Source organism: Pseudoalteromonas aliena, assembly GCF_038155085.1.
Classification (GTDB): Bacteria; Pseudomonadota; Gammaproteobacteria; order Enterobacterales; family Alteromonadaceae; genus Pseudoalteromonas; species Pseudoalteromonas aliena_A.
The window spans coordinates 57,672-115,342 of sequence record NZ_JBAKAU010000007.1 but is presented as its reverse complement, the minus strand read 5'-3'; the positions used below and the strand labels follow the sequence as shown (position 1 = coordinate 115,342).

Below are 57,671 nucleotides of genomic sequence, written 5' to 3'. Positions count from 1 at the left end.
TGCATCTTGGGCGCTGGCATTAGTATTTGGTTTTGGATTAAATGCTATTGATGTAATGTCGTTTTACTACCTATTTATTCCTACTTGGTTTTTCACAATCATTGTTTACACACTGCTTGCTAAAAAATATGGCGCAGGTGAAGACTACACGCAAGAAATTGCTGCTGAAGAGCAAGAGTTACAAGCAATTAAAGAATACCAAGAAAGCCAGGCCAAAGACTTAAAAGCGCCTATTATCGACAGCTCTGTATTTACAAAAGTACTAAACGCTGTATCAACAATTTCATTATTGATTATTTTTGGATTTGCCAGCCAAGTGATGTTTTTTAGCGACACGATGAGCGTATACGGCGATAACAAATCTCAATTTGAAATAGCTTGTTTTATTTGTACTGTGATTTATTTTGCTAGTGCTTACTGGTCTTTAAAACGCCACAAAACACTTAATGCAGTCGCATAGTATATAACCCCTTTTTATAATTAATTTTTGTTTTAGTAAGGCCGCACCATGACGCAACAACAGCACACTGAAGCTCTAGTAACAGGGCTAAACCAGCAAAGCTTGGCACAATTACCAAGCCATGTAGACACACCAAACTATGACCGTAGCAAGTTAAAGGCGGGTATTGTTCATATTGGTGTAGGCGGTTTTCACCGTGCTCACCAAGCTGTTTATATCAACGAGCTTTTAAAAACGCCAGGTTCTGAGCAGTGGGGCATTTGTGGTGTAGGCCTATTAGAGGGCAACCGTGGGTTGCGCAATACGCTAGTAAAACAAGATTACTTATATACGCTAACGGTAAGACACCCAAATGGGCAAATTGATAACAAAGTTATAGGCTCTATGATTGACTTTTTATTTGCCCCTGAGGACAAGCAAGCAGTAATTAATAAACTTGCTCATAGCGATACGCATATTGTGTCGTTAACTATTACCGAAGGTGGTTATAACTTTAACCCAGTAACGGGTGAGTTTGATTACAGCAATCCTGACATCGTTAACGATATTAATAATCCAAACGACCCAATTACAGCGTTTGGTTACATTACTGCAGCGCTTAAGCTTCGTAAAGATCAAGGCCTTGATGCGTTTACAGTGCAGTCGTGCGATAACATTCAGCACAATGGTAACGTTACACGCAAAATGCTTTTAGCTTTTGCAGCAGAGCAAGATAAAGAATTAAGCGAGTGGATTGCCACTAACGTTACGTTCCCAAATGCAATGGTTGACCGTATTACGCCAGTATCTAAGAAGAGCGATATTGATTACGTTGTTGATACTTATGGTGTTAGTGACGAGTGGCCTATTACGTGTGAGTCGTTTACACAATGGGTGATTGAAGACTCATTTTGCTGCGGACGCCCGGATTGGGATAACGTAGGTGCACAATTTGTATCTGACGTAACACCGTATGAAACAATGAAAATACGTTTATTAAATGCAGGCCACTCAGTACTTGGTTTATTAGGCTCTGTACATGGTTATGGCACAATTGACGAAACAGTATCAGATCCTTTGTTTGCTGAGTATTTACGTGCATTTATGGACAAAGAAGTAACGCCTAATCTTGAGCAGTTAGAAGGTATCAACCTTGAAGTGTATAAAGATACACTAATAGAGCGCTTTGCTAACCCAAATATCAAAGACAGCTTGTCGCGTATTTGTTCAGAGAGTGCCGCTAAACTTCCTAAGTTTTTAATTGCTACTATTAACGAGAATATCGCGCAAGGCCGTGATGTTTCACTTGCCACGCTTGTTATTGCTGCATGGTGTTTTTACAGTGATAAAGGTGAAGATGAGCAAGGTAATAAGCTTGAGGTAATAGATGCAATGCAAGGTGAGCTTCATGAAGCTGCGGCTAAAACAGCGACTGATGACCTTGCATTTTTATCATTAACAAGCTTGTTTGGCAGCTTAAATGAACAAAGCGAATTTACTTCTCATTATAAAGATAATGTTGAAGCGCTATATGCACCTGCGAGCAAAATTAAAGCAATTATGAAAAACGTACTTGAGCCTAAAGGTAAGTAATAATGAGTATTTTAATTAACTCTAAACAAGGTAAAGACGTAAGCGTAAGTTGCTTTGGCGAAGTACTATGGGATTGTTTTGCAACAGGTAAACGCTTAGGTGGCGCGCCACTGAATATGTGTGTACGTATTAACTCGCTTGGCATTAAAGCCGACATGATAAGTGCAGTAGGTAACGATGAGTTAGGTACTGAGCTCCTTGGCGAGATAAAAGCTAAAGGTGTTAGCTGCGAATATATTGCCGTTAATAACGACAAAGAAACCAGCACCGTACAAGTTACTTTAGATAAAAGCGGCTCAGCCAGTTACGAAATTGTAGCGGATACGGCCTGGGATAACATTACACTTACCGATGCGTTAATTGAAAAAGTTAAAGCTAGCGACGTATTTGTATTTGGCAGCTTAATTGGTCGAAGCGAAGCATCACTTGCTACATTAAACCAGTTAGTTGATGTAGCAAACTTTAAAGTATTTGATGTTAATTTACGTGCGCCACATTACACGTTAGATACGTTAGTTGATTTAATGAATAAAGCCGACTTTATCAAGTTGAACGATGAAGAGCTTTACGAAATTGCTAAAGCAATGGGCTGTAAGTTTCATTCACTTGAGCAAAACTTAGCGTTTATTGCAGAGCAAACGAATACTGAATACCTATGTGTAACAAAAGGCAGCCACGGCGCATTACTTACCGTAAAAGGTAAGAATTACTACAACTCAGGCTATTTAATTAGCGTTGTAGATACTGTAGGCGCTGGAGACTCATTCTTAGGTTCGTTAATTTATCAGTTATGTAGTAGTGATTGTGCCCAGCATGCCGTTGATTTTGCATGTGCTGTAGGCGCTATGGTTGCCGAAAGTGCCGGTGCCACACCTACACTCACTCATGAACAAATCAACGAATTTATGAGCCCGACATAGTTTAAAAATTCACAGTTGCACCCAATCATTGTGTGTGTAAGCGGTTTTACCTTTTAGGTAGAGCCGCTTTTTTTTCATTAATTTTTATTTAATGTTTACACAGTGAGCAAAGCGCCTAAAAAGTAACTCAAATCCGCCAAGGTATTAGCTATTCGTCTTATTGCTCGGTGCTTAATCCTTTGTTAATGTTCGTCGATTATTCACGGATTGAAAAGGCGGGGCGGGATTTATGCGCTCTATACACAAAATACAAAAAGAGAAACGTGCTTTATGATCATCTTTTTTATCTGTATCACTATATTAATACTTGGTTATAAATTTTATAGCCCATTTGTAGAAAAACAAGCAGGTATGGACTCAACCGTTGATACACCTCAAAAGCGCTTTAGCGAAGGTGTTGATTATGTTGCTATTCACCCTGTGCGTGCATTTTTAATTCAATTTTTAAATATTGCTGGCGTAGGTCCTATTTTTGGTCCTATTTTAGGTGCGCTTTACGGCCCGGTTGCTTTAGTATGGATTGTACTTGGTAACGTATTAGGCGGCGCTGTTCATGACTTCTTCTCAGGTGTGATGAGCATTAAAGAAGATGGCAAAAGCTTACCTGAAATTGCAGGCCATTATTACAACGTAGTATTTAAAGGCTTTATGCTGATATTTACCGCTATGCTACTGTTTTTTGTAGGCGTTGTATTTATTATGAGCCCAGCGGGCTTGTTAAGTAACTTAGATGTTTTTCAAGATACGTTTTTTGCTAACAATACCTTTTGGGTACTTGCCATTTTAGCGTACTACTTTTTAGCAACGTTACTACCAATTGACAAAATCATTACTAAATTTTACCCAATCTTTGGCGCACTAATGATTGTAATGACCGTTGCAATCGCCGTTTCATTATTAATTAATGCTCCACATTTGCCAGTGGCGGGTGACTTTTTAGCGTACTTTGAGGCTGACCACGCGCACGATTTTTTAGAGCCTAACCCAGATGGTTTGCCAACGTGGCCATTACTGTTTATTACAATTACATGTGGTGCTATTAGTGGATTCCATTCTACTCAAGCGCCTATTATTGCCCGCTGCTTAACAAACGAAAAATACGTACGCCCAGTATATTACGGTGCAATGATGTGTGAAGGCATTGTAGGCTGTGTATGGGCACTTGCTGGTATTGCAGCTTTCCCTGAAGGCTATGCAGGCTTAAAAGCATTGCTTGACCAAGGTGGTCCAGGCTTAGTTGTTAACCATGTAGCAAATAGTTACTTAGGTGTACTTGGTGGCATTATGGCGATTATTGCCGTAGCTGTTTTCCCAATTACATCGGGCGATACAGCGTTCCGCTCACTGCGCTTAACGGTTGTTGATGCATTTAATATTCCGCAAAGCTTACGTAACCGTTTATTGTTAGCGATCCCTATTTTAACTATTGCTTACTTTATGACTAAGTTAGATTTCTCGTTGATTTGGCGCTACTTTGCATTTTCAAACATGTTGCTTTCAACAAGCGTACTATGGCTTGCTACTAAGTACTTATTTGATAGACGTGCTTTTCACTGGATAGCAAGTGTACCTGCGGTTATTGCTACAGGTGTAACATTGTCATACATAATGACAGCGGCGATTGGCTTTAACTTGTCTGCCGATTTAGGCAAACCTATTGGCGCAGCAGTCGTTATTATTGGTTTAATTGCTTTAGTTTTTGTTCACTCTAAGCATAAAGAAAATGCCGCAGCGTAAGCGCAGCATTTTATAAATCACAAAAAAACGAGCTATTTAATAGCTCGTTTTTTTATGCGTAAAATAATTGATCAGTACTTTAATTAAGAGCGTAGCTACTCATATGCAGCCTAGTCATTACGCTGGCTGTGTGGCAAGCTCAAAGTAGCTATTATCATCAAGTGTTTTGCTAATCATCATCGCGCCTTCAAGTAGACTTACGGTTTGAATTGCAGCATGTTTAGGTTGCTGCTCACCATTGGCTAGGTGCGCCTCAGTAAGCCATTCTAAATTTTGATTAAAAAAACGTTTAACTTCAAAGCGCACCTTTTCTGGCAAGCTGTCACTTTCAGCACCAAGTAAGCCGCATAGGCACATTTTTTTATCAAAAAGTAAGGCGCTCCTAAACAGCTGTGTATAAACCTCAATAGGGTTTTTACCGTTAGCTTTGTGTTCACTTGGCGAGCCTAATGCATTTAAAAACGCATTAGTGTATTGATGAGCAAGCTCAGCGCCTAAATCAGCTTTAGTAGGAAAATGGTAATGAACACTGGCACTTTTAATACCTATTTCGCTTGCCAGTTCCCTAAAGCTAAAGTTACTGTAGCCACCAAGGCGAACTTTGTTTTCTGCTGCTTTAAGTAACGCTTCTTTTTTACTCATTTTAATTATACCTTGCTTGTAATGCAGAAATTATCGACCAGTAGGTAGTCGTTTTCAAGTCATTTATTGTTAAATAAATGGCATCTGCTCAGCTGCTCATCAATAAACATTCGAATAAATAGTAAGTTTAAAATTTGACATAAAATTACTTTAATTATATAAATTACCTATCGATAGGTAGGTTATTGTGCTTTCGATATCCAACTAATTTAATAACAGGTGATTTATGAAAATTTATGACGTAGAAAACTTCCCAAACCCATTACGTGTTCGTATAGCATTAGCTGAAAAAAATGCGACTGAGCATGTTGAATTTGTTCCAGTAGATTTACTTAATGGCGAGCATAGAACAGGCGCTTTTTTAGCAAAAAACCCTTTGGCAGGTGTACCTGTGCTTGAGCTTGATGATGGTACATTTATATCTGAAAGCACAGCTATTACAGAATACATTGATACTGCTTTTGAGGGGCCATCATTAATGGGTGAAACTGCAAAAGAGCGTGCAGTGATTAATATGATGCAAAAGCGAGCTGAGTCTATGGTGCTTGACGCTGTGGCTACTTATTTTCATCATGCGACAGATGGTTTGGGTCCCGAACTTGAAACGTACCAAAATGCAGACTGGGGTAAAAAGCAGGGTGAAAAGGCGCAACAAGGTTTAAGCTATTTTAATGATGTACTAGCACAATCAGCATTTGTTGGCGGTGAGCAGTTTAGTATTGCAGATATTACTTTATACGCAGGCCTTGTATTTGCTGGGTTTGCACAAATCGCTATTCCTAGTGAGCTTACTCATTTAATAACATGGCAAGAGAAAGTGGCACAACGAGAAAGTGTTGCTGCTTAAAACACACTTTAATAGGAGCTTTAAATGAAAATACTAGCCGATTTTAGTCAGCGTGTTGTGGTGCATAGCCAAACATTAGACTGGGTTGCTTCACCTATGCCTGGTGTAGATAGGCGAGCACTTGATAGAGTAGGCGATGAAGTTGCGCGTGCAACTAGTATTGTACGTTATGCCCCAGGCAGCGAGTTCTCTCCTCATGTACATACCGGAGGTGAAGAGTTTGTGGTGCTTGAAGGGGTATTTCAAGACGAGCATGGCGATTTTCCACAAGGCTCCTATATTCGTAATCCGCCACAATCAAAGCATAAACCAGGCTCACAAAATGGCTGCATAATATTTGTGAAACTTTGGCAATTTCAACCACAAGATAGAACCCATGTACGCCTACAAACGCAATACATGGGCAGCGTGAAACACGCGGCATTTAAAGGGCTTGCCATTACGCCGCTTTATAAAGATGACTATGAAGACGTGAGCCTATTGCACTTTGAAGCCGGTGCTAACATGCAAGTTAGCGCAATGGGTGGTGGTGAGTTACTTGTGCTTGAAGGCGAGGTAAGTGAGCAATCAGATGTACTAGTAAAACACAGCTGGTTAAGGCTACCCATTAATACTGATCTTAATATAACCGCTGGTAAGCAGGGTGCAAAAGTGTGGCTAAAATTAGGGCACTTAACCGATGTAGATAAGCAAATAGCGCGTGTGCAAAGTGCTTAACAATTACCATTATTCAGCAGTATTGTTTGATTTAGTTCAGGATTAATTAACTTAATAGGGTGTACTTTTATAGCTTAACTCAGCCAATGTTTGGCATTTGAATGTAGTTACTACTAACTTAACTAGAACAATTGAAGTCTTAGATTTTAATTAATTCAACCAACAGGCTGTAAATAAAATAAGCGCACCCGATTAAGGAGAGCTGCATGGTACACACAACACATGGTTTATCTATTGGTATTGAACGCGCAGGCAGAGAATTCTTTTTAAAACTAAAAGCTGTGGGAACGCTAACCCATGAAGACTATAAAGTAATTACCCCCATGATCGATTCTGCCCTTGGCGAGGTTAAACACCCTATAGCAAATGTACTTATTGATGCCAGTGAGCTAGAAGGCTGGGAGCTTCGCGCCGCATGGGATGATTTAAAGCTTGGCGTAAGGCACTCAAAAGAATTTAATAAAATTGCTATTTATGGCAATCAAGAATGGCAAGCCCGTATGGCCAAAATAGGCAATTGGTTTATTTCAGGCGAGGTGCAATACTACGAAAACGCCACCGCCGCCATAGATTGGCTAGATGAATAACGTGATTAAAAACGCATAAGTTGCAGCACCCTAAAGGGGGCTTTTTTATGTATAGGAGCATTATTAAGTAGTTGGATTTGCTTTATTTGAGTTGTTAATACTGCTATACACTAATTATTATTCAAACTACATATTATAAAAATAATGAAACACATACTTGCCCTTATTCTATTAGTCATATTTTCTGCGTCAACTCAGGCAAAAGATAACACTATATTTTCGCCCGTGAGCGATTTGTTTTTAGCTGTATCTAACTTTGATCATGAAAAAATGCGCGCGGCTGTTGATGATTCATTCCTGCTTTTAGAGCACGGTGAAGTATGGACCATTGATGACTTTGTAAATGTTGTTAAGCCCGCTGATTACATCAGAACGAATTATTTTAGTGTTATAAATTCGCGTGTAGAGGGAGACGTTGCGTTTATTAATTACTGGAATAAAGCCAATTTCAAAAACACCGAAAAGAGTGCAGATATTTATTGGTTAGAAAGCGTAGTTGTATCAAAAGTGGGCGACAAGTGGCTGTTATCGCAAATGCATTCAACCCGTTTACCTCAAGGTGAAAGTCCAAAGGGTGTTACTTTTATTAAGCAATAACTATTAATTAGCTTAAAGCCCCAGTTTATGGGGCTTTAACTGTTTAAATTACATCAGCTAGCACTGGTAACGCCGGAAAAGCACCTTTAGCCAAACACGCTTTAGAGCCACATTTAAGTGTAGGGTGCTAATGTCTTGCCAATTTATATGCGCTAAATGCGCTTGCGTTAATAATACATCGGCTGTGTTATGGCGATAAAAGCCAAAACTACGTTCGCCTGTTTTATCAAGGCTTACTATTACCATTGCGGTTTGTGAGCCAGCAATGACAAATAAATAGTCTGTATTTACATTATATTGCGCTAATGCATTATTTAATTGATTGGCAAAATGATCATCCCCTTTACCACCACAAAATGCAGCCTCACCGCCGAGTTTTGCATAGCCAACAGCTACATTGGCAGGTGTATCGCCAGGTATAGGTAAATAGGCCGAGTTATGAGCATCTTGTGGCAGCATATCAATTAATAGCTCGCCTAAGCACAGGAGTTTTGTCATTTTGAATATCCTAAAAAGCCTAGCAAGGCTAGGCTAAAAACGTGAAGGGTGTTGTGTTATTTATTCATACTTTAAAAGGCGCTACAGTGATTGCTCACCGTAGCGCAATACACACAATTAGTTAAAAGCGTATTTTAAAGTAACCGACGTTGTGCGACCGTTAATAGTACGGGCGCGAATAATGTCGTTTTCAGGTATTGAACCTTCTTCAGCTTCTGTAATACCTACTGTATCGAATAGGTTGTTTACATTAAGCGCAAGGTTTAAGTTTTCAGATAAGTCGTAGCTTACAAATGCATTTACTTATGTAGCCGTCAAACTTAAGGTCGTTGTTATCTTGAGCGTAAGCATCAGTTGTACCAATAAAGCTTACACCTGCCGCGCCTTTATCGTAGTTGCAGCGCGCCATTAGTGAGTAAATTAAATCCGCTTGGCGACGTGGTGTGTTACCTACAACTTCAGGAGTTAGCGCATCTTTTGCAATTTCTGCATCGGTCCAAGTAAAGTTACCTCTAAAGTCCCACGCACCTACACTTAAACTAAAAAGCCTAACTGCTTTAAAGCTATGCTAATACAGTGCTATATGACTTAAATAACATTATTAATTTTTTGTGACACTTGGCTGATTGAAGATTTTTAATTGAGGCGCTAACTTCATCTATAATTTGTGTTTACGCTTCTTTTATTAGGGCCTTATATAGGCTAAATAAGTGATTGCTAAATTAGGCTATGTATATCCACACACAGCCTAATATCACCTACAAGTCTCTTAAAGCTTGCTGAATAGGGGTTTTAAGTAATTTAACTAAAGGCGACAAAGTTGCAGTTACACACAATATTAGTGTGGTTAAAAGTGCGATGAATAATGCAAGTAAGTCAAAGCCAAGTAAAGTTGATCCAATCAATTTATAAAAAATAAAACACGTAATGAGCGCCAATATAAAAGCAAAGAGTATTTGTTTGCAGCGATTAAAAACGATAAAACCGTCAGTAGCCCCTATAGCTAACAATACACAAATAGATTGTTTATCTAGCCTAAGTTGCGCGAGTACTTGATACCATAAGCCACTAAAGATCCCTGCAAGAATGATCAGTGTAATTATTAATCCAAACCAAAGTAAATCAGTTGATTGTTGATCAAATTTGGCCAAAATATCTGCTAATGTTGCTGCTTTATGGATATTAATATTTGAGGCTTGTTCGCTTAACCAACGATTAAAGTCACTGTTGTTACTAAGTGCGTCAATGTTGCTTGATAGAATTGAAAAATTTTTTAACACTTCCTCATCATATATATTCAAGGGTAAATATAAAGTGGGCATAATGCTTTGCCTGCGACCCCAATGAGGGATATCCTCACTGATCCCAATAATTGTGAGTTGCTGGTTTTCTAAACCGTAACTAATCGTCGTGCCAATGAGTGAACTCAGCTCTTGCGTACTACTTAAATGCTTAGCAAGGGCGTGGTTGATGATCACACCATTTTGCCAATTAGCTAATTGTTTCCCTTGAACATCCACATCAAGTAAATCAAAAAAATGGCTACTTACATAGCTTGTTTTGATATCCATAGCTTCCTTTGCACCTTGCCCAGCAAGCGTATACTGTTGTAATTTTTCAAAAGGGGATGACAAAATTACTGCTTGCGGGTCTACTTGCTGTATCTTATTTAAGGCTTGGCGCCAAGAAATCGCAAAGTGTCCAGAGTCTACACTTACCTGAGCAACAGATAAGTTAATATTGCTGTGTTTATATTTTTGCCACTGAGAGAGAACAACATTACTCAGCGCATAGGTGGCTGTTAGAGCAACGCTTAATTGAATGACTAAAATTCCTCCGGCTAACGCCTTTTGAAACAACGACACCCGAGTATTTGCCATACGAGTAAACAATGATCCCTTGAGCAAATTTACAAGGGGGATGAGTGAACATAAAATTACGCTCACAGTTATCATTGCGATTGCACTGATAAAACTTACACTATCTACAGACAAGTATTTATCAGTAAATAATAATTGGTAGCTGGTACTGCTAGTTATTAACTGACTAAGCAAGTATAAACTTAATACACTAAGCAAACTTATTACCACGATTTTCAGACATGAAAAAAGGAGCGCAGGTCGAATAAAGTCGTTCGATTGTGCGCCTAACAACTGTAAGGTTTTATACTCATCGGTAAACACAATTGCTTTACTGCTGGAAATTGAAAATAAACTAAATGTTAAAATAAAAAACAGTGTAACAATTAAACCTAATAATAACTGCCATAGTAGTACCATATGCTGATACGACTTAGGGTCAAAATTTATGCCCGAAAAAATAACTAGCGGCAATGGTGATTTACCAAAAGACATACCTTTAACACTTAAATCTATACTCTCCAATTGTTTTTTTGTTTGCTCAGGATCAAAAGACATTTTTGCAGAGAACACGCCATAATATAAAGGTGCAGCTTGTAAAAATCGGTCTACCATTGAGTCATTGGTAAAAGGAGTGGAATAGCGCAAAATATCTTCTGGTAGCCATACATCGACATGATTAACTCCCACTTGATTGTATTTTTTATTTAAAACCCCAAGAATTTGTATACCTCGCTCAAGGCGTTTATAGGAAAGTATTTTTCCTTTAATATTAGCATCACTTTTGAGTGTTTCTCGCCAAAACTTTTCAGTGATCCACGCACCAGACACTTTGTTATTTTTTAGCACGTCAATCGCTAAATTGTCGGCCATATTAGGTGAAAAAATAGCACTTCTGACATTGCTTAACTTTGCGTTATCAATTGAAAAGTTGAATTCTTTAAACACGAGCCATGATACATCTTCAACCATTGGTAGTGTTTTTAGCTGATCAAGCGCTTGTTTACTAACTGCACTTAACCGGTTATCTTCGCTCAACCTGCCTAGTGTATACAAAGGCTTATTTGTATTGGTCCAGCTTGGGTTTTCATAAAAAAGCATGCTGCCTAAGCGCAACGCGATACTTAAAAGGGCGGCGGTTAAAGCAAATCCAAGTAATAATATAGCCAGTTTTAAATATTGCCCACGCCAACGTCGCCATTGTGTCAACAGCTCAAAGCCTAGATTACTTACCATCATAATCTATCCGTCCATCTAAAATTCTGATTCGGCGCTTGCAGCGTTGTGCAACGCTTTCATCGTGTGTAACGACGATGAGTGTGCTGCCTTTATCACATAGCGTATGTAATAACGCCATTACTTCATCACCCGTAGCTTGATCAAGGTTTCCCGTTGGTTCATCCGCTAATATCAGCGCAGGTTTATTTACCAGAGCCCTTGCAATGGCAACACGTTGCTGTTGGCCACCCGAAAGCTTATCTGGCGTGGTGGCGTGTTTGTCTAGTAACCCCACATCATTAAGCGCCTCTTTTGCACGGTCAATGTACTCACTAGATTTTATGGCTTTATTAAAGCGCATAGGCTGCACTACATTCTCCAGCACTGTCATACTGGCTATTAAATTAAAGTTTTGAAATATCCAGCCTATGTGGGCATTGCGCACCAAACTCTTTTGTTTACGGGTCAACGCTGTAATGTTTTCACTACGTAGTAAATAGTTACCAGCCGTTGGTTCATCGAGTAAACCAATAATAGATAATAGAGTTGACTTACCACTACCAGAAGGGCCCAAAATAGCGATTGATTCACCATCATTGATTGTTAAATTAATGTCTTCCAATACAGGCTTGGCATTGGCTGAAAATGACTTTGATACTTGTTCTAACGTAATTAACTGCTCCACTGTGCGCTCCTTAGCTGGGGTTGTTGTTTTTATTGTTATACCTATTTTTATTTTTACATCGCTTTTATAATTCAGTTAAATCATTTGGAAGTGTGCTTAATACTAAATCCCCTTCATTTAACCCAGCTAAAATTTCAATATATTGCTCACCCTGTAAGCCTATTGTTACTTCTTTAGCAAAAATTTCTCCCTCTTCGTATATATATACATTTTGTGTTAGCTGGCGAGGATTTAAATAAATGGGTTTGGCGATACGTAATGCGTTTTCTTTGTCTGCTACTAATACGTTGGCAGCAATAGATAAGTTACTGATTGCAGATGTAGGTACTTGCTGTATAAATGCAGCTTCTAGTTTTATTTGATTCGCCTCAATACTTGGAAACACCCGCACAACTTTTGCGTTATATAAAGTACCTTTAATTTCAACCTTCACAGGCATGCCTATTTTTATAGTATCAGCTGCGCTTGCGGGGGCGAGTAATTCGGCATAAAGGCTATTTTTATCTGATAGTTTAGCCAGTACCGTTCCTTTACTCACGGCTTGCCCAACATCAATTTCATCAAGTAACTCTGTTAAAATACCACCTTGTGAGGTTTTTATTTCAAGATTTTGTACATCACTGTATGTGAGGGCAAGCTGTTGTTTTTCAGATTCAAGGGTTAGGTCTAATGCTTTTTCCTCATACTCACGCGCCGTTAAAAAAGCTTTTTCACTGCGTTTTGTTAAATCTAATTTTAAGCGAATTTGTTCAAGCCGCGTTTTAGCTTTTAAAAAATCAAGTTCACTTAGTAGCTGCTGTTTATGTAATACATCTAAAGTGGCAATTTCTTGCTCTGCAAATTTTAGTTCGCTTTGCGCCATAGCAACGTCGTTAGCCAGTTGTGTTGCTTCGCGCTGTAATTTAGCTAGTGCTGATACATGCATTGCTTGTGCTTTTTGCCAGTTTAATTTTGCTATATCGTATTGGCGTAATAACTGCGGATTAGATAACGTAAGTACAACGGTATTGCTGGCTAAATGACTACCCGGCAGCACATTTAATTGGCTTACATGGCCATCAATTTGTGCCACTAAACTACTTGACACGCGGGGTTTTAACCGACCAAACACGGCAACTTGCTGCTGTACTGCACCTTTTTCTACCGCTGAATATTTGATGTCGTACGCTTTATTACTAAATAATACCGTTAGCACAAGCCAAATTGTTGCCACTAATACCAATACACCCGAAGCAAACAGTAAAACAGTTCTCGATTTTATTAAGTTGGAATCTTGCTTTGGAATAGTTAACATTTATTGCCCTTTTAGCTACTAAGCACGCATGGCGCTAAAAATTAAACACTATTGCGGGTTGAACCCGATTAATGGGATCTCAATTAAATACCACGGGATAGTCGCGTGTTTTTGCATGGTCAGTGCAAAGCGTTTACGGCGTTTGTTTACTTTTATAAGTGCGTCTGTAAAAGCTCCTCCTTCTGAATAAAGATATGTTCCATCTTTTGGATCTGTAGGTGCATCAAAATATAAAAATACATAGTGGGTGTTTTCAGGAACTTGTATATTTGTAAAAGCGAGTAACTCCTCTGTAGTGATATTAATAGTCAACTTTTGGTTAGTTACTAGATCTTTTAAATCAGGGGCAACTTTAATGGCTTCTTCATAGCTGAGCCAATGATTGTTTTTGATATCAAATAAGTATCCAGCTTCTGTGTAAGCATGCCCTCCGGCATTTAAAAAAAACTGCTCAAAGGTATCAAAGCGCTTAGTGGTGCCACGATGCCACTGTTCTACTTTATTGGCTTGGTCAGTAAAGCTTTTCATTTCTTCAGTGATCTGTATATCGGCAAAGCTGCTTGTATGGGTAAAAAGCAACCCAGCAAAGGCAAGTTTTAGAAGGTGTTTTATCATTTTAATCTCCATTTAAAATATCAAAACTCTATTGCGGCTTAAACCCTATTAATGGGATCTCAATTAAATACCAAGGAATAGTAGCGTGCTTTTGCAGGGTCAGCGCAAAGCGTTTACGCCGCTCATAACTTTTTATTAATAGTTTTTTAACTTCAGGATCGGAAGAATAGTGAGCAGCAAACATATACGTCTTTTTTTTGGCGTTAACGGGTTTATCAAAGTATAAATATATATAGTGGGTGTTTGCAGGCACTTGTATATTTGTAAAAGCGAGTAATTCCTCGGTGGTAATATTGATATTGAGTTGTTGTTGGCTGAGTAGACCATTTAAATCAGGGGCAACTTTAATGGCTTCTTCATAGCTGAGCCAGTGATTGTTTTTGATATCAAATAAGTACCCCGCTAATGTGTAAGCATGGCCTCCGGCATTTAAAAAAAACTGTTCAAAGGTATCAAAGCGCTTAGTGGTGCCACGTTGCCATTGTTCTATTTTATTGGCTTTATCTGTAAAGCGGATCATTTCCTCAGCGTCGTAAACCTCGGCAACACTGGTTGTATGGGTAAAAAGCAATGCAGTAAAGGCAAGTTTTAGAAGGTGTTTTATCATTTTAATCTCCATTTAAAAACAGTAACGACTCCATACTGTTACTGTGTGACTATCTAATATTAAGGGCAATTAATAGTACAAGGATCGGCCTCAGTGCAGATTAGTTCTTGACCTCCAGGCCCTTGCGCTTGACAAGCGAATTCTCCATTTTCCCAGCTACAAGTGCTATCACCGCACGCTGCATACACACCAATACTCACACTGCTTACGAATACACCAATAATTACTTTTTTGATAGTATTAGTCATTATTAAATCTACATATAAAATGTAAACCCTGAATTGGGTACTTTTTAAATTATCGAACCGCTTTCATTTTGTCAACATCGTGTTTACTTTTCTTTGTGAAGAATTATTTTTGCTTTTTTAAATAAATTCGTTCTATTCGATGAGTTTAAAATTTTAGCGGCTTAAATCCGATTGGGATCTCAATTAATATTACTTTGTAAAGACGCTCAATTGTTCTTCAAGCCAAAGCATAAATGCACTTACGCGCTTGGGTAGGTGGTGCCTATTTGGGTACAAAATGTTGATTGGTAGGTCGGGCATCGCGTATTGAGGCAAAACTTGGACAAGTTCGGCAGATTCCAAATGTTTACTAATACCATGAATAGGGGTTTGAATAAGTCCAAAGCCATTTAGTGCGGCGCTTAAATATGCCTCTGAGGAGTTAACAGTAAGCTGGCTTTTCATCGTTATTGATTGCAATTGATTATTGCTATCTAAATATTCGAAACCCGGATCAGGGATACCAAGTGTTTGACTGTAGCGAACAATGTAATGATTTTTTAGATCGTTAAGAGTTTTAGGTAAACCATGATTTTTTACATAATAACGGCTTACGCAATTTAAAACTTTAAAGCTACCCAAACGTCGTGCAATTAACGATGAGTCGGTAAGTTCGCCCACTCTCACTACGCAATCAAATCCTTCTTTAATGACATCTACTCGTCTATCGGAGCTGCCAAGTTCTATTTCAAGATTTGGGTGCATTTTTAAAAACGAACTTAAGTTTGGAATTATGGTATCTCGACTAACAGCTTGTGGCATATCTACACGTATTCGGCCTGTTAAACCTTTATCTTCACTTACAAATAAATTTTTTAAATCGTCAGCGTCGCTAATAATTCCCAGTGCACGTTGATAAAATAGCTCACCGTCTGAAGTCATATTTACAGTGCGTGTAGTACGGTGTAATAAACGCGTATTTAATGTACTTTCGAGCATGGTTACTGCTTGCGATACACTTGACTTAGGAAGATTTAAGCTTGTTGCTGCTTTAGAAAAACTACTGAGTTGCGCTACTTTAATAAAAATACGTATTGCGTTTAGGTCCTTCATAATACCTCCTATTGTTCGTTTATTTTGAACAGTGTAACTCTTTTCAGCCTGTTTATCTTTGTTGCTTGAAAAAATATACTGGCTTGGAGGTTATTTAACTCCCCGCTTTTATTTTCAACAGGATATAACAATGAACAAACGAATTGCAGTGATCACAGGTGGTAATCGTGGGCTTGGTAAAAGCACGGTGCTTTGCCTTGCAAAGCAAAGTATCGATTGCATTTTTACTTACCGTAGTCATGAAAAAGAAGCAAAAGAGGTTGTAAAGCAAGTACAGGATCTAGGCTCTAAAGCGGTTGCATTGCAATTAGATGTAAGTGATATGCTCGGCTTTGAGGGTTTTGCACAGCAACTACAAAATGTCCTGCAGACTCATTGGCAACAAAGTGAGTTTGATTACTTAATTAATAATGCAGGGGTGGGGCTTACTAGCAGTTTTGCAGACACAAGTGAATCAACTTTTGATACGTTAATAAATATTAACTTAAGGGGAGTATTTTTTGTTACCCAAACATTGTTACCCTTTATAAAAAACGGTGGTCGTATTATTAATTTATCAAGTGGTTTAACGCGTTTTTCATTACCTGGTCATATTACTTATGCAATGACCAAAGGTGCAATAGAAGTAATGACAAGGTATTTAGCTCAAGAACTTGCACCTAAAAATATTACGGTAAATGTTGTAGCCCCTGGTGCAATTGAAACCGATTTTGGTAATGGCGTCGTTCGTGATAACGATGAAGTAAATGCGTTTATTACATCACAAACGGCAATGGGCAGAGTTGGTGTAACAGACGATATAGGGCCTATGATTGCTAACTTATTAGCGGACGAAAACCGTTGGATGACAGGTCAACGGCTTGAGGTATCGGGCGGTATGTATATGTAATCATACCAACCGGCATGAATCTTTGAGCAATTTAGTGAATTAAATTTCACTATAGCGTCGTCTAAATTTTTATTTAGAACAAATAGGTACAAAATTTTTGCCTAGTTATAGCGTAATTTTCTTAACGTTAAGTAGTCCCTATATATAAACAGATTGGTACCATTTATTAAAAAATTATAACTTGAGACAATAAAAAAACCGCTCAGTGAGCGGTTTTTTGCATTTTTTACTAAAGGAAATTTAGTTAGAACGTGTAACGAGCACCTATTGAGTAACGCGGACCGTATTGATTAGCAAATAAGAACTGCTCTTCGTAACGTCCGTAACCTTCTTCGGTGGCATTATTTAAGTTTATGCCATCAAAAAATACCGTTACGTTTTCGTTTACATCGTAGTTAACGCTCATATCCCACTGGCCATACGCTTTAGCATATTGCGGAGGCGCATCAGCTGAACCTTGCGCTTGGCCTACACCAATTAGGTACGAGTCGCGCCATGCGTAAGTAATTTTAACCGATAGGCCGTCTTTTTCGTAAAAACCTTGAAAGTTAGCTGAGTCACTTAAGCCTGTAAGTGGAGCTTGTTGATCTAGGCTTTCGCTATCAAATTCAACGTCGCCATCTACAAACGTTGCGTTAACACCAACACCAAAACCAGTTTCGCCAATTAAGTGCTGAACAGCTATTTCAAAACCATCTACCGATTTACTGTCAGTGTTTTGCGGTTGGCTAATATTCCATGTAATTAGCGGATCGTCGCTGTTTGGTTCAATAACGCCATTTGCATTGCCGTAACCGCTGGCAATCATTTGTGCAAAAATAGCGTCGGTTGTTGCTTGCTCACCACGTGATTCAATATCGCTTACGGCTTGTAAGTAACGAGGGCCGTTTAAAATATCGTGCAAGCCATCAATAGTAGTTTGCGTAATGGTGGTTTGAATAAAGTTATCAACATCTTTTTTGAAGTAACCAACAGATGCGTAGCTGCCTTCTGCGTAGTAATATTCAAGTGATAAATCAAGGTTTGTTGATTCAAACGGCAGTAGGTTTGTATTACCTTGGCTACCTGTACGAGAACCCGGTTTTGGGCTGCCTGTTAAACTACGGCCACCGGCTAAATTACCTAGTGGTGCACGCGACATTGTTTTACCCCAAGATACGCGGGCTACTACGTCTTCAGTTAAATCAACACTTACGTCGATTGAAGGCAGTAAAACATCGTAATCACCTTGTTGTTCTAAGAAGTTATCATCGCCGCCAGCAGCGTATTGCATGATCCACTCAGAGGCGCTTATCCAATTAACTTGATCTTCAACGCGTTGACGTACAGTACTGGTTACGTCTGTTTGCTCGTAGCGTAGACCTGCATTTACTTTTACGTAGTAGTCACTTACATCAAACTCCCAGCTTGATTGAACATAAAAGCTATTAGTGATTTCTTCTACGTAGCTCTCGCTGTCAATACCATCCATATACGCATTAGCTGCGTATGCATCGCCGCCTGTTACATCTGCTGTTAAATAAGCAATTTGACGTGCTACTGCTTCGTCAAAATCGTAGGTGTAGTAGTAATTAGGTTGTAAGTCGCTACCGCCGCCAGCAAATTGATCTAAAAGACCCGACGTATCGTGGCGAGTAAACATGCTATCTGGGAATATTTCTGTGTACGATGGGTTAAAACCAGGGCCACCTACTAAACCACTCCATGCAGTGTAACCACCGGTGTTTTGCTCAGTACGTGATGCGCCAAATTTTACTTTAACTAAACCAATGTCATAACTTTCGTTATACCATGTTGTATGTAACTGTAATTGTTCAATGTTTGATTCACCCGGTGAGTGAGTAAACTGACTAAAGTTTGAATCAATTTCGCCAGGCGTTAATTCACTTGTGCCATTTAACCAATTAACTTGTGCACTTGGAATGTCGCCTGTGCGGTAATCATAAATTTTATTAGCTAGCTGATCAGAACCTAAAATTACTTGGCCGGCACTTCCCAGCCCATTGTCGGCGCCGTTATCAGTTTCGTTCTTAGAGTCGTGGTAATCAAGCTCTACGTGCCACGTGTCGCTAATTTCCCAATCTAGGTTTAAACCAAGTGAGCGTGCTTTTACTTCTGTAGTGCCTTTGTTGGCTGTAAACGAGGCATCGTTACCGCTAATATCAGCATAAACAGCTGTACCATTTTCATCTAGTTCGTAGCCATTAATATTGCTACCAAAGTCGTTCCAAATACCCCAACCAATGCTCTGAGAACCTGTAACTGCTTTACTTGCAGTGTAATCAAGTGTTGCTACAAAGCCATCTACCGGTGCAAACTGAAAAGTAACTTGGCCGTTTGTACGTTCACGCTCTACATCTTCAATAGCGTAGTTCATGTCTTTAGGGAAATAGTAGTTGCCTGATGGGGCTGTGCGGTTATCAACCACGTTGCTGCTATCTAATTCAGGTAGGTCTACATTGGCCTGCCAGCCTTGAATATTGGCACTTTGTTTTTGAAAGTCGCGCTCTTGGTGCGAAAAAGAAAAACCAAAACCAAAGGTGTCATCTACAAATGTGTTGCTATAAACAGCAGAAAGCTCTGGCGTTACATCATCACCCGCTTCGTTAGACGAGTCATGATTAGCTTTAATAGTTGCTGAAAAATTTTGACCTGGCTTTTGGAAAGGACGCGCGGTAGAAATATTAACCGTAGCACCTAAACCGCCGCTTGGTACATCAGCGCGCGCTGTTTTAAATACTTCTAGTGCGCTTACGCCCTCAGATGCAATGTTTTCAAGGTTATACGAGCGCGTATAACCAGTACCTGGCATTTGGCGGCCGTTTAGCGTAATTAAGTTAAACTCAGGGCCAAAACCACGTACCGTAATTTGGCTTCCTTCACCGTTAGCGCGACTTACCGATACACCGGTAATACGTTGAAGAGACTCTGCTAAGTTAGTGTCTGGAAATTTACCCATTTCTTCAGCCGAAATGGCATCTACCACGCCTGATGAATCGCGTTTCATATCCATAGAACGAATAAGTGAACCACGAATACCTTTTACTTCAATAACTTCTACATCAGATGAAACGCTTGTGTCTGCTTCGGCGGCAATAGCTGTATTTAACGTGCTCGCAGCAATGATAAGAGACACAGAAGCCGCAAGTTGGCTCTTTTTAAAATTGAATGTGTTCATAATAGCTCTGCTTTATAAAATGTTGTCAAGAGAGTAGGTGCTGTGTGAGCACCTATATTTGTCAGTTAAAAATGGGTTAAGGGTTAGCAATAGTAACATTATCAACGCGGTAAACTGCGCCTGCACCTAGCCCCCAACCAGGAAATATCATTAATACATCTATCGCACTCACATCTAAACCAGCAGCTGATAAATCAGAAAGTGTATAAGTATATGTTTGCCACTCATTTAAAACAGGAGCTACGCCTTGCATACTTGCAGTTAATTCTAGCTCCACCGCAGAGTCACCTTCGTTTGATTCAACTTTGAAAAACCATGGAGCATCGGGTGTGCTTGGCATACTTGTAACTTTCATGTCGAACGTAATTTGACCAGCGGTTAAAATAGAGCTGGCATCAAATGCTTCGCCGCTCCCGCCAACAGATGTACGGCTGTTAAAACCCATTACGGTAGGCGTATCATTTATAGTAAATTCTGCTGTTATACCATGTTGTTCATCATCCATTGCTTCCACTGGCGTAGAGCCGCTACAGCAGTCCCACATTGGCCAATCTACGTTTTGCGTGTCAGAAAAGATATCAAGCTCAGGGAAGTCTTGCGTAATTTTTACATCGTCTACTCTATAAACAGCGCCGTTACCCGTTCCCCATGTAGGGAATATCATCACTACATCAATAGCGCTAATATCTAAGTTTGCTGCCACTAGATCTGATAATTTAAACGTATAAGTTTGCCACTGGCCTACAACTGGCGCTAGGCCTTCAACACTTTGTGTAATAGGTAACTCGGCAGCAGTTGCGGTATCGCCAGCGCTTTCTAGCTTTATAACCCAAGTAGAGTTTGGGTCCGCTGGAGCACTCATTACTTTCATCTTAAACTGAAAGTATCCTTCTGCTAGAAGTGGTGTTGCATCAAAAGGAGAGGCGACACCTGACTTATCAATAATATTCTCAGTTCTTGAAATAAAGCCATTAACAGTCGGGTTTTCACCAACACTAAATTCAACTGTATTACCTTGTTGTTCATCAACAATAAGTGCTGGTGTTGAACCTCCGCAACAATCCCATGCAGGCCAGTTAATATTAAAAGAATTACCAAATATGGTTAATGGAGTAACACCGCCGGCAATAGGTACTGGCGCTTCACCCTCTAGTAGAGCATCGTCTAGGCTGTCGTAACCTGGGCGAATAGTTTCGCATCCTCTACCGGTATCTGGGTTTGATGCACATTGATAAACGCGTACGTAGTCAATTGCAAACGTTTGGCCGTTTGTAAATGCGCTTGCATCTACGCCTAACTCGTTTACGTTTTCAGGCCAGTCGCCGCCTACTGCTAAGTTTAATAGTAGGTGAAAGTCTTTATCGTAAGGAGCGCTATCCCAATGAGTTTCAAGCTCGCCAGAACCTTGTTCAAAGTACTCGGCAAACCAACCGCGATGTTTCAAACCTGCCGCTTCGCCTTTGGAATTATATAATACTTCTGATTGGCGCTGCGTTGCATATAGATAGCCATCTACGTACCAACGAATTTCACCTTCTTGCCATTCAATAGCATATGTATGAAAGTCATCGGCTGGGTTAGTACCTTCAGGAAATTTGTACTCTTTTCCGGTGTGGCTGTTATCTGGCCACGCTCGGCCGTAATGCAATGTTCCGTGAATGCTTGACTCAATACCGCCATCTTCATCAGCAGCTTTAAGGTTTACAGACTCTAATACATCAATTTCGCCTGAGCGTGGCCATGTACCGTATTCTTCATCTGTTGGCAGCATCCAAAATGCTGGCCAGCTTCCTTGACCCGAAGGTAGCTTTGCACGTACTTCAAAGCGGCCATAAGTAAAGTCAGCATTATAACGGGTATTTAAGCGCGCAGAGGTATATGGCTTCTCAGCACCTTCTGTCGCTGGGAGGGCTACAATGTTTAACATACCGTCTTGAATAAAAGCGTTTTCTTCGCTGTCGGTGTAACATTGTTTTTCGTTATTACCACCGCCGTCGCAGTTTAGTTCATAGTTCCATTTATTAGTATCAATGGCAGAGCCGTCAAACTCGTCGCTCCATACCATTTGCCAATCTGAAACAGGCTCAGAAGCATCAATATTTTCAAAATTAGATGTTGTGGCAGAGTCGCCACCACAGCCTACTAAAGATGCTAAAGAAATAGCAGCTAGCAAGCGAGCAATGTGTGTTTTTTGTATGTTCATAGCTGAACCCCGTTTTCACAGATTATTGTCAGAATGTGTTGGTACTTATTTTAATAACCGTTTTTCCGCTGTAAGCGCTTACATTACTTATGTGTTTTTTGTAAGCGCTTACAAATGATATTGCGCAGTGCGTTAATGGTCAACATATTTGTTTATTTTATTTACATTTAGTTTACGGTAAGACCAGTTTACCAGTTGAGCTATTCATAAAAATAACATTATATATTAATAGATTAAGCTCATTTGAAAAGTCATTTAAGTGGTGTTTTTAACTGTCTTTTTAACTATATCTGAAAGAATGTATTAATTTTATAATTAGGCATGGATTAATAAACCTCTTAAAACTAGCCTGCTTTTTAGGCAAGCCAGTTACAAACGTTATTTGCTATTTTTTTTAAAAGGCATAATGAGCAATCCCCAAAGGGAGGCATTTTGTTTTTGGCTTGGGTATTCTTTTAAGCCAATGTCGATGTCGTTATCGGCTTTTTTCGCTTTATTTTTGTAACTACCAAACAGTTTATCCCACCAAATAACACTAAATCCATAGTTAGAATTGGTTTCGCTCACGCGTTGACTGTGGTGAATTCGGTGTAATGTTTGGGTCATTAATATTAATCGAAGAGGCTTTTCTATTGCGTTTGGCAAGCGAATATTTGCATGGTTAAACAGCGCTAAACCATTAAGTGCTATTTCAAATATTAATACTGCAATAGCAGGTACACCTAAAGCGGTAACGGCAATTAATTTTATAAGTATGCTGAGTACAATTTCGATAGGGTGAAACCGCAAACCTGTGCTGGTATCTACGTGCGCATCGGCGTGATGCACGCGGTGCAAGCGCCACAAAATCGGCACGTTATGAAATAACCTATGCTGCCAATAGATAAGTATATCAAGCAGTAGCATACTTAAAATAATAGCAACACTATTTGGTGTGGTTATTTGATTAAATAAACCGATACCGTGCTCTTGGTTATAAAGCGCTACGGCGGTTAAACCGATTGGTACACTTAAGCGCGCAATTAATGATGAGGTAAACACAAGTCCAAAATTAGCAAACCATCGGGTGTTACTTTTTATAGGTGATTTACGTGCGGGCATTCGTGACTCTAGCAGCATCATAATAACCAAAATGCTAAAAAAGAACCCTAAACGCCACCAAATTTCATTACTCATTGGCTTGTGTAACCTTATCGGCTTCTTGGAGTTTAAGCGTGTTATAACCACCATGTATACGTGTAAAAATAGTAATAGCGCACGCAGCGGCAAAAATACTTGCCATGATGGTAAAGTGCTGCGGCCAAATACAAAAGGCAATAAACAGCGCGATGGTTTCTGTGCCTTCGGTTAAGCCATTTAAATAGTAAAAGCTTTTGTATTTGAATTGAGGTTTATCGAGCTTAAATTTTTCGGCTGCAATGGCAAAGGCTAAAAAGCTTGAGCCAGTGCCTATAAAGGTGGCCAATAATACGCTACCTGCAATCGCGTTTTGCTCGGGGTTTGCCAAAATAAAGCCAAGCGGAATTGCCGCGTAAAATAAAAAGTCGAGGGTAATATCTAAAAAACCGCCAGCGCTTGAACTTAAATTTGCATAACGTGCCAACGCGCCATCAAGCCCATCTAAAATACGATTTAAAGCAATAGCAGTTAACGCTGCGTACCACATTTCAAATGCAATTAGTGGTACGGCTAAAAGGCCTATTAAAAAACCTATCACAGTGAGTTGATCGGGGGTTATACCGCGCCTGTGCATTAACGCTACAACGGGTGTTAATAGTGGCTTTATAACTGGGGTGATGTATTTGTCTAACATGCTTAGTGCCTTGTGCTTTTACTTATTTGGCTAAATTTAAGGTGATCAGTTTGCCGTTTGCAGCCTCTGCATCGCTATGATCATGGGTGACCATAATAGCAGGCAGTTTATGCTCGCGTATTTGGCTAAATACCAGTTCGCGGGTATCTACTCTTAATTGGGTGTCGAGCTTACTAAATGGCTCATCAAGTAATATGGCTTTTGGCTCGCTCAATAGCATACGCAGTAAAGCAACGCGGGCTTGTTGCCCCCCTGAGAGATTGTCGGGGTGGCGGTTTGCCATCCCTTTTAAACCTACTTGCTCAAGCGCATGGTCTATTTTTTCGAGGCGCTGTTTTTTATTGCCTTTAGGCATAGCAAAGGCAATGTTACCGCTTACCGACAAATGCGAAAATAATAACGCGTCTTGGTAAAGTACGCCTATGTGACGTAAATGAGTAGGTAAGTTATTAATGTTTTCGCCGTTAAGCCACACTTCACCATTTGCGCTAAAGCCGCTGGGTAATGTGCCTGTAAGCCAGTTTAATAAACTCGATTTACCACTGCCCGATGGCCCCATAATGGTGAGTATTTCGCCGCCTTTTACTTGCTTGTTTAAACTAAGTAATTGTTCGTTTTGACGATAAAGCTCACAATTTTTAATCTCTAAAGATGACTGCATTAAAAACCTTTTAATTTATGGGTTAGCGTTGTGCGCTTTTAAAAAAATACTTAGGTAAAACCCACGCCAGTATAAAGCCAATTAATGGCAATGCCATTTGCATAATGGCATACACTGCACTGGTGCGCCTACTTGCGCCATTTGCAAGGGTAACCGCTTCGGTTGTAATTGTTGCTATGCGCCCGCCGCCGGCTAAAAGAGTCGGTAAGTACTGGCCAAAGCTAATGGCTAAACCAAGTGCTATGGCGATTAAAATAGGGGCAAATAACTGGGGTAATTTTACTTGTAGAAATACTTTGTAGGGTGTTGCGCCAAGGCTTGCTGCTACATGAGCAAAGCGCGGATCTAGGCGCCTATAACTACTCGCAAGCGATAAAAATACATAAGGTAATACAAACAATAAATGGGTAAATACCACATTAAAAAACGCAGCTTGGTTATTTACTAGCTGTTGAAGCCACACCAGGCCAAATAAAAACGCAATACTTGGTACAAGTAGTGGTAAATAAATAATTAAACTGGTAAAGCGTGACATGGGTTTTGCACTTAATTGCTCTGACTCTAAGCACAAAAGCGTAATTATAATGGCAAACAACGTTGTTACTAACCCTATAGCAAGGGTATTAAAAAGCGGGTTTTGCATTTGCATTAGCGCGCTTTTAAAGTGAAGTAGCGTAAGCTGCTCAGGCAAAGCCGCCGGAAAGCGCCAAAAACCAGCGACAGACCACATAATCAAGCCAATTAACGAGAGCAATATAAAGCCAATTACAAATACTGTAAGTACGGTCGTTATTTTTTGCCAATAAATGCCGCCGTACTCTCGCTCGCCATTGGTGAGTAAGTCATTAAATAATGCTTTTATCGCTTTTTCGCCGCCAAGCCAAAATGCCAACAACCCAGCAGTAAGCACAAGCTGCAATAACGCCCCAGCAGACGCTTTAATACGCAGGTTTAAATCTACATCGTTAAACCAGTGCATTATCGCAACTGCAAGCGTTGGCGGGGTATTTGGTCCCAAAATAAGAGGCATTTCTACACTTGCACTGGCATAAGCCAATACTGCGAGAATAGGTAGACGCAATAATGGGTAAAGGCTTGGCAATATTACTTTAAAAAAAGCAGTCATAGGGCAGTAGCCCAAGTTAAGCGCTACTTTATGTTGCTGGCGCAGCTTTTTACCAAGCTCAGGTTGAGCAAGTACACCGAGTGCCATTAGCAGTAAAAAAGGCAGTTCTTTAAGCGTTAACCCTAAAATTATACTAATGCCAAACGAGTCGTGCGGAAACATACCGTTAGGCGCAAGTTCCCAACCACTTAACCACGGCGATACTAAACGTGAAATCATACCCGAAGGAGCAATTAAAAAACCAACTGCGATAGCCGCTGCTGCGTGGGGTATTACCAGTATCGGGCTCAATAAGCGCTGAATACGGTTAAGCCACGGGCTATTAAAAAATGCCGCTAAAATCATTAACGTAATGACAAAGGCAAGTAAGGTACTTATTAATCCGGTGCCAACACTTAGCATAACCATATGTGTTAGGCCGGGTGTTTGTATAAGCATAGTAAAGCCATGTAGGCCAAATGTTGTGTGCTCAAGTACCGGTGCATAGCCAAAAGCGGGCAATAGCACGCTGATTAAGCCGCCTATTACGGGCAAAATTAGCAATGCTAGTAAAAAACGTGGGCTCAACTTTACAATGCGCGTAAACATATCAGTGCTGCAATGCGTTGTTGCTTTAGTATTTACAGCTACACTTTTTGAAATAACGCTCATTGGCTTACTCCATAACGCGCTTGCCAACCTTGCATAATAGCATTTACCCAACTTGGGTGCGGCTCACTCAAAGTGCGTTTTATACTGTTAAAAGGCAAAGCACTTGGATGAGGTTTGGCTGTTTTAAATAATGTTTGCTGCTGCGTATTCAATGTTGATTGAATAAGTACTGTTTTATCGCCCCATATATGCGCTTGTTGTTTTTGAGCTTGCGCCTCTGGGCTTAATAAAAAGTTAGCGACTATTTGAGCACTTTGCTGGTGGCTTGCATTATAAGGAATGGCTACAAAGTGGGTGTTACTTAAACTGCCATCTTGCATTGCATAGCTGCGAATGCTTTTTGGTAAATCATAACGCTTAACTGCGGCCGGTACTTCGGGTGCTGAAAACGTAAACGCTATGCTTAGCTCTGTGTCGCCGACTAAACGGCGCATTTGCGCACCACTTTGCATAAAATGGCTGCCATCGCGCCAAAGTGTTGGGTGCAGTTTATTTAAAAAATCCCATAATGGGTTTAATACTTGGGCTGTATTTTGTGTTGTAGCAGGCTGATTTAACTGCGCTTTAAGTGTGTCATCACTTTGTTGATGTAGCATGACAAGCGCGTATTTTAAAAAGCTCATGCCTAAAAAGTCAGGCGGTTTGGGGTAGCTAAAACGCCCCGGATTTTTTGTGCTCCAGCTAAGCAATTGGTTTAAGGTTGTTGGTAGCGTGTTATTTACTGTGCCATCTATTGCTAAGCTGTCGTAGTAAAAAGTGAGAGATGCTTGGCCCCAAGGTGCTTCCATTCCGTTGGTGGGTATTCCAAAATCAAAATTAATAGCGGGGTTATTGCTAGGGTCGGTGTAGTTAAAATTTGGCAGCTTATTCGCCCATTGTTTTAGTAATAATGAGTGCTCGCTCATGGTGGCAAAGTTAGCACCATTTATCCAAATTAAATCTACGCTGCCTTTATCGTTATTATTTGCAGATTTTTCGGCAAGAACGCGGCTTACAGCTTCGCTGGTATCACTGAGCTTTACGTGTACTAAGTTAATGTTGTATCTAGCTTTTACTTGTTTAGCAGCCCATTGAATATACGCGTTTATTTGCGCATCGCCGCCCCATGCATAAAAATATACGCTTTGGTTTTTACCTAGGCTTTTAACGTGTTGCCAACGGCTTTGTAGCTCTGTGCTCGCTATGCTTTTAAAGCTTATAACAAGGCAAATGCAAAACGCGATACAGCATAAACTGTATCGCGTGAGTATTTGCCAACATTTAGTGGCGTGCATTTAAATCCCAGTCGTAATCTAAAAACTTAACCTTCATGTTATCGTTTTTAAGGGCTTTTTGTTGTGCAGGGATCAAGTTAAGTGCTTTAGGGTATTGCATAAAAAACTGCTGCAATGTGTTTGCGCCTTTAAAGCCTTTTTCAAAATCATCGCCATACCATTTAAATATTGAAGACACACTCAACGTGTTATCTTGCGCTATATTGCGGGTCATATCTGATAAAAAGCGGACTGTTTGCTCTTGTAATTGTGCTTCTAATGTATCAGCAGTATACGCTTCTTCACGTAGTGCTGGGCAACCAATACTTGCACAATTTACTGCAAAGTGAATACGTGGGTCGTTGTATTTACCACTGCCACGTATTAAACCATGCTCTATATCATCTAGACTGCGAGTTTCACCAAGTAATGGCACAAACTCTTTGCTCCATGGTGAGCTAAAAAAGCTGCCTAAATCTTTAATCGATTTAAGATCTGGGTATTTAGTTAATATAAGCTCAACAGTAAAGGCATTATACGCATTGATTAAAAACGCAAGTTGCTTTGGTTTTTCCCACGTATCAAACTCGTTTTGCGTAACAGCCGATAGCGAATCTAAATAGGTTTTAAGTTCACTGTGCTTAGCTTTAATTGCTGCATAATCAACCTCTGTGCTGTGGCCATGGTTAATAGCCACAACATGGTTGTTTAATAAAGCATTCCAGCTGTCGTGCATGTTTTGGGCATTGCTCGCAAACGATGTTGCAAGCAAAGCAGAACCTAACAAGAGCGCTTTTAAAGGTGTTTTAAACATATTAGCCTCTGCGCCATGTGTGGTATTTTTCAAGCATGTTAAGTACTTTTTCAGGTGCGTGAGCACGTTTCCACTCACCCGCTGCGTACTTGTTACCTTCAGCCCAAGTAGGGTAGCTGTGAATAGTGCCTAGTATTTTGTTAAGGCCTAAACCGTGTTTCATTGCCAGTACAAACTCAGCAATTAAGTCGCCAGCATGCTCAGATACCACAGTAACACCGAGTATTTTGTCTTTCCCTTTAGGGGTAATTACTTTTATAAAGCCTTTTGTTGCGCTGTCGGTAATGGCGCGGTCTAGCTCTTCAAATTCAAAGCGAGTGATTTCATAATCGATACCTTTATCAATAGCGTCTTGCTCGTTTAAGCCAACACGAGCTACTTCAGGGTCTATAAATGTAGTCCATGGAATAACACGGTAATCCACTTTAAACTTTTTAAGGTTACCAAATAAGCCATTTACTGCAGCGTACCAGCCCTGATGAGCGGCTACGTGCGTAAATTGATACGGGCCTACAATATCGCCTGCTGCAAAAATGTTAGGGTAGAGTGTTTCTAGGTATTCGTTAGTGACTACAGTTCGGTTGGTTTCTATGCCAAGCTCTTCAAGGCCGTAACCTTTAAGGCGAGCGCTTCGGCCAACAGCACATAGTAGTTCATCGTATTCAATATCGATTTCGGTATCGTTATGTTTTACCACAATGAATTTTTTACCGTCGCGTGCTTCACAGCGCAGTGCCTGATGCGAGGTTAAAATGTTTACGCCGCTTTCGGTTAGCGCTTCATGTGCAAATTTAGACACCTCTAAGTCTTCTTTGATCATGATGCGTTCGCTCATCTCAATTTGCGTAACGCTTGAGCCTAAACGGGCAAAACTTTGAGCAAGTTCGCTACCAATTGGGCCGCCGCCAAGTACAACAAGTTTTTTAGGGGCTTCATCAAGCTCAGCAAATTTAGTCCATAACGTATCGCTTGTTACATAGCCTGTTTCTTCAATACCAGGAAGTGGTGGTACAAATGGGCGTGCGCCGGTTGCAATAACAATCGTGCGAGCGGTTAACGTTTGCGTGCCGCCATCGTTAAGTTTAATTTCTACAGTCCACGGGTCTAATAACTTCCCGTAGCCTTTTACAACATCTACACCAAGGTTTGTGTAACGTTCAACGCTATCGTGCGGCGCTACGTCGGCAATTACTTGGTGTACACGTGCCATTACTTTTTTAAACGAAAACTGCGGTGCCATGTTTTCTAGGCCGTAGTGTTCCCCGTGGCGAATTTGCTCGGCAATTTTAGCACTTTTAATAACGGCTTTACTTGGTACACAACCGTAGTTTAAACAATCGCCGCCCATTTCGCCGGCTTCAATTAGGGTTACTTTGGCTTTAACCGCTGCTGCAATGTAGCTTGTCACTAGACCGCCAGCACCTGCGCCAATAACAATCATGTTGCGGTCGAACTTTTTAGGTTTAGTGTAATTTTTGTATACGCGACGTTTTTTAAACACGTTTAGGATTCCTTTAGCAATGAATGGGAACACACCCAATAAAGCGAACGATAAAATAAGATCGAGCGATAAGATGCCTGATAAGCTTTCAATTTGCGCAAGTTGCGTACCTGCGTTTACAAATACAAATGTACCCGCGAGCATGCCTACTTGGCTTACCCAGTAAAAGGTCCATGCTTTAATTGCGGTAACACCCATCAATAAGTTAATTAAAAAGAACGGAAATACTGGCACTAGCCTAAGTGTAAATAGGTAAAAGCCACCTTCTTTTTCAACGCCTGCGTCAATAGCGTCTAAACGCTCAGGGAAACGTTGTTTAATTGTATCGCGCAGTAAATAACGCGATACTAAAAAGGCAAGCGTAGCACCTACAGTAGAGGCAAACGATGCAACCAATAAGCCTTCAACTAAGCCAAATAACGCACCTGCGGCCAGAGTTAATATTGCCGCGCCCGGTAACGAGAGAGCTGTTACTACTACGTATAGTAAAAAGAAGCCACCAAAAACCAATAATGGTGATTGCTCTTTATATTGGTTAAATTGCTCCATAGAGCCTTTTAAGCCTTCAAGTGTAAGTAGCTGATGTAAATTAAAGTGAAAGAACATGCCTATTACGACCGCTGCAATCAATATCAAAAATAGTTTTTTTATCATGTTCTCTCTCTTAAAACGTTCTTAAAAATTATGTGTAAGTGTAAGTTTTGCGTTAATTGGTAACTCTGGAAAAGCCAGCGTTGCACCAAAGTAACCACCTTCAAATACAGGGCGCCAGTTTTTTTGATTAGTGACGTTGTTTACATCTAATCGCAACTTAGTGCTAGGCGCAAATGCGTAGCTAGTATTAACGTTTAGTGTGTATTGATCACGAATTTTAACTGTTGCCAAAAAGTCTAATGGGTAACTCTTTGTATATAGACCTGAAAAACCCATTTGCCATTTCGAATTAATTGAATAATTTCCGTTAAAACTGAATGATTGCTCAGGAATGCCCTGAACTTGGCGGTTTGAAGGTGCAAAAGCAGTAAAGTTAGGGGCGCCAACACCGGTACCTGCGATAATATCTGGTCGCGAATTATCAAACGCATCGATTACTTGAGCTGAATCTTGGCTGCTTGCAGAGTTGTCGTAACGAGCATCTATGTAGCTGTAACCCGCACTTAGCCAATAAGGGTAAGCATCGTAAAATACTTGGCTTTCAAAACCTGTAGTACGAATACCTGTATTGCTGCCATCGCGATTACGTAAACTGCGGCGCTGACTAAATACCGCGCCATCGGCGTACCAATCGCTGTCGGTTGGGGCGTACTTTAAGCCAAACTCAACTAATGTGTTTTCGGTAGCAAAATTTTGTGCGCTAATCGTGTTATCGCTGCCAAGCGATGTACCGCCAGCCATACTGTTTGAAGTTGCTTCGTTATAACTTGCTGCACCGTAAGTGGTGTAGTCGGCATTTATTTTGTAGTTAAAGCTAACTTGGCCAGAATGCAGTATTTCGTTAATGCTATCGCTTGCAGCAACTTGGCCTTGCGGGGCTATAGGGTCGTTTGCTTCTACATCGTAAAAATCAATGCGGTAACCCAGGCTAGTATGAAGCTTATCACCCCAATCTGAGTCTTGTTGAATAGCAAGCCCTGTTTGCCATGAGCGTGAGTCGGTGGTGTCTGATAGGTTAAAGTCGCCGCTGCCATCGTTATCTAAGTCGTATTGACCACCAGGCGATACAAATACACCTGGGCTTAGCTCTACTAAACGCGCCTTTTGTGCATCGGTTAATGGAATGCGGCGGTTTGAAAGCGGGCCAGTTAAATCAATTGGTAAATCGGCCTCGGTAGTAAATTGGCTGTAGCCGAGCACTTTATTGTAGCGCACGTCAAAAGCAAAAATTGTTTGCTGGTCACTGTTCCAGCGGTACGTAAGCTCCGTTCGGTTTTGGGCGGTATCAGCGCCGTCTATAATTTCTACAAAGCTGTTTTGTGCTATTTCTTCACGCTGTAAATGCTGAAAATACGTAATATTTTTTAATGAAGCATTTGCACTTAGTTCACGCTTATAAATGCTGTGAATTAAGTAGGTTGTTGCTTCGTTTTGATTATCAGGATCGGTAAGTACGGTGCTGCGATCTATTTTTACTTGCCCTGTAGGCGATACAATTGAACCCGCCGCCGGTACTGTACTGCCATCGGCTTGCACGCCTTGGCCCGTTATGTAAAGGCCATCATCAATTAAGGCTTGAGTAGGACGATTAATACCTGCGTTATCGGTAAATTCAACTTGGTATAGTTCAAAATTAATGTCCCAACTGCTTTTATCGTCTGGCAAAATTCTAAGTGCTGCGAATAAGCTGTCGCTTTTAGTACCTGAATAATCGTAGTAGCTGCCTTTATCAAGGTGCTCGTAACTTACTCTTAGGCCTACTTTGTCTTGAATAATTGGCGCGGTGTAATCTACTTGTGCACTGTATTGATCCCATCGTCCCGCTGAGAGCTTAACTTTACCTTTACTTTCATCTGTAGAAGCAGTCTTTGAGTGTAAATTTACAAAACCACCGTTACGTTGGCTTGAACCAAATAAAACAGGTGGTGCACCTTTTACTACGTCTATTTGTTCTATAGAGTTGAACGATAACGGCACACCAAAGCCATTATTACCTGCTTGACGACGCGTACCATCTTGAAAAAGCTCTCCGAGTTGGCCACGAATAGTAGGTAAACTGGGCGCACCAAAGCCACTTGCAGAGTATGTGTTTGGGCTAACTGCAAGTACGTCTTGTAGGGTAGTGATGTTGAGTTGTTCTATTAACTCGCTTGAAATAGGCGTTACTGAGCGTGCAATATCTTGCAGTGCCAAATTATCCCCGAAAGGGCCGTCTACAGTGGCGTCTTTTACAGATAAACCTTGAGATTTAAGAACTTGTCCAGCTACTTCTATGTGCTCAATTGCGCTTTTAGTTGTTGCTTTTGGTTCTTCAGCTGCAAATGCTAGCAATGGTGTGTTTAATATAATGGCTAGCGTGATTGCTAATTGTGCGTGTTTCAAACGTTTTCTCTCTACGATTAAAATGTTGTTGGCGATAAAGACCGAAAGCCTTAAAAATAACTTTCAATTAATTTAGGCTTCTTTTTATTTTTTAGAACGAAAGCCAATACTCTATTGTTAAATTCATACTTAAGTATCTAGTTTTACATTGTAATGTAAGCTTATGCTTTATATGGTTTTTTCAAGCATAGTCTATTTTTATGAAACTTGTTTGTTATTAATTTATTTTTACAAACTTATAGATTCATCAAACATGTAAAAAAAATCACCTTCTTTTGAAATAAAAGCTCAGTTATACGGTCTAGCTTACTTCAACGTTTATTAATATTTTTTTAAGGAAGTTTTATGACAGGTACAATTAACTCTGATGTGCAAAACCGTTTGCAATGGTCACTCTTCTCTTTGCGTTTAGGGGTGTTTATTGTAATGATAATGTGGACATTCGATAAGTTTGTTAACCCTGGACATAGCGCACGTATATTTGAACATTTTTATGGTATCAGTGGTTCTACCGATATAATTGCTTACGTTATAGGTGCTGTACAACTTGTTTTGGTTTTAGCATTTATGGCGGGTATTAAAAAGCGCCTTACATACGGAATCATTTTTGTAATGCACGGCCTTTCTACACTTTCATCTTATAATCAGTATATTGATGGCTTTAATAACTTATTGTTTTTCACTGCGTGGCCAATGTGGGCAGCATGTTTTGCACTTTACTTATTACGTGATCAAGACGTTAAATACACAGTATAAGTATTAAGCAAAAAAATGGTTATAAGCCATAGGCTTATAACCAATAAGTACACAGGGAGTGTATGGAAGTCGGTTTACAATATTTAATGCATCGCTTTATTGTAGCGTTTTGCTAATGTTTCTTTTTGATCTTCAGTTAATGCTTTTCCAGCAAGTTGAAATACTTCGCGCTCTTCTTCACTTAAATGGTGGTGTACCAATTCATTAAGCTTCTTTGCTGTTTTAAGCCAAGCTGATGAACTCATTTTAGTGTCTTCTAATTGCTCAATTAACTCATCTATTTCGTGATGTTCAGCAACACTATGGCGCGCCTTTTCTTGAGTTAAGTCATCGCACATTAGTGGATTATAAAAAAAGCGTTCTTCAAATTTGGCATGATCTTCAAGTTCTGTTTTAAGTTCACTCATTAACGCGTGGCGCTCATCCGTATCGCCATGAGTTTCGATAAGTGCGTCTACCAATTTACGTTGTTTATCGTGATCGTAACGTAGCGCTTCAAAAATTTTCATAATTAATCCTTTTACTTGTTCTCAAATTGCTTATGTTATCTATGAAGCAAGCTAGATGCCAGTTGTTAACGTGTTGATTTTTAATTGTTTATATTATTTTATTAAGCTATCAAACACATGGTATGTAACTTTTACAAGCGTACTAATGCAATATTTTCAGGTTTTAGCTCTACAGATACTTACAAATATTTACTGGTTGTATATTTTAGTGGAGTGATAAAGTGGTGGCGCTATTGAGGTACAGGTTGTACATAGTTGTTTTATATATGTGGTTTATAAAACTTTAATTAATAGGATTGTTTAAGGATGAATATAAAAACCCCCATTACAGCACTGTTACTGTGTGCATTGTTAAGTGCATGTAGTACAGCTTCGCATTCTGATCGAAGCTTATGCATAAAAGAAGCTGAAGTGACTGAGCTAAATGGCTCCCAAACAAGCTCAGAAGTTTATAATGAATGTATAAGTGCTCAATTAAAAAAGGATGCTAAAGAGGAAACCTTTTTCGATGAAGTAGGTGTGTTTTTTATTGACCTACTTGTTTTGATAGCCGATTAAATAAGTAACTTTGTAGCTATACTCTAAGGCAGAAGGATGCTTTAAATAGGATTGATTATGAAAGCGTTTTTAGCTTTATTATTGTTGTGTATATTTTTAACTGGCTGTGCAGCTCAGCCTTATGCGGGCTCTGCAAAATGTATGGAGCAAGCCGATATAGCTTATGAAACCGATTTACATAAAAATGAGCCGCTAGATAATGAATGTAAAGCTACAAAAGTAAATATGCCTAATAAAGAGTTTGAGAATCATAGTATGGTTGATAGAAGTCTTTTACAGCTAATTGTTAGTGTTTTAAACGGTATATTTAGATAGTAAAAATACAATTTAATAAGGTATGTATGCAGGAAGAACTAAAAGCAAAAATTATAGCTGTGTGCGATAAAAAAATAGCAGCTAAAGGTGAAAATGTAGGGCTTTCTTTTTACGCCTTTTTTGCAAATAAAAATACGGATCCTGAGCTGCTTATGCAAGCAGCTACGTGGTGGATACACACCCATAAATTAGATCACTTTGAAAAAGCCCACAAAATAAAACAGATGATTATTGATGGACACTAGTAAGTATATTCACGCGATTGCTATTTGGTTTCTGCCATTTTCTTTTGCTTTATACAGCTGTTGGTCTGCATATTTAGTAAGCACATCAAGTGATTTAGAGTGAGTATTACTTATTGCTACACCCACGCTAAAGGTAATGTTTATTTTACTCGGTAAGGTTTCTATTTCACGGCAATATTCAGATAAAGTGAGTGCTAAGTTCTCAAATGTGTTGGTAATTTCCTGCTTATCTAATGTATTTAAAACAAACAGCCATTCTTCGCCGCCGTAACGCCCAAAAGTATCATTTTCACTTAGCGTATTTTTAGCGGCTTGAGCAAACTTAATAAGTACTAAGTCCCCTGTGTCATGGCCAAATTTGTCATTAATATTTTTAAAGTAGTCTAAATCAACAATCGCAATTGATGCTGGTTTATTGGCTAACAAATTATCAGCTATTTGCATTATTCCACGGCGGTTTAAACTATTAGTAAGGTAGTCGGTTAACGCAATAGTGTGGTATTTTTTTCGCTGGCGAATTTGTCTATAAAACAAAAATAACGACACAATAACTAAAATGAATGCGATAGATGCGCTAAGGCGCCAAATAATTTTTTGTTGATGCTCTTCTTTTACTTGAAGTTCGTTTATATTTTTTTCGTATTCTAGCTGTAAAATTTTGTCTTCTTTTTCTTTTACTTCAAATTTTACTTGTAGTGTTTTTATATTACTTTCGCTTGTTGCTTCATAATGTTTTTTTGTATAAATAAGCTTGTCTTCAATTGCTTCAAAGGCATCATCGGTGTAATTGAGCTGTCGCTTTAGCTTATACCGTTTTCCTAAAAACTGAGCTTTATAAATACTACGGCTAAACTTATCGATATTTAAAAATACTTCATCGTTTATTTGGTTCGCTTTATCTAGAAAATTTTGTTTTATGTATATGTCTGATAATAAAATCATTGAGGCAAGATGCATATCGTGAATACCAGCAGCGCGAGCAAGCTCGATGTTTTCGTTTGCAAGTGTTACGGCGGTGTCGTAATTGCCTTGTTTGTATTGAATATTAGCAATTGAATACTGAGCAAATGCTAATCCTTTTTTCATACTTACTTTTTTAAAATAGTTTAGGGCTTTATTCAGGTAAATCAGTGCATCTTGGGGGTTGTTCGTTTCAAGCAATACATTTCCTAAGCTCCAGTATGCTTTTGCAGTAAATAGCCCATCGTTGGTTTTTTCATAGGCTTCTACGGCTTTTTTTGCATAATATACGGCTTTGCTATCGCTATCATCTTTGTCGTTTAGGAAGTTATAGGCATCGGCGACTTTTCTTAAAAAGTAGGCTTGTGAAGCCATATCGTCATCTTTTATAGCAAGCTCTAGACCTGCTAATGCGGCACTTAACGTTTTTCTGAGTGAGTCCGTATCTGTATAGTAATAAGCCAATGCACGAAGAATGATGATTTTTTCTTTAGATGAGTGTTGTGCTATTTTTTCTTCTAAGTGCTGTGCAAGATCTTTAGCTTGAGTGAGCTTATCTGTTTGCGATAAATATTTTAATTGCGCCTCTAAAAACAACACGTAAATATCGTTTTGTCTAAGTACCTCTTTGTTGTTTATATAGTTAGAAATATGAGTATTTAATGCATCGTATTCTTCTTGCCTAAAAAGTAGCTCTGCATATAAAGCGGCGGCTTCTAAGTGAAGTGTTGACCAATTTCGCTCTTTACTAATTTCAAAGGCTTGCGTGAGCTTTTGCTGGTTAATTAGGTAGTCTAGTTTATTTGCTCTTATGTTATTAACTAAGTCTTGGGTTGTTTTAAAATCTAACCTATTTAAGGTTGAATTTAATGACGTATCATTGGCGAGTGCAAACGTACTCATAAATAAAAATAGAGGCAGAACGAGTAATTTAATCAATGCACGATTAAATAATTTTACGTGTAAATTGTTGTTCTGCTTTATCATGATGGCTTATTTTTATATTTTTTATACCTAACTATAACATTACTTTTAAAGTATAAGTTAATGATTGATTGGTGTTTATATTTTATTTACCAAAAAGTGGATAGCTAAAGTGGGTAATAAACATGAGTAACTAATATAAGTAAATTACTCAAAAATCAGGCGCTACTTCAAATTCTAAACGTTTATGTGTAATGGGGTGGGTAAACGCTAAATATTCAGCATGTAAATGGAGTCTATCAGCCTTTTGGCCGTAATGCGTATCACCAATAATCGGCATGTTTAAACCTAAGCTATGAGCGCAGTGTACTCGCAGCTGATGTGTTCGGCCAGTTTTTGGGTATAACTGTAAACGAGTAATATTGTTTTTTCTTTCAAGTACGTGCCATGTGGTTAGCGAAGGCTTACCGTTTGTGTAGCACACCATTTGGCGTGGCTTGTCGTCAAAATCAAGCATAAGAGGTAAATTTATCTCGCCGCTATCTTCACTTACATTTCCATCGACTAGTGCAACGTAACGTTTATCAATAGTGCGTTCTATAAACTGTTTTTGCAGCGCTTTATGAACACGTTTATTAAGTGCGATCATCAATAACCCTGAGGTTGACATATCTAAGCGGTGCACAATTAATGGGCCTGAAGCTTCAGGAAATTGCGTTTTTATGCGCATATATACAGAGTCATCAATATTTACACCAGGGACCGATAAAAACTCAGCAGGCTTGTTCACCACTAGTAAGTCGTCGTCTTTATAAATAATACTTAACTCTTTCCCATCGGCTGGGTTTTCAAGCAGTGGATTGGTTTCAACATTTAGGCCTTTTAGCATATGCCCTAGTATTGGTTGGCATTTGCTATAACAAGAAGGATAGTAATTTTTGTGTTGTCTAATGGCTGATTTAGGGGCTGCTCCCCACCAAAATTCGCCCATAGCAATAGGTTTTAAGTTTTGTTTATACGCATATTGTAATAACTTTGGTGCTGCGCAGTCGCCAGCGCCAGAAGGTGGAGTATGCTCAGGAAGCTGTGCAAAAATTGCATTTAGGTCGGTTACTTCTTTATGGGCATTTAAAAACTGATACTGAGCAAAAAGCATTTTTTGTAGATTTTTAGATAGCGTTTTGCGGCGCTTTTTTAAATGTTTAACGTTGTCTGTAATTTTGGTTTGAGCGCTCTCTAGCTGCTCTATTTTATTTTTCCAATTAAGTTTAAGCGCTTGTAACTGCTTTTTTTCAACAATGCTTTGCCCGGCTAGTTTATTTTTAAGCTGCTCAAAATCGGCTTCGCTTAGTTCGGCTTCGCCTTCAGTTCGCTGCTTTTTACGAGTTAACCTTCCGGCTTGCATAAGGGCTTGCTGCGCAAGTAATTGCTCGTTAAACATAGCCTTTGATTCAGCGAGTTTTTTATTAATAGCCGTAAGCTCGTCACTATTTTCAAGCCCATCAATTTGGCTATTTATATCATTAATAATTTTGCTTTGTGCTAAATAACCTTCATCGTTTAGCTGCATACTTGATACCGGTGGCACAAAGTTAATATTGCCTTTATCGCCTTCAATTTGCCCCGAGTATGCGCTTAAAAACCCCAGTTCATTTTTGTCGTTTTGCACAACTAACACGCCAAACATTTTACCTGCGTTTTCGGCTTTCAAATGTGCGAGTGGTTCTAGCTGTTGTTGCAACTGCGTTGCAGCTGCAATAGTTAGCGGGTGCGGCTGATAATAAAAAGGAAAGGTAAATGTTTCTGGAAGCGAAAGCGCATTTATACTTTGTAAAAAAGGGGTAAAGCAAGAAGCTGAGTTTGACATAAAAATAACACAGAAACATTCAGTAAAATAATTGGGTCAGATAATACCATATTCATAGTTAAGCCACTAAAAATCTCATCTTAGTTTATTCATACATAGTTTAAAGCCGACATTCATGTTTAATGTATCAGTATAGGTGCATAGCAATATTTAAACGTATTGTTGTTACTCTATCATTTGTATTTCATGTGTGTCGTTTCTCATTAATTGAGCGCATTTTTTAAACGACATTAGTACTGGTAGAGCCCAAAGATAATTCAATTTACAGAATAACTTAACTGTTAGGAGTTCTATATTATGAGTGAAAATATCGCAGGTTTTATCACCAAAACCCTTGAGCAAGCTGGTGTAAAACGAATTTGGGGGGTAACTGGCGATTCACTTAACGGCATTAGTGAAAGTCTTCGAAAATTAGGAACAATTGAATGGCTAGGAACGCGCCATGAAGAAGTGGCAGCCTTTGCAGCCGGTGGCGAAGCGCACTTATCAGGCGAACTTGCGGTGTGTGCAGGCTCGTGTGGCCCGGGTAATCTGCATTTAATTAACGGCTTATTTGATTGTCAGCGTAATAATGTACCGGTGTTAGCCATAGCCTCGCATATTCCATCATCAGAGATTGGTAGTAATTACTTTCAAGAAACTCACCCGCAAGAATTATTTAAAGAGTGCAGTGTATATTGTGAAATGGTGTCAAACCCAGAGCAAATGCCATACTTGCTTGAAACCGCAATGCGACAAGCAATATTAAACAAAGGCGTGAGTGTACTTGTGTTACCCGGCGACATTGCATTAAAAGATATGCCTAAAGCTATTAAACCAAAATGGAACGTCCCAAAACCTGCAGTGTATACCCCAGCGTTATCTGACATTGAAGTAATGGCGACTCATCTTAATAAAAGTAAAAAAGTAACTTTATTGTGTGGTGCAGGCTGTAAAGATGCACATGATGAAGTTGTAGCACTTGCCAAAAAATTGCAAGCGCCAATAGTACACGCTATGCGCGGTAAAGAGTGTATTGAATACGATAACCCTTATGATGTTGGTATGACCGGGTTTATAGGTTTTGCGTCGGGCTATCATGCAATGCAAGAGGCCGATACATTATTAATGATTGGCACGAGTTTTCCGTATCGGGCTTTTTATCCTGAAAATACCACCATATTACAAATTGATAATAAGGCGGCATCACTCGGTCGACACGTTCAAATTGATTGTGGCGTATTAGGTGATACAAAAAATTCAGTGGCCACATTACTTGAGTACATTGAAGGTGAGCGCACAGACTCGCACTTACAAAAGAGTGTTAAGCACTATAAAGAATCTCGAAAAGATCTCGATAAACTTGCCAGCGGTAAAACCTCGCAAAAATTAATTCATCCGCAATACCTAACGCGTTTGTTAAATGAGCAAGCAGCTGACGATGCTGTATTTACTTGTGATGTAGGCACGCCAACAATATGGGCAGCACGTTATTTATCTATGAATGGTAAGCGGCGTTTAATTGGCTCGTTTAACCACGGCTCTATGGCAAATGCGATGTCGCAGGCAATGGGTGTTCAATCTATTAATAGAGACCGCCAAGTGATTGCAATGTGTGGCGATGGTGGTTTTTCGATGTTAATGGGTGATTTAATTTCGCTCAAACAGCTTAATTTACCTATAAAGATTGTTGTTTATAATAATCGCTCACTTAGTTTTGTTGCAATGGAAATGAAAGCCAGTGGGTTTTTATCAAGCGATACCGATTTAGAAAACCCAAGTTTTGCTAAAATTGCACAGGCCTGTGGTTTAAAAGGCATTCACGTGAGTGACCCAGACGAACTCCCTTCGGCAATGGGCGAGATGATGAATCATGCAGGCCCGGTTGTGTTAGAAGTAGATACTGCAAAGCAAGAGCTTTCGATGCCGCCGCAAATAAAATTAGAGCAAGCAAAAGGCTTTAGTGTTTACATGATGAAAGCGTTAATAAACGGCAAAGGAAACGAAGTCGTCGAACTGGGTAAAACTAACTGGTTACGTTAGTTAAATTGCTTCCTTGTTGAGTATTTAGGATCAACAGAGCAGCGTCAAAGTAAACCTGAAATGTTGACCATGTAGAATGAGTGCTCTACCATGCGGGTAGAGTGTTCATTCTACATAGGTTTAATAATATGCTTAAACAAGACATAGCAGCAGCGCTAGAGGTGGCCTTCAGCCAACATGGCTTTGCCGAGCCAAGCGTGGCAAAGCTTCAAAAACTCAGCGGTGTGAGTTTACGCACCCTTTATAAATATTACCCTTCAAAACAAGCCATGATCATTGCAGCGCTTGAATACCGCCATACTCGTTATTTACATTTTTTGCTAGAAAATTCACCCAAGCCAGGGGTAGACGCAGTTTTACATATGTTTGATCAGCTTAAATTATGGATGCAAGAGTATGCACCTAATGGCTGTTTATCAATTAATGCGTTGTCGGCTTTTCCTGAAGATAAAGCAATTAGTAATGCAGTGCAAAATCATAAAAACGAGGTTAGGCAGTTATTAGGTAAGCAAAGCTTAAATACAACAATGGCGAGTGCCTTATTTTTATTGCATGAAGGTGTGTCGAGCGCCTGGCCTGTAATGGGCGATGAGGCTGTAATTACAGCAAAGCAAAGTATTTTACAGTTAATTTAAAGGAGCAAACAATGGCAAATTTACCTACTACAATGCATGGCGTACAGCTTACAGGGCATGGCGATTTTGATGTATTAAAGTATGCAAGCGATATAGCCGTACCTTCTCTTGCAAGCACCGATGTACTAATAAAAGTAATGGCGGCGGGTGTTAACAATACTGATTTAAACACACGTTTAGCTTGGTATTCTAAACAAGATGGTGAAAGCGAAGATGCTAGTTGGTCTAGTGAGGCTTTGGCTTTTCCGCGCATTCAAGGTGCAGATGTATGTGGCGTAATTGTAGCCGTTGGTGAAAGTGTTGATAAAAGCCGTATTGGTGAGCGTATTTTAGTTGAGCCATGTTTGGTAAAAGCTAACGGCGAAACACTAAAAGCACCGTGGTATTTTGGCTCAGAGTGCGATGGCGGATTTGCACAGTACACTGTAGTTGATTCAATCCATGCTTATACAATCAATAGTCGCTATAGCGATGCTGAGCTGGCGTCTTTTCCGTGCTCATATTCGACAGCCGAAAACATGTTGTACCGCTCTAATCCGCAGCATGGGCAAACTGTTTTAATAACTGGAGCTTCGGGCGGGGTTGGCTCTGCGGCAGTGCAATTAGCCAAAGCTCGTGGTGCTAATGTTATTGCAATTACTAGCAAAAGTAAGGCGCAGCAGTTAAAAGATTTAGGTGCCGATAAGGTTATATTTCGTGAAGACGATTTAATTCATGCCTTAGGTAAAAACAGTGTTGATGTAGTTATCGATCTAGTAGCTGGCGAGCAATGGCCAAAGCTGCTAGAAGTGTTAAAACCCAAAGGGCGTTATGCGGTATCGGGCGCTATTGGCGGGGCGTTAGTTGAGCTTGATATACGGACTTTGTATTTAAAAGACTTAACGTTTTTTGGCTGCACAGTGTTAGAGCCAGAGGTATTTAAAAGCTTAGTTAACTTTATTGAGCAAGAAAAAATTAAGCCTATTGTGGCAAAAACATTTCCTCTTACTGAAATTGTTACAGCGCAGCAAGTGTTTACGCAAAAACAGCACGTAGGGAAAATTGTTTTAACAATACCGCACGGCTAATAGCATTATAAATAATAAAGCCCGTTACTTTTTAAGGTAACGGGCTTTTTGTTTATAGGTTTGTGCTTACAAACTCTTTTTAGGCGGAAGAGCCACGTTTGCAAATATTAGCCCTGCAACAAGCGACATAAATATTAAAAACGTTTGCTGGCCAATATGCTCTGCGTATACAAAGTCTTGGCCTTCAATAAGTGAGTTTAAGCCAATGTAGGTTTTACTACCGGGTACTAATACAATTAAGCCTTGCATGGCAACAATTGAGGCTGGTGCATTAGCAACACGATTAAATAAGTTACTAAATATACCTACCGATAAAGCCCCTACAAACGTACCTAACGTGTAATCTAGGTACATAGCAGAACCAATACTAGTGCCGTAAGCAATAAAACCAGATGCAATAGACCAACCGGCATGCTTAATTTTAGTTCTAAATATAACAACTAAGCTGCTACAAAGCAGGAGTATAGCCAGCCAAGCTGTCCATTTAGGAAGAGGCTCTGGCTGCACAAAGTCTGCTTGGCCAAACATAGCAAAACCAATACCTATGCCAATAAAGGCACCAAAGTACAGTTTAAATAGCAGCATAAACGAGTCCATAACTCGCGCAGTTCCCGATACTAAATGCCTAGCTGCAAGCTCGGCTAAACCAAGCGCCAGTGCAAGGCCCGGTATAAATACAATAATGGCCGAAAGCACCACTAAACGTATGTTAATTTCGGGGGTTATGTATACACTTACCGCACAAGCTAATATAGCTGAAATAATGGCAACAAGTGGCTCAAGCATATGTGCAACGCGCTTAGAGCGTGTAGACCAAAGTACAAATACATAAACGACTAATGTAAGCAGCGATGACCACATAACATCAGTCCAACTTGTGCCCATTAGCATTGCAAACGCACCACCTGATGTTGCAAACGCAATACCGGTAACTAGTTTATTGTATGGGTTTGGCATGTCGAAAATAGCATCAAGCTGAGCGTCGACTTCTTGCAAACTTAGCTTGTCGTCAAGCATTTGATTTACTAGATCGTCGGTGTCGGCAAGTGAGCCTAAATCGTGATCGCCAGGGTCAACTCGTGCTACGTGTGTGTATTCGTCTTCGTGGCCGTCGGTCCAAATTACAAACGTTACAGAGGTTGGCGACATAACAAACGACGATTTAAGCCCTAAGTAAGTAGCCACTTCCATTAGGTGAGCTTCTAGGCGGTAAGCAGGCGTACCGTACTTGTGAAGCATTTTGCCTAACTTAACGATAAATTTGCGTTTTTCTGTGAAGGTTGCAGTTTTCAAATCTTATTTAGGCCAGTGTGTAAATAAATTAGCTAAAAGTATAGGCTAGAACGCCCATTTGTAATGGGCGCGATTTTAAACACAAATCTATAAGAGTCTAGTCATTTTTAATCTAATTTTTTATTTTTTTCTGCTATCCATTGCGCCATATATTGCGTGCTTCGCATTGTATGATGTTTGAGCATTTGTCCGGTGAAGTTTTTTTCGCGATGGGCGCTTAAATCGCTGCTTATTGCATCTATTTTATTAATGAGCGCCGCGCTTAATTTTACTTTGTCGTAGAGCGTATTGAGTATCGTATTGCCAGCTTGCTGAGCGTGTTCAAAATCAGTTTGATTGTTGTAAAGCTCAACGGCTGCATTTGCAAAATCTTCGGTATTATTGGCCACTTTACCAGACCATGGTAAATCGTTGTGCATGCCCTCTGCACCAATGCTGGTGGTAACGCTGGGTGTTTGCATTATCATGGCTTCAAGTAATTTACCTTTTATACCTGCGCCAAAACGAAGAGGCGCTAAACACACGCGCGCGCTTTGCATTACATCATAGGCGTTATCGGCCCAGCCTTTTATTAAAAACCCCGTTTTAGGGTTATTAAGTGCGGTGGCTTTTGGTGGCGGGTAAGAGCCATAAATATGCAGTTCTGCTTTTGGGATTTGCTTGCGAATTAATGGCCATATTTTTTGTAAATAAAGAACGGCATCCCAGTTTGGGGCATGTCTAAAGTTACCTATCGTCATAAAGTGTGCGCGTTCATCAAAGCTTTTAGTGGTTTTAGGTAATTCACTTAAGTCGACCATAAACGGTAAGTGGTGTAATAAGTTTGGCTCTACTTTAAACACACTGTTTAGTAAGCTCATCTCATAGCTTGAAATAATTAAACTTAGGTCGCAGCGTAAAATAGCCGCTATTTCGCGTTTTGCTATATCTGAATGTAAGTCACTGGTTGTAAACTCGCGCTCGCCTTTGTGCGCTTCGTTGCGTGCATTACGTAGGCATTGTAAATCTTCAGTATCGAGAATTTTAACGGCATTGGGGCAGTGTTTATCTACGCGCCAACCAAATTGCTCTTCCATCATAAAGCGGTCAAACATGACTATATCTGGATTATAGGCTTTAACGTATTCGTCAAAGCTTTCGCAGTTAAGGGCAATGCTTTGGCTTGTTATACCGTAGTCGTCTAGGTTAACCATGTGCTCGGTACGCTGCGCTGGGGTTGCAAATTCAACCTCCCAGTTTTGCGCTTTAAATGCATTTAATAACGACATCATGTGCGTTCCCGCAGCAGACGAATTTGGCTCTGGCCATACGTAGCCAATTACCAGCACTTTTTTCATTGGCTAGAATCTCTAATTTGTAAGTTTACATTTACCAGCGTTTTAACTGGAGGGGCTGTATTTTGTAGCAGCTCTTGCACAACTAAAAAGCTGCGCTTTGCTATTTCATCGGTATTAATAACCACCGTACTCAAGCTGCAAGGCATAACACTGTAGTTAGGTAAGTGATGGCAGCTAACTACTTTTATAGTTTGATTTGCTGGCAAGTTAAGCGAATGTATTGCTGCTATAACACCTTGTGCAATTATATCGTTTGCGCACACCACAGCATTTAATTGTGGATTTTGTTTGTAGATGTTTAAAAATGTATTTTTAGCACTGAGCGCTTGGTTGTGCGGGCATGCTATAGCCGTTAAAGGCGTTATGCTGTGCTGCGAACAAGCAGTATTAAAGCCACTTTGTAATGCTAAAGATTCGCTCATTGTAAGCTCACAGCCTATAAAAGCGATGTTTGAAACACCTTGAGCGAGTATATGCATTGTTGCTACGTGGCTGGCTTTTTTGTAATCGGGCAGCACGCAAGGGGCAGCGCTAAAAGGGATTTCGCGCATTAAGGTAATAACGTTGTGCTGCGCGCTTAGTGTATCAAGCCATTTGGCACAGGTATTTGCTACTGGGCAAATAATAAAAGCAGCTGCGTTATATTCTTTTAGGTTTTTTACTGCGCTTGTTTGTAGCTCTATGTTGTTATTAGTGCTTAGTATCATGGCTTGTAAGCCACTTTCGTTTAGCGTTTTTTCAAGGCTTGTAGCAAGCTCGGCCATTAAAGGGTTGGTTAAATCGTTTATTATAATGCCAATTAAGTTTGAACGTTTTGAGCGCATGGCGGCCGCATCGCGGTTATAAACGTAACCGAGTTCATCAATCGCTTTTAATATTTTTTGTTTGCTTTTATCGCCTACTTTTTCGCTTTTGGTAAGCAGTAAAGACACGGTTGATTTTGATACACCTGCACGCTTAGCAACATCAATAATAGTGACCGATTTAGCTGTGTTTTGCATTGTGTTTTGTGTGCCGCAGTGGTGAATAAATAGCGCTGTAGTGTAGCGTAATTAGGGTTATTAAGTCACCTTTTACAGGTGCTTAAGTTACCTTAATGCTTTATGAACATAGCAAAACGTGTTTATATACGCCTATAACAGTAAAAAATAACAAAAGGATAAAAACATGAACGCTTTTAGGCTGTTAGTTGCCTTTATTTGTTGTGTTGCATTACTGCCAACAAGCCAAGCAGAGCAAGGCTATCAAACACCGTCACCTGAACTTGCCGCTTTGGTTGATGCTAAGTTAGCACCCACTAGTTACTTATCGAGCGATGGCCAGTGGCTAGCGCTTTTTGAACGTAAGCGCGTAGTAACCCTTGATGAACTTGCAAAAGAAGAGCTTAAGCTTGCGGGTATTAAGCTAAACCCCGCTAATTTTTCGCGCTCTCGTGTGAGTGCCAAATTTAGTGCGGTGGAGCTAAAACACGTGCAAAGCGGCACGGTTATTAGCATTAATAACCTGCCTAATGGCATTATTCGCTCGCCTAAATGGTCATCTAATAGTAAATATTTAGCCTTTGTTGTTGAGCAAACAACCCAAGCCAACTTATGGCTTTACAGCGTTGAAACCAAACAAGCAAAAGAGCTTTCAAGCGCTGCGTTAAATTCGGTACTAACTGCCTCGCCATATAAATGGCTGCCAGATAGCAGCGCCATTGTTGCAAATCTTGCTGTTAATTTTGGTAAACCAAGGCTTGAAAATAACAGCCAAAGTGTAGTGCCTGTAATTCAGCAAAGTACGGGTGAAAAAGCGCCAGCGCGTACGTATCAAAACTTATTAACGAGCCCGTTTGACGAAGCGCAGTTTAAATTTTACGGCCAAGGGCAGCTGGCTTACATTACGCTTGATGGCAAAGCCCAAGCTATTGGTAGCCCCGCATTATTTAAATCGTTTTCGGTATCGCCCGACTCTACCAACATTTTAGTTGCGGGTATTAACGAGCCTTTTTCGTATCAAGTACCTTACAGCCGATTTGCCAGTACGTGGCAAATATGGGGTATGCGCGGTTATGCACTAGCTGAGCTTGCAAAGCAGCCACTTGCCGATAACATTCCACAAGGTTACGACAGCGTACGCACTGGTCGCCGTGATTTTGAATGGCGAGCTGATCAAGGCGCTGAAGTTATTTGGGCCGAGGCGCAAGATGGCGGCGACATGAAAGCCGATGTTAAGCACCATGATTATATTTACAGCTTACGTGCACCATTTAAACGCGAGCCTAAATTATTTGCCAAAGTAGAGCGCCGCTTTGCAGGTATTGAGTGGGGCAACGAAAACGTAGCCATGCTTACAGATTGGCGCTTTAGCGATCGCCAAGTGCGCACCTTTGTTATTCAACCTCGTAATGCTGACAGAAACCGCGTGTTGTTTTCAGAGCGTAGTTACAACGATGCGTATAAAGACCCAGGTAATGCAATTTACGAGCGCAACGATTTAGGCGCAAACGTAATTAAAATTGTAGGCGGGCGCTATATTTACCTGCGTGGCAATGGCGCATCAGAGCAAGGTAATATTCCGTTTTTAGACAGGTACGATGTAAAAACAAATAGTAGTAAACGTCTATGGCAATCTGAGGCGCCTTACTACGAGCGCGTACGTGCACTGCTTGACGACGAAGGCGAACGCTTTATTACTATTCGTGAGTCTAAAACTGAGCAGCCTAACTTTTTTATTCGTGATTTAGATAACGATACACTTACTCAGTTAACTAATTTTGCTCACCCGTACCCTGCATTTAAAGGCGTAAAAAAAGAGCAATTACGTTATAAACGCGATGACGGCGTAGAGCTTTCAGGCACGTTATATTTACCACCAGGGTATGATAAAACACAAGGCCCGTTACCTGTACTTATGTGGGCTTACCCGCTTGAATACAAAGACAAAGCAGTAGCATCGCAAGTTCGCGAGTCGCCTTATGCATTTACCTACATTGGCTATTGGGGCCCAATGCCTTACCTTGCTAAAGGTATTGCCGTGTTTGACGACCCTAAAATGCCTATTGTAGGTGTTGATGGCAGCGAGCCAAACGATAACTTTAGAAAGCAGCTAGTATCAAGCGCGCAAGCAGCTGTTGATGTATTAGTTAAAAAAGGCGTTGCCGATAAAAACAAAATAGCCATAGCAGGGCACTCATACGGTGCATTTATGGTAGCTAACTTACTGGCGCATAGTGATTTATTTAAAACAGGTATTGCCCGCAGTGGTGCGTATAACCGCACATTAACGCCGTTTGGTTTTCAAGGAGAAGAGCGTGATTTTTGGCAAGCACAAAGTGTGTACGCTAATATGTCGCCGTTTTTCCATGCTGAAAAAATTAACGAACCAATGCTGATGATTCACGGTCAGGAAGATCCTAATTCAGGAACCTTCCCAATGCAAAGTGAGCGCATGTACGCAGCGCTTAAAGGTTTAGGTAAAGATGCTCGCTTAGTAATGCTCCCTTATGAAGCACATGGTTACCGTGCGCGTAAAAGCTTATTACATGTGTTGTGGGAACAAGAACAGTGGTTAGATAAGTATTTGCTTAGTGATACAGCAAAGCCAGTAGAGGTTATTACTGAGCCAGTGGTAAGTGCTGGGCAATAGTAATAAACATGAGTAAGTAACAGCGCGGCTACTTATAGCCGCGTTTTTGCTTTTAATATGAGAGTAAATTAATGATTGATGTAGCAGCGCTTGCGGTTTTTATTCCTACGTTCTTTTTTGTGTCTATCACCCCAGGTATGTGTATGACCCTTGCCATGACACTCGGTATGAGTATAGGTGTACGCCGAACCTTATGGATGATGATAGGTGAGCTGTTAGGGGTTGCGAGTGTTGCCTTTGCTGCGGTACTCGGTGTTGCAAGTCTAATGCTAAATTACCCAGATGCATTCGCTATTTTAAAATGGGTAGGCGGCGGCTATTTAATTTATATTGGCGTAAACATGTGGCGAGCCAAAGGAAAAATGTCTGTTGATACCTCAAAACCAAGTGACGTAAGCAGGAAGTCGTTATTTATTCAAGGTTTTGTAACCGCAATCGCAAATCCTAAAGGGTGGGCATTTATGATTTCATTACTACCGCCGTTTATTAGTGTTGAGCATGCTGTAGCCCCTCAGCTTTTAGTGCTTGTTTTAGTCATAATGGTGAGCGAATTTTCATGTATGCTAGCATACGCAACAGGCGGTAAAAGCCTACGTTTATTTTTAAGCCGTGGTGATAATATAAAATGGATGAACCGTATAGCGGGCAGCTTAATGGCTGCAGTAGGTGTGTGGTTGGCTGTAGGCTAACTATAATGATTGATACGTACATAGTTGACCAATATGTAGCCTCAAAGTCTTTATTTCAAATTAAATAAATAGAGCTATTATACAAAAATGAGCTAAAAGTATTAACCCAAGCTGAATGCCTTGCTGTGGTTACATTTGTCTATTTTTTTGTTATCGGCTATAGAAATTTATTAATTTTCTGTGTTGCATTTTTTTACAAATTGGGTAATTCTAGCTACATATTCAAGGAAGAATGAATCAAGTCAATAACTTAGCTTTGTGCTTTCTTGCCTTTTTAATGTATAGGGAATTACCTCCATGAAAAAAGCTATTCTATCTGCAATTATTTTTGCCCCTCTTTTTGCTGGTTGTGTGTCTACATCTGATACAAACACTTCTGCTAATCTAGACCGTAATGTGGCTGTTGCTGAGCTGACATCTCGTATGGATGCTTTAGGTTATTTTCATCCAGTTGCAGTACAGGTAGGCATTGACGAATTTTTAAATATGTCAGCTATTATCCTTGAGCGCCAACGAAAAGTTATGGGCGAATACCGAACTCAGACTGATAACTACCGCGATGTACAAGCTTTTTTATATGCCCACCAAAAATCGACACCAGAGCAACTTCAAGCGGCAATAGAAGAATTTGACGCCGGTGCAAAAAACAAAGATGAAGAAATTGGTCATAAAATCGCAGCTTATAACTTAGCGAACGAAGGTATTTATCAGCAAAATGTTGAACTTGCGACAGACTTAACAATTGAAATTGCTAAATCAGCTTACATTTTAAGTCAACATAGTACAGCAATTGCAAAAGTAACTGCGTTCAGAATGGGTGGGGATTTAGTAGGTTCTTGGTTATCAAGCGATGAAGAAAATGCAGAAAAAGAAGAAGATCCTAAAGATATAGGCACAGCCCTTGTTAAAGCAAAAGATCAACTTGCGTTAGCGCTTGAAGCAAACGAAATTATAGAACTTGAGCAAGCAACAATTGCAGCAATAAATGAGTTACAACTTGAGCAAGAAGCGAAAGGCTAATGAAAATAAGCATTTTTGCTTTTTTTATAGCATGTGTTTTTAGTTGTTCTGCTCAAAGTTGGCCTGACTGGGTAACTCAACCGCAAAAAAGTGATGAATATATTACTGCGATTGGAATTGGTGAAAGTCGCTTAGCTGCAAAGCAAGCGGCTATAGCTGATATTACTACTCAACTAAGCGTTAATGTAAGTACGGAGCAATTACAAAAGCTAACAAAGCAAGACAACCAATCGATCAACTATTTTGAACAAGCAACAACTTTAACTAGTTTACCGTTTACATTAACTGGACTAGAAGAGCTTAATGCGCTTGAAAAAAATAATGCATTTGCTTTAAAAATGGGTGTTAAAAAATCGGTTTTGGTTAAAAACCTTAAATCTGATTTATCAAAACTTTCTCTTATCTCTGTACCAAAAGATAACGACGAGCAGCGCTTCATTTGGGCACTTAAACACGACGACCAACTTAATATTGCGACAAAAAAACTAGCTGTATTAGAGTACCTTTCTGGGTCTGAGTTATTAATGCATCAGACTCTAAATAATTTATTAAGTGAACAAGCAAAAGCATTAAATGCTGTTTCATGCGATGTAATAGGCGCTAACAATATTAGCGAGATTAAAGCAGCACTAAATAATGTACTTCCCCATAGCGGCAATACACGTTTATGGATACGTCCTCAAATACGCTGGCAATATGCCAAATCAAATAATATTTATTCTGCTAAAGCCAGCTTAACATTGGCGCTTACGCGAAGCTCAAGTCCTTTTAAAGTGTTATTGCAACAGGATCTTTTTGCGCAAGAGAGTGCTGCAACACCAGAAAATGCAAAACAAAAAGCGATTTATAACTTAGTACAACAACTTAAAGCGCCAGTTAGCCAGTGGCTGTTTGATATTTAGGAATAGCAATGAAATTAGTAAAAAATTTAGCTCTATCTTTATTAACATCTGCCTTATTAGCTGGGTGTAACTCTACACCACAGCAAGGTCGCTCTACTCAACAGAGTTATGTGAGTAATAGTGCCTCAAATGCAGTTATAGCAAAAAGTGCATATGTTTTTAACGATGCAGATATAACCATGCCAGCTTATTTTGACACGCAAGGCTTAGAACGTTGCACGTTTGATGTACGTAATGAAACTGATAGCTGCCCGTTAAAAAAACCTATTGTACGTATGTATTTTGACTTGGCTGGCGTGAGTGGTAGTGGCATTGGTGTTGATGCAATGCGTGAGTTTGATAATAAAAATTTATTGCTTATGCTCGAGAACCAATTTGCAGGCATTAATCGCTTTAGAATAGTAACGCGTGATGATGATGCTATTTCAAAAGAACAACAATCAATTTTACAACAGCAAGGAGCGGCAATTGCTGCCAAACGTGCTGAAGTAAAAGCCTTAATCCCTGATTTTGTCGTAAAAATTGATTCGTTGAGAACACTGAAAACTGAAGGTGCAATAACTGATTGGGCCGATTACACATTAGAGCTGACAACGGGTGTGATAAATCCGCAAACACGTGAAAAGCTATCACATCCCAATTTAGGCAAGATTCGTGTTAAATCGGAAGATGTACGCGATCGTTCAGAGTTAAAGTTTACGACAGTAAGCGGACGATACGCGGCTGGTTTTCACTTTGATCAAAGTGCTCATGTAAATGCGGTACTTAGTGATATGGGATCGCGTGGTATTGATATTTTACTTACCCGTATGCTAAGTGAGATGCCTGCAACAGCACAAGTGTTAGGTATTAAAGGCAATAAAATTAGTTTAGATAGAGGCCAAAATGCGGGGGTCCTACCTAACGAAACAATGATAATTTTTAGCTATGAAGCTGGATTTGTTGAGCCGATTGGAGTTGCGAATGTAAATCCTTCGCGCAGTAGTGCAAATGGTGAAATTATTCGTTGGAAAGCTTCCGATGCAGCCGATGATGTTAAAAATAAAGCTGAAAACGGTATTTATCGACCATCTAACGGTGCAAAAATATTTGCTGTATCGGTCGGTACTCCTGCTGACTTTTTGGAGAACAGAACATGATCAAAAAGCTTTGCTTGTTAGCATTATGTTCTTTGAGTGCGCAAGCTCAAGTGGATGTATTGTCTGATGGTACGCTACAAACACAGGCATGTGCATATGGGCGAGGCAGTACTGCTATTTCGGGTGCAAAAGCCCAGGCTAGTGCTGAGCTTATAAGTTTTATTAAAGGTAATAAAAGTCTAACAACTCAGAGTGCACAGCAACATTTAACAACAAGTTTAGATGATGATGCCGCCAGCTTATATGAGCAGCAACGCACTTCGATGATGGAAGGTTTGAGTGCAGGTGCCGTTCCTCTAAATTACTCAACGCCTACGCTTAGTGGTAACGACACTTGCATGACTGTAAGCCTTAACCCGCAAGAGTTAGGAGAGCCGCAAGAGCAAAACTGGCAGCAAACCACTCAAAATATCAGTGTGACAGTAATAGGCCAAGGCTGGAAAAAAGAAGGTAAAACAGCACTGACGATTGCAGAGCAAGATGCTCTGCAACGTGCTGTATCGCAAGTGGTAGGTGTGTGGCTTACTCAGCAGCATACGCAATCATCAAGCATGAGTATGAATATTGTTGACGGTAATGAATCAACAAATATGCAGGAGCTGATAGGGCAACAGCTTTCGAGCCATAGTGAAGGGCTTGTTAAAGAGTGGCAAACGCTGCAAACCAAAGAACTGCAAAATGGAGGTGTGGAAGTCACCGTTATGGCTGTTGTAGAGAAAGCACCTCTCATTCAAAAAGCATCTAAATTACTGAGCATGATTGGTTCGCCTAGAGTACAAGTTATTGCGCCAGAGCCATTAAAAACAGAGCTGAAAGTTTGGCTAAACGAGCAAGGTATTGAAGTTGGTAACGCGGCTAGTTTAGTTATTTATGCAAAATCTGAAGTGATTAAGCGAGGCAATAATAGACAGCTTTATTTAAGTGCTGATGTTAGAGATTTAGCTGGAAACATTTATGGTCAGTGGAAAAACGACCCTTCATTTATGTCGTTGCCTAATGACCCTTACGTAGAAAAAGATTTAATGGCAGTACATTTGGCAAGCAAGTCACAATCAAAGGCACTTCATAACACGCTTAATAATGCATTTACTCAAGTTGTTGCAAGAGGAGGATTGGTTCGTGAAATCATGCTGCCAAGCAATAAGCTAACGCAACCAGAAAAATTGCATGATGTATTAAGTACGTTAGGTGGAGTAAGTGATGTATCTATACATAAACAGCAAAAATATACTGTAGCCAGCCTTAGATTTAAAGGTAATACCGGTGAACTTGCTCATGCGCTCGATCAGGCGCTCATAACAATAACAGCAAAAAACCTTTCAAAAATTACAGTCGAAGACGATTTTACACTCAGGTACAAATAAGGATAGATGATGAAATTAAAAATATTAACATTAGCAATGGTTTTAGCTATGCCTGCAATCGCAGCGGAAGAATTTAGCTTAACAGATATGATCCCTGCTCGCCCTGGCGCGCAAGTAGCGGGTGCTGAACAAGCACAGGTTTCTGGCGATGTAGTGGTTGCAAAAGATACAAACGTTGCAGTTGCTGTTGCTCATCAGGCACTAATTGATGACGATGAAGATGGTTTGAAAATGATACAAGTAGGTAGTGGTACGGGTATTTTATCTATTGGTAGTGCCAGTTATAACACCTACGAAAATATTAATGCGACCTTGTTGTCTAAGCGTGGTGCTTATAACAAAGCCTATTTAGTAGCTAAAAAGCAGCTTATTGAAAATATGAAAGGTGTCGAAAATCAATGTTCTAATTTAGTATCGGCAACCTCGGATAGCATCGATTCTGGAGCTGAAGGCGCCGTTAATGAACAAACAACCGCGTTGGAAAATTGTAAAGATTCTGTATCTGGTTCTTTAGCTGGGTTTGTCACCTATGATGTATATGATGATGTAGAGGAAAACTTAGTACGGGTAAGCTTAATTTCTACTCCAAAGACGCGTTCGCAAATAAAAGGAAATCGTGGCGCAGTGGCGGTGACCACAGATCCTAATACTATTTTCAAACAAGTGATTAGCGATGTTAAATCAGGAGTACTGCCGCCTGTGGGCGCAAAAGTATTAACCAACGCACAAACCGGAGAAGTAATTATACTTGGTTATGGCTCGGCAATTATTCGTCAAAATCGCAGTAAAAATGTGGCGCGTAAGCTAAAAGGTGTTGCTAAATCACAATCTCAAACCCGTGCTCGTTCAGCTTTGCTTGCTACAATGCAAGGCGAAAAAGTATATTGGCAAGGTGGTTTTGATGAGAATCAAATGGAAGGTACAAAGCAATTTGAGTATGACGACCCTAACTTAAACGACCCACAACAAGTAAAGGTGTTAGAAGAGGATCGTAATACTTTCTTGAATCAAGTTAAATCATCTGATGAATATGCGACTATATCAAAAGGAAAATTACCACCAGGTGTGAGTGTTAAAAGTTTTTCAAGTGATGATAACTTATGGCAGTACAGCGTAGCAGTTTATGCTCCGAGTTTAGAAGCTACAGCGCGACAAGCAGCTAAAGAGATGGAAGGTAATAATGTTCAAACTGTTAACGGTGTAAGTCGCTACGGCCACAAGATAAAAGCACATGGAGGTTTAAACGAAAAAGCAACTAACCCTCAGGGTGTATCAGGTAAAGTAAGTAGCGAGAAGGAACTTTAATGTTATCTGGGCTGATTAGCTTGACGTTGGTGGCTTCGGCCACCTTCGATTCAGCGACGACCATCGAAAAGCAAACTGCTTTTTTTAAAAGCCAAGTAAATGGTGAATTTGCCCGAGTAATGGCACTTAAACCAAAGCTAAAAAATGCATTAGAAAATGCCTGTAGAAATGCGTTAACCATCCCAAAACGCAATGAAATAAGAGTGAAATTAGCAAAAAAGCTAACTATTGATATTGATCCATCGATAAGCTTTATTGATGCACATACCTCTGGGTATAAACAGGAAAAGCAAGGCGATTGGTTAACGTGTACGGCTAGGGTTGAAATACAAGACCCATCTTTAAATGAAGCTGGACTTGCCGTTAGAGCTGCTTGGCATGTAGGTAGCCAAAAAGATAAAGCAAACTTACGCCCTTTATTACAAGTTGCATTGAATCACCCTACAACAATGTCTGATGCAGTAGCATTAGCTGCTGCTCTGTCACCAGAGGGGCAACGTTTGAACTATCTCGATAAATATTTAAAAGCGAGTGAGTTAAAACTCGATGAAGCTAAAGCCTCTGTTGCACAAACGTGGTTTGTTAATGAGCGTTATAAACAAGTTATTTCGCTAACTCAGCAATGCGAAAGCATAGACTGTAAGCGTTTAAATTTAGCCGCTCAAACTGAGTTTGATAATCTATCTGCTGATGATTTAAGTAGTTATTTTTAATTTTATAGGGATATAAAAAATGCACTCAAAAGTTAAAATACGACTAAAAATTAGCGCGTTAGCTTGTCTAACACTTAGCTTAAATAGCTTAGCTCAAACAAGTGAAGAAGCCGAATTTGAGGCTTTTTTAAAAGCGCAGCAAAGTGAGTTTAGCCAGTACGAGCAACAGCAAAAGCAAGAATTTGAAGCGTTTGTAAGTGCCTGGCATGATGCGCAAAGTGCATATTTAAAACAAGTAACCGAAAAGTGGCAAGACCCAAACCTGCCAAGCTCAAAAGTGTGGGTAAAATACAGTGATGATTTAAATAAACGCACCAGTGTGAATTTTGAAAGTGGTGAAGTTGTAGTTGAGTTATTAAATAGCCAAAACGACGAACAAGCTGTTGAATATGCAAAAGATCAATTAAATGAGCTTTCGCAAGTAACAGTAGATAAAACACTTGCAAATGATCCGGTTTATATTGCGGCTAATAACACAATAAACAGCAAAAGTTTTACCTCAACGGGTAAGCCTTTAAATAGAAAAATTGAGCAAAGTAAGTCACCAACAACGATTCAACCTAAAAAAATAGCCGAGCAAACAGTGCTCTCTACAGAGATTGTAGAGCAGGTGCTCACTGCCAAGTCACCTGTTATAACTAAGCAAAAAGACAGAGTGACTATTAGCTATAAATTGCCCGCTAATACACTTTCGAATCAAGCCAAACGTTATTTACCTGATGTGCAGCAGCAAGCTAAGCGTTATAACTTAGACCCCGCACTATTATTGGCAATTATACATACTGAATCAAGCTTTAACCCGCTCGCTCGCTCCCCAATTCCTGCTTTTGGATTGATGCAAATTGTGCCTACTTCTGCAGGTAAAGATGTGAGTAACTTTTTGCAAGGCAAACCGTTATTACTTAGCCCTGAGTACTTATTTCAAGCGGATAACAATGTAGAAGCGGGTAGTACTTATGTGCATATTTTAAGTAATCGTTACTTTAAAAATGTACGTAACGAGCAATCCAGAATCTACATGAGTATCGCAGCTTATAATACTGGCCCCGGTAATGTAGCCAAAACGTTAAGTGGCTCTAAATCACTTAATCAGGCCAGTAT

General features: G+C 39.9%; 49 protein-coding genes and 2 pseudogenes (2 of these 51 cut by a window edge). 25 read left to right on the top strand and 26 right to left on the bottom strand.

All coding sequences use genetic code 11. From position 1 onward, the window contains the following. The 4 genes from V6260_RS09045 to V6260_RS09030 form a co-directional block, all read left to right on the top strand. Positions 1–460: the end of a hypothetical protein gene (locus tag V6260_RS09045; RefSeq protein ID WP_341593763.1), read on the top strand. 1,262 nt of this gene lie to the left of the window's left edge; 460 of the gene's 1,722 nt are visible here — the last part of the coding sequence; its start codon lies beyond the left edge, outside the window; the stop codon is at positions 458–460. A 48-nt stretch (positions 461–508) separates the two neighbouring features. Then, positions 509–2,032: a mannitol dehydrogenase family protein gene (locus V6260_RS09040; RefSeq protein ID WP_341593762.1), complete on the top strand. Its 1,524-nt coding sequence runs from the start codon at positions 509–511 to the stop codon at positions 2,030–2,032. A gap of 2 nt (positions 2,033–2,034) precedes the next feature. Beyond that, positions 2,035–2,952, top strand: a complete 918-nt coding sequence (locus V6260_RS09035) for a carbohydrate kinase (protein WP_341593761.1) — start codon at positions 2,035–2,037, stop codon at positions 2,950–2,952. Between the two features lie 270 nt (positions 2,953–3,222). Further along, positions 3,223–4,689, top strand: a complete 1,467-nt coding sequence (locus V6260_RS09030; protein WP_341593760.1) for a carbon starvation CstA family protein — start codon at positions 3,223–3,225, stop codon at positions 4,687–4,689. A 117-nt stretch (positions 4,690–4,806) separates the two neighbouring features. Here V6260_RS09030 and V6260_RS09025 read toward each other — a convergent pair whose 3' ends face one another. Continuing rightward, on the bottom strand, positions 4,807–5,331 hold the full coding sequence (locus V6260_RS09025) for a TetR/AcrR family transcriptional regulator (RefSeq protein ID WP_138540338.1): 525 nt from the start codon (positions 5,329–5,331) through the stop codon (positions 4,807–4,809). Positions 5,332–5,557: 226 nt separating this feature from the next. On the opposite strand from V6260_RS09025, the gene V6260_RS09020 reads away from it, so the two are divergent. The 4 genes from V6260_RS09020 (at position 5,558) to V6260_RS09005 (ending at position 8,079) form a co-directional block, all read left to right on the top strand. Next, on the top strand, positions 5,558–6,178 hold the full coding sequence (locus V6260_RS09020) for a glutathione S-transferase (RefSeq protein WP_341593759.1): 621 nt from the start codon (positions 5,558–5,560) through the stop codon (positions 6,176–6,178). Between the two features lie 24 nt (positions 6,179–6,202). Continuing rightward, positions 6,203–6,895 carry a cupin domain-containing protein gene (locus tag V6260_RS09015; protein ID WP_341593758.1) on the top strand — a complete coding sequence of 231 codons (693 nt, stop codon included), beginning with the start codon at positions 6,203–6,205 and terminating at the stop codon, positions 6,893–6,895. A 206-nt stretch (positions 6,896–7,101) separates the two neighbouring features. After that, positions 7,102–7,482: an STAS/SEC14 domain-containing protein gene (locus V6260_RS09010; RefSeq protein WP_024032784.1), complete on the top strand. Its 381-nt coding sequence runs from the start codon at positions 7,102–7,104 to the stop codon at positions 7,480–7,482. A gap of 144 nt (positions 7,483–7,626) precedes the next feature. Then, on the top strand, positions 7,627–8,079 hold the full coding sequence (locus V6260_RS09005; protein ID WP_341593757.1) for a nuclear transport factor 2 family protein: 453 nt from the start codon (positions 7,627–7,629) through the stop codon (positions 8,077–8,079). Between the two features lie 117 nt (positions 8,080–8,196). Here the strand turns inward: V6260_RS09005 and V6260_RS09000 are convergent. The 9 genes and pseudogenes from V6260_RS09000 to V6260_RS08960 all read right to left on the bottom strand — a co-directional run. After that, positions 8,197–8,577 (bottom strand): annotated as a pseudogene (locus tag V6260_RS09000) (PfkB family carbohydrate kinase); the annotation flags it as partial. A 117-nt stretch (positions 8,578–8,694) separates the two neighbouring features. Next, positions 8,695–9,109: pseudogene (locus tag V6260_RS08995) on the bottom strand (TonB-dependent receptor domain-containing protein); the annotation flags it as partial. 226 nt (positions 9,110–9,335) lie between these two features. Continuing rightward, positions 9,336–11,675: an ABC transporter permease gene (locus V6260_RS08990; RefSeq protein WP_341593756.1), complete on the bottom strand. Its 2,340-nt coding sequence runs from the start codon at positions 11,673–11,675 to the stop codon at positions 9,336–9,338. After that, complete coding sequence (locus tag V6260_RS08985) at positions 11,662–12,339, bottom strand: ABC transporter ATP-binding protein (RefSeq protein WP_341593755.1); 678 nt, start codon at positions 12,337–12,339, stop codon at positions 11,662–11,664. The genes V6260_RS08990 and V6260_RS08985 overlap by 14 nt, the downstream gene beginning before the upstream one ends. Before the next feature lie 64 nt (positions 12,340–12,403). Further along, positions 12,404–13,633, bottom strand: coding sequence for an efflux RND transporter periplasmic adaptor subunit (locus V6260_RS08980; protein WP_341593754.1), 1,230 nt, complete (start codon positions 13,631–13,633; stop codon positions 12,404–12,406). Between the two features lie 48 nt (positions 13,634–13,681). Next, on the bottom strand, positions 13,682–14,248 hold the full coding sequence (locus V6260_RS08975; RefSeq protein ID WP_341593753.1) for a hypothetical protein: 567 nt from the start codon (positions 14,246–14,248) through the stop codon (positions 13,682–13,684). A gap of 28 nt (positions 14,249–14,276) precedes the next feature. Further along, positions 14,277–14,855, bottom strand: coding sequence for a hypothetical protein (locus V6260_RS08970; protein ID WP_341593752.1), 579 nt, complete (start codon positions 14,853–14,855; stop codon positions 14,277–14,279). A gap of 59 nt (positions 14,856–14,914) precedes the next feature. Continuing rightward, entirely contained in the window at positions 14,915–15,103 is a 189-nt protein-coding gene (locus V6260_RS08965; RefSeq protein WP_341593751.1) for a hypothetical protein, read from the bottom strand. A gap of 189 nt (positions 15,104–15,292) precedes the next feature. Then, positions 15,293–16,195, bottom strand: coding sequence for a LysR family transcriptional regulator (locus tag V6260_RS08960; RefSeq protein ID WP_341593750.1), 903 nt, complete (start codon positions 16,193–16,195; stop codon positions 15,293–15,295). 130 nt (positions 16,196–16,325) lie between these two features. On the opposite strand from V6260_RS08960, the gene V6260_RS08955 reads away from it, so the two are divergent. Further along, on the top strand, positions 16,326–17,084 hold the full coding sequence (locus V6260_RS08955) for an SDR family NAD(P)-dependent oxidoreductase (RefSeq protein WP_341593749.1): 759 nt from the start codon (positions 16,326–16,328) through the stop codon (positions 17,082–17,084). Positions 17,085–17,328: 244 nt separating this feature from the next. Here V6260_RS08955 and V6260_RS08950 read toward each other — a convergent pair whose 3' ends face one another. From V6260_RS08950 to V6260_RS08905, 10 genes are all read right to left on the bottom strand, one after another. After that, positions 17,329–20,262 (bottom strand): TonB-dependent receptor, encoded by a 2,934-nt coding sequence (locus V6260_RS08950; RefSeq protein ID WP_341593748.1) that lies wholly within the window; start codon positions 20,260–20,262, stop codon positions 17,329–17,331. 76 nt (positions 20,263–20,338) lie between these two features. After that, a complete protein-coding gene (locus V6260_RS08945) occupies positions 20,339–22,465 on the bottom strand; it encodes a family 16 glycosylhydrolase (RefSeq protein ID WP_341593747.1) in 2,127 nt (708 codons plus the stop codon). Positions 22,466–22,843: 378 nt separating this feature from the next. Further along, complete coding sequence (locus V6260_RS08940) at positions 22,844–23,641, bottom strand: sterol desaturase family protein (protein ID WP_341593746.1); 798 nt, start codon at positions 23,639–23,641, stop codon at positions 22,844–22,846. After that, complete coding sequence (locus V6260_RS08935) at positions 23,634–24,278, bottom strand: CDP-alcohol phosphatidyltransferase family protein (protein ID WP_341593745.1); 645 nt, start codon at positions 24,276–24,278, stop codon at positions 23,634–23,636. The genes V6260_RS08940 and V6260_RS08935 overlap by 8 nt, the downstream gene beginning before the upstream one ends. 22 nt (positions 24,279–24,300) lie before the next feature. Continuing rightward, positions 24,301–24,939: an ATP-binding cassette domain-containing protein gene (locus tag V6260_RS08930; RefSeq protein WP_341593744.1), complete on the bottom strand. Its 639-nt coding sequence runs from the start codon at positions 24,937–24,939 to the stop codon at positions 24,301–24,303. A gap of 22 nt (positions 24,940–24,961) precedes the next feature. Then, positions 24,962–26,716, bottom strand: a complete 1,755-nt coding sequence (locus tag V6260_RS08925; protein WP_341593743.1) for an ABC transporter permease — start codon at positions 26,714–26,716, stop codon at positions 24,962–24,964. After that, positions 26,713–27,990 (bottom strand): ABC transporter substrate-binding protein, encoded by a 1,278-nt coding sequence (locus V6260_RS08920; protein WP_341593742.1) that lies wholly within the window; start codon positions 27,988–27,990, stop codon positions 26,713–26,715. Before V6260_RS08920 ends, V6260_RS08925 begins: the two co-directional genes overlap by 4 nt. Further along, a complete protein-coding gene (locus tag V6260_RS08915) occupies positions 27,977–28,783 on the bottom strand; it encodes a DUF547 domain-containing protein (protein WP_341593741.1) in 807 nt (268 codons plus the stop codon). The genes V6260_RS08920 and V6260_RS08915 overlap by 14 nt, the downstream gene beginning before the upstream one ends. A gap of 1 nt (position 28,784) precedes the next feature. Continuing rightward, on the bottom strand, positions 28,785–30,938 hold the full coding sequence (locus V6260_RS08910; protein ID WP_341593740.1) for an FAD-dependent oxidoreductase: 2,154 nt from the start codon (positions 30,936–30,938) through the stop codon (positions 28,785–28,787). A 21-nt stretch (positions 30,939–30,959) separates the two neighbouring features. Continuing rightward, positions 30,960–33,320: a TonB-dependent receptor gene (locus tag V6260_RS08905; protein ID WP_341593739.1), complete on the bottom strand. Its 2,361-nt coding sequence runs from the start codon at positions 33,318–33,320 to the stop codon at positions 30,960–30,962. Positions 33,321–33,665: 345 nt separating this feature from the next. Here V6260_RS08905 and V6260_RS08900 point away from each other — a divergent pair, with 345 nt between their 5' ends. Further along, positions 33,666–34,076, top strand: a complete 411-nt coding sequence (locus tag V6260_RS08900) for a hypothetical protein (RefSeq protein WP_210999802.1) — start codon at positions 33,666–33,668, stop codon at positions 34,074–34,076. A gap of 83 nt (positions 34,077–34,159) precedes the next feature. On the opposite strand, the gene V6260_RS08895 is transcribed toward V6260_RS08900, so the two are convergent. Continuing rightward, the gene (locus tag V6260_RS08895) at positions 34,160–34,585 is read right to left on the bottom strand and encodes a hemerythrin domain-containing protein (protein WP_341593738.1); all 426 of its coding nucleotides are present in this window, start codon (positions 34,583–34,585) and stop codon (positions 34,160–34,162) included. Between the two features lie 306 nt (positions 34,586–34,891). Between V6260_RS08895 and V6260_RS08890 the strand changes: the two genes are divergently transcribed. The 3 genes from V6260_RS08890 to V6260_RS08880 are packed head-to-tail and all read left to right on the top strand — an operon-like array spanning position 34,892 to position 35,703. Next, the gene (locus V6260_RS08890) at positions 34,892–35,143 is read left to right on the top strand and encodes a hypothetical protein (RefSeq protein WP_341593737.1); all 252 of its coding nucleotides are present in this window, start codon (positions 34,892–34,894) and stop codon (positions 35,141–35,143) included. A gap of 57 nt (positions 35,144–35,200) precedes the next feature. After that, on the top strand, positions 35,201–35,458 hold the full coding sequence (locus V6260_RS08885; protein ID WP_341593736.1) for a hypothetical protein: 258 nt from the start codon (positions 35,201–35,203) through the stop codon (positions 35,456–35,458). A 26-nt stretch (positions 35,459–35,484) separates the two neighbouring features. Continuing rightward, positions 35,485–35,703 (top strand): DUF6500 family protein, encoded by a 219-nt coding sequence (locus V6260_RS08880; protein ID WP_341593735.1) that lies wholly within the window; start codon positions 35,485–35,487, stop codon positions 35,701–35,703. A gap of 9 nt (positions 35,704–35,712) precedes the next feature. Here V6260_RS08880 and V6260_RS08875 read toward each other — a convergent pair whose 3' ends face one another. Beyond that, on the bottom strand, positions 35,713–37,650 hold the full coding sequence (locus V6260_RS08875) for a tetratricopeptide repeat-containing diguanylate cyclase (protein WP_341593734.1): 1,938 nt from the start codon (positions 37,648–37,650) through the stop codon (positions 35,713–35,715). Positions 37,651–37,798: 148 nt separating this feature from the next. Beyond that, positions 37,799–39,454 (bottom strand): RluA family pseudouridine synthase, encoded by a 1,656-nt coding sequence (locus V6260_RS08870; RefSeq protein ID WP_341593733.1) that lies wholly within the window; start codon positions 39,452–39,454, stop codon positions 37,799–37,801. A gap of 297 nt (positions 39,455–39,751) precedes the next feature. Here V6260_RS08870 and poxB point away from each other — a divergent pair, with 297 nt between their 5' ends. The 3 genes from poxB (at position 39,752) to V6260_RS08855 (ending at position 43,178) form a co-directional block, all read left to right on the top strand. Continuing rightward, positions 39,752–41,476 (top strand): ubiquinone-dependent pyruvate dehydrogenase, encoded by a 1,725-nt coding sequence (gene poxB / locus V6260_RS08865; RefSeq protein WP_341593732.1) that lies wholly within the window; start codon positions 39,752–39,754, stop codon positions 41,474–41,476. A gap of 128 nt (positions 41,477–41,604) precedes the next feature. Further along, on the top strand, positions 41,605–42,111 hold the full coding sequence (locus V6260_RS08860) for a TetR/AcrR family transcriptional regulator (RefSeq protein ID WP_341593731.1): 507 nt from the start codon (positions 41,605–41,607) through the stop codon (positions 42,109–42,111). 11 nt (positions 42,112–42,122) lie between these two features. Beyond that, positions 42,123–43,178 (top strand): alcohol dehydrogenase family protein, encoded by a 1,056-nt coding sequence (locus tag V6260_RS08855; protein WP_341593730.1) that lies wholly within the window; start codon positions 42,123–42,125, stop codon positions 43,176–43,178. Positions 43,179–43,244: 66 nt separating this feature from the next. Here V6260_RS08855 and V6260_RS08850 read toward each other — a convergent pair whose 3' ends face one another. The 3 genes from V6260_RS08850 to V6260_RS08840 form a co-directional block, all read right to left on the bottom strand. Continuing rightward, positions 43,245–44,471, bottom strand: coding sequence for a threonine/serine ThrE exporter family protein (locus V6260_RS08850; protein WP_210999792.1), 1,227 nt, complete (start codon positions 44,469–44,471; stop codon positions 43,245–43,247). A 107-nt stretch (positions 44,472–44,578) separates the two neighbouring features. After that, on the bottom strand, positions 44,579–45,808 hold the full coding sequence (locus V6260_RS08845; protein WP_341593729.1) for a glycosyltransferase: 1,230 nt from the start codon (positions 45,806–45,808) through the stop codon (positions 44,579–44,581). After that, entirely contained in the window at positions 45,805–46,809 is a 1,005-nt protein-coding gene (locus V6260_RS08840; RefSeq protein WP_341593728.1) for a LacI family DNA-binding transcriptional regulator, read from the bottom strand. The genes V6260_RS08845 and V6260_RS08840 overlap by 4 nt, the downstream gene beginning before the upstream one ends. Before the next feature lie 166 nt (positions 46,810–46,975). Here V6260_RS08840 and V6260_RS08835 point away from each other — a divergent pair, with 166 nt between their 5' ends. The 9 genes from V6260_RS08835 to V6260_RS08795 form a co-directional block, all read left to right on the top strand. Continuing rightward, positions 46,976–49,438: a S9 family peptidase gene (locus V6260_RS08835; RefSeq protein ID WP_341593727.1), complete on the top strand. Its 2,463-nt coding sequence runs from the start codon at positions 46,976–46,978 to the stop codon at positions 49,436–49,438. A gap of 71 nt (positions 49,439–49,509) precedes the next feature. Then, entirely contained in the window at positions 49,510–50,127 is a 618-nt protein-coding gene (locus tag V6260_RS08830; RefSeq protein ID WP_341593726.1) for a LysE family translocator, read from the top strand. A gap of 297 nt (positions 50,128–50,424) precedes the next feature. Continuing rightward, complete coding sequence (locus tag V6260_RS08825) at positions 50,425–51,147, top strand: hypothetical protein (RefSeq protein ID WP_341593725.1); 723 nt, start codon at positions 50,425–50,427, stop codon at positions 51,145–51,147. Beyond that, a complete protein-coding gene (locus tag V6260_RS08820; RefSeq protein WP_341593724.1) occupies positions 51,147–52,049 on the top strand; it encodes an LPP20 family lipoprotein in 903 nt (300 codons plus the stop codon). The genes V6260_RS08825 and V6260_RS08820 overlap by 1 nt, the downstream gene beginning before the upstream one ends. Before the next feature lie 8 nt (positions 52,050–52,057). Then, on the top strand, positions 52,058–53,188 hold the full coding sequence (locus V6260_RS08815; RefSeq protein ID WP_341593723.1) for a hypothetical protein: 1,131 nt from the start codon (positions 52,058–52,060) through the stop codon (positions 53,186–53,188). Continuing rightward, positions 53,185–54,552 (top strand): hypothetical protein, encoded by a 1,368-nt coding sequence (locus tag V6260_RS08810; protein WP_341593722.1) that lies wholly within the window; start codon positions 53,185–53,187, stop codon positions 54,550–54,552. The genes V6260_RS08815 and V6260_RS08810 overlap by 4 nt, the downstream gene beginning before the upstream one ends. A 9-nt stretch (positions 54,553–54,561) precedes the next feature. Then, entirely contained in the window at positions 54,562–55,857 is a 1,296-nt protein-coding gene (locus V6260_RS08805) for a hypothetical protein (protein WP_341593721.1), read from the top strand. After that, positions 55,857–56,570: a hypothetical protein gene (locus V6260_RS08800; protein WP_341593720.1), complete on the top strand. Its 714-nt coding sequence runs from the start codon at positions 55,857–55,859 to the stop codon at positions 56,568–56,570. Before V6260_RS08805 ends, V6260_RS08800 begins: the two co-directional genes overlap by 1 nt. Positions 56,571–56,589: 19 nt before the next feature. Next, positions 56,590–57,671: the 5' portion of a murein transglycosylase domain-containing protein gene (locus tag V6260_RS08795; protein ID WP_341593719.1), read on the top strand. Its footprint extends 136 nt past the window's final position; the window shows 1,082 of its 1,218 coding nt (coding positions 1–1,082); its start codon is at positions 56,590–56,592; the stop codon falls past the right edge of the window.

Coding starts and splice junctions, on each gene's coding strand:
- V6260_RS08965 (WP_341593751.1), bottom strand. CDS start 15,103: ATGACTAATACTATCAAAAAAGTAATTATTGGTGTATTCGTAAGCAGT.
- V6260_RS08870 (WP_341593733.1), bottom strand. CDS start 39,454: ATGTCAAACTCAGCTTCTTGCTTTACCCCTTTTTTACAAAGTATAAAT.
- V6260_RS08820 (WP_341593724.1), top strand. CDS start 51,147: ATGAAAATAAGCATTTTTGCTTTTTTTATAGCATGTGTTTTTAGTTGT.
- V6260_RS08980 (WP_341593754.1), bottom strand. CDS start 13,633: ATGTTAACTATTCCAAAGCAAGATTCCAACTTAATAAAATCGAGAACT.
- V6260_RS08935 (WP_341593745.1), bottom strand. CDS start 24,278: ATGTTAGACAAATACATCACCCCAGTTATAAAGCCACTATTAACACCC.
- V6260_RS08885 (WP_341593736.1), top strand. CDS start 35,201: ATGAAAGCGTTTTTAGCTTTATTATTGTTGTGTATATTTTTAACTGGC.
- V6260_RS08950 (WP_341593748.1), bottom strand. CDS start 20,262: ATGAACACATTCAATTTTAAAAAGAGCCAACTTGCGGCTTCTGTGTCT.
- poxB (WP_341593732.1), top strand. CDS start 39,752: ATGAGTGAAAATATCGCAGGTTTTATCACCAAAACCCTTGAGCAAGCT.
- V6260_RS08975 (WP_341593753.1), bottom strand. CDS start 14,248: ATGATAAAACACCTTCTAAAACTTGCCTTTGCTGGGTTGCTTTTTACC.
- V6260_RS08860 (WP_341593731.1), top strand. CDS start 41,605: ATGCTTAAACAAGACATAGCAGCAGCGCTAGAGGTGGCCTTCAGCCAA.
- V6260_RS08830 (WP_341593726.1), top strand. CDS start 49,510: ATGATTGATGTAGCAGCGCTTGCGGTTTTTATTCCTACGTTCTTTTTT.
- V6260_RS09025 (WP_138540338.1), bottom strand. CDS start 5,331: ATGAGTAAAAAAGAAGCGTTACTTAAAGCAGCAGAAAACAAAGTTCGC.
- V6260_RS08915 (WP_341593741.1), bottom strand. CDS start 28,783: ATGTTTAAAACACCTTTAAAAGCGCTCTTGTTAGGTTCTGCTTTGCTT.
- V6260_RS09035 (WP_341593761.1), top strand. CDS start 2,035: ATGAGTATTTTAATTAACTCTAAACAAGGTAAAGACGTAAGCGTAAGT.
- V6260_RS08825 (WP_341593725.1), top strand. CDS start 50,425: ATGAAAAAAGCTATTCTATCTGCAATTATTTTTGCCCCTCTTTTTGCT.
- V6260_RS08955 (WP_341593749.1), top strand. CDS start 16,326: ATGAACAAACGAATTGCAGTGATCACAGGTGGTAATCGTGGGCTTGGT.
- V6260_RS08855 (WP_341593730.1), top strand. CDS start 42,123: ATGGCAAATTTACCTACTACAATGCATGGCGTACAGCTTACAGGGCAT.
- V6260_RS08960 (WP_341593750.1), bottom strand. CDS start 16,195: ATGAAGGACCTAAACGCAATACGTATTTTTATTAAAGTAGCGCAACTC.
- V6260_RS09030 (WP_341593760.1), top strand. CDS start 3,223: ATGATCATCTTTTTTATCTGTATCACTATATTAATACTTGGTTATAAA.
- V6260_RS08840 (WP_341593728.1), bottom strand. CDS start 46,809: ATGCAAAACACAGCTAAATCGGTCACTATTATTGATGTTGCTAAGCGT.
- V6260_RS09020 (WP_341593759.1), top strand. CDS start 5,558: ATGAAAATTTATGACGTAGAAAACTTCCCAAACCCATTACGTGTTCGT.
- V6260_RS08815 (WP_341593723.1), top strand. CDS start 52,058: ATGAAATTAGTAAAAAATTTAGCTCTATCTTTATTAACATCTGCCTTA.
- V6260_RS08890 (WP_341593737.1), top strand. CDS start 34,892: ATGAATATAAAAACCCCCATTACAGCACTGTTACTGTGTGCATTGTTA.
- V6260_RS08835 (WP_341593727.1), top strand. CDS start 46,976: ATGAACGCTTTTAGGCTGTTAGTTGCCTTTATTTGTTGTGTTGCATTA.
- V6260_RS08945 (WP_341593747.1), bottom strand. CDS start 22,465: ATGAACATACAAAAAACACACATTGCTCGCTTGCTAGCTGCTATTTCT.
- V6260_RS08900 (WP_210999802.1), top strand. CDS start 33,666: ATGACAGGTACAATTAACTCTGATGTGCAAAACCGTTTGCAATGGTCA.
- V6260_RS08920 (WP_341593742.1), bottom strand. CDS start 27,990: ATGCACGCCACTAAATGTTGGCAAATACTCACGCGATACAGTTTATGC.
- V6260_RS09015 (WP_341593758.1), top strand. CDS start 6,203: ATGAAAATACTAGCCGATTTTAGTCAGCGTGTTGTGGTGCATAGCCAA.
- V6260_RS08925 (WP_341593743.1), bottom strand. CDS start 26,716: ATGAGCGTTATTTCAAAAAGTGTAGCTGTAAATACTAAAGCAACAACG.
- V6260_RS09040 (WP_341593762.1), top strand. CDS start 509: ATGACGCAACAACAGCACACTGAAGCTCTAGTAACAGGGCTAAACCAG.
- V6260_RS08880 (WP_341593735.1), top strand. CDS start 35,485: ATGCAGGAAGAACTAAAAGCAAAAATTATAGCTGTGTGCGATAAAAAA.
- V6260_RS09005 (WP_341593757.1), top strand. CDS start 7,627: ATGAAACACATACTTGCCCTTATTCTATTAGTCATATTTTCTGCGTCA.
- V6260_RS08930 (WP_341593744.1), bottom strand. CDS start 24,939: ATGCAGTCATCTTTAGAGATTAAAAATTGTGAGCTTTATCGTCAAAAC.
- V6260_RS08810 (WP_341593722.1), top strand. CDS start 53,185: ATGATCAAAAAGCTTTGCTTGTTAGCATTATGTTCTTTGAGTGCGCAA.
- V6260_RS08990 (WP_341593756.1), bottom strand. CDS start 11,675: ATGATGGTAAGTAATCTAGGCTTTGAGCTGTTGACACAATGGCGACGT.
- V6260_RS08895 (WP_341593738.1), bottom strand. CDS start 34,585: ATGAAAATTTTTGAAGCGCTACGTTACGATCACGATAAACAACGTAAA.
- V6260_RS08940 (WP_341593746.1), bottom strand. CDS start 23,641: ATGAGTAATGAAATTTGGTGGCGTTTAGGGTTCTTTTTTAGCATTTTG.
- V6260_RS08875 (WP_341593734.1), bottom strand. CDS start 37,650: ATGATAAAGCAGAACAACAATTTACACGTAAAATTATTTAATCGTGCA.
- V6260_RS08970 (WP_341593752.1), bottom strand. CDS start 14,855: ATGATAAAACACCTTCTAAAACTTGCCTTTACTGCATTGCTTTTTACC.
- V6260_RS08800 (WP_341593720.1), top strand. CDS start 55,857: ATGTTATCTGGGCTGATTAGCTTGACGTTGGTGGCTTCGGCCACCTTC.
- V6260_RS08845 (WP_341593729.1), bottom strand. CDS start 45,808: ATGAAAAAAGTGCTGGTAATTGGCTACGTATGGCCAGAGCCAAATTCG.
- V6260_RS08910 (WP_341593740.1), bottom strand. CDS start 30,938: ATGATAAAAAAACTATTTTTGATATTGATTGCAGCGGTCGTAATAGGC.
- V6260_RS08805 (WP_341593721.1), top strand. CDS start 54,562: ATGAAATTAAAAATATTAACATTAGCAATGGTTTTAGCTATGCCTGCA.
- V6260_RS09010 (WP_024032784.1), top strand. CDS start 7,102: ATGGTACACACAACACATGGTTTATCTATTGGTATTGAACGCGCAGGC.